Origin of the sequence: Marinobacterium jannaschii DSM 6295 (genome assembly GCF_000620085.1) — a bacterium.
Lineage (GTDB): Bacteria > Pseudomonadota > Gammaproteobacteria > Pseudomonadales > Balneatricaceae > Pontibacterium > Pontibacterium jannaschii.
On sequence record NZ_JHVJ01000017.1, the window covers coordinates 1 to 56468 of the forward strand.

General features: G+C 57.2%; 57 protein-coding genes and 1 rRNA gene (1 of these 58 running past the window's edge). 18 read left to right on the plus strand and 40 right to left on the minus strand.

Annotation, left to right across the window (positions count from 1 at the left end):
* The 6 genes from Q354_RS0109245 to Q354_RS0109275 form a co-directional block, all read right to left on the minus strand.
* A 16S ribosomal RNA gene (locus Q354_RS0109245) occupies positions 1–95 on the minus strand; the annotation flags it as partial.
* Between the two features lie 500 nt (positions 96–595).
* Positions 596–1201: a Yip1 family protein gene (locus Q354_RS0109255; protein WP_027857356.1), complete on the minus strand. Its 606-nt coding sequence runs from the start codon at positions 1199–1201 to the stop codon at positions 596–598.
* A 136-nt stretch (positions 1202–1337) separates the two neighbouring features.
* Positions 1338–2237 carry a heme o synthase gene (gene cyoE / locus Q354_RS0109260; protein ID WP_036229258.1) on the minus strand — a complete coding sequence of 300 codons (900 nt, stop codon included), beginning with the start codon at positions 2235–2237 and terminating at the stop codon, positions 1338–1340.
* A complete protein-coding gene (locus tag Q354_RS25210) occupies positions 2230–3225 on the minus strand; it encodes a COX15/CtaA family protein (protein ID WP_051560016.1) in 996 nt (331 codons plus the stop codon). Before Q354_RS25210 ends, cyoE begins: the two co-directional genes overlap by 8 nt.
* A 5-nt stretch (positions 3226–3230) precedes the next feature.
* Entirely contained in the window at positions 3231–3725 is a 495-nt protein-coding gene (locus Q354_RS0109270; protein ID WP_051560017.1) for a hypothetical protein, read from the minus strand.
* Positions 3722–4435, minus strand: a complete 714-nt coding sequence (locus Q354_RS0109275) for an SURF1 family protein (protein WP_027857359.1) — start codon at positions 4433–4435, stop codon at positions 3722–3724. Before Q354_RS0109275 ends, Q354_RS0109270 begins: the two co-directional genes overlap by 4 nt.
* A gap of 26 nt (positions 4436–4461) precedes the next feature.
* Between Q354_RS0109275 and Q354_RS0109280 the strand changes: the two genes are divergently transcribed.
* Positions 4462–4671 (plus strand): twin transmembrane helix small protein, encoded by a 210-nt coding sequence (locus tag Q354_RS0109280; protein WP_027857360.1) that lies wholly within the window; start codon positions 4462–4464, stop codon positions 4669–4671.
* A gap of 6 nt (positions 4672–4677) precedes the next feature.
* On the opposite strand, the gene Q354_RS0109285 is transcribed toward Q354_RS0109280, so the two are convergent.
* The 11 genes from Q354_RS0109285 to Q354_RS25220 form a co-directional block, all read right to left on the minus strand.
* Positions 4678–5559, minus strand: a complete 882-nt coding sequence (locus Q354_RS0109285; protein ID WP_027857361.1) for a cytochrome c oxidase subunit 3 — start codon at positions 5557–5559, stop codon at positions 4678–4680.
* Positions 5556–6137, minus strand: coding sequence for a cytochrome c oxidase assembly protein (locus tag Q354_RS0109290; protein ID WP_036229261.1), 582 nt, complete (start codon positions 6135–6137; stop codon positions 5556–5558). Before Q354_RS0109290 ends, Q354_RS0109285 begins: the two co-directional genes overlap by 4 nt.
* A 9-nt stretch (positions 6138–6146) precedes the next feature.
* Entirely contained in the window at positions 6147–7730 is a 1584-nt protein-coding gene (gene ctaD / locus Q354_RS0109295; RefSeq protein WP_051560043.1) for a cytochrome c oxidase subunit I, read from the minus strand.
* Positions 7731–7740: 10 nt separating this feature from the next.
* Complete coding sequence (gene coxB / locus Q354_RS0109300; protein ID WP_051560018.1) at positions 7741–8853, minus strand: cytochrome c oxidase subunit II; 1113 nt, start codon at positions 8851–8853, stop codon at positions 7741–7743.
* A gap of 407 nt (positions 8854–9260) precedes the next feature.
* Positions 9261–9476, minus strand: coding sequence for a DUF2970 domain-containing protein (locus Q354_RS0109305; protein ID WP_027857365.1), 216 nt, complete (start codon positions 9474–9476; stop codon positions 9261–9263).
* Positions 9477–9537: 61 nt separating this feature from the next.
* The gene (locus Q354_RS0109310; protein ID WP_036229264.1) at positions 9538–10161 is read right to left on the minus strand and encodes a protein-methionine-sulfoxide reductase heme-binding subunit MsrQ; all 624 of its coding nucleotides are present in this window, start codon (positions 10159–10161) and stop codon (positions 9538–9540) included.
* Positions 10161–11168, minus strand: a complete 1008-nt coding sequence (gene msrP, locus Q354_RS0109315) for a protein-methionine-sulfoxide reductase catalytic subunit MsrP (RefSeq protein ID WP_027857367.1) — start codon at positions 11166–11168, stop codon at positions 10161–10163. Before msrP ends, Q354_RS0109310 begins: the two co-directional genes overlap by 1 nt.
* 173 nt (positions 11169–11341) lie before the next feature.
* Positions 11342–12100, minus strand: a complete 759-nt coding sequence (gene pssA / locus Q354_RS0109320) for a CDP-diacylglycerol--serine O-phosphatidyltransferase (RefSeq protein ID WP_027857368.1) — start codon at positions 12098–12100, stop codon at positions 11342–11344.
* A gap of 68 nt (positions 12101–12168) precedes the next feature.
* A complete protein-coding gene (locus Q354_RS0109325; protein ID WP_027857369.1) occupies positions 12169–12903 on the minus strand; it encodes a type 1 glutamine amidotransferase in 735 nt (244 codons plus the stop codon).
* Positions 12878–13396 carry a hypothetical protein gene (locus tag Q354_RS27330; protein ID WP_027857370.1) on the minus strand — a complete coding sequence of 173 codons (519 nt, stop codon included), beginning with the start codon at positions 13394–13396 and terminating at the stop codon, positions 12878–12880. The genes Q354_RS0109325 and Q354_RS27330 overlap by 26 nt, the downstream gene beginning before the upstream one ends.
* Positions 13397–13518: 122 nt before the next feature.
* A complete protein-coding gene (locus Q354_RS25220; protein WP_036229267.1) occupies positions 13519–14106 on the minus strand; it encodes a protoglobin domain-containing protein in 588 nt (195 codons plus the stop codon).
* A gap of 312 nt (positions 14107–14418) precedes the next feature.
* On the opposite strand from Q354_RS25220, the gene ilvY reads away from it, so the two are divergent.
* Positions 14419–15297 carry an HTH-type transcriptional activator IlvY gene (gene ilvY, locus Q354_RS0109340; RefSeq protein ID WP_027857371.1) on the plus strand — a complete coding sequence of 293 codons (879 nt, stop codon included), beginning with the start codon at positions 14419–14421 and terminating at the stop codon, positions 15295–15297.
* Here the strand turns inward: ilvY and Q354_RS0109345 are convergent.
* Together Q354_RS0109345 and Q354_RS0109350 are read right to left on the minus strand one after the other, a co-directional pair.
* Entirely contained in the window at positions 15280–16140 is an 861-nt protein-coding gene (locus Q354_RS0109345; protein ID WP_027857372.1) for a sterol desaturase family protein, read from the minus strand. The two genes, ilvY and Q354_RS0109345, sit on opposite strands and share 18 nt — an antisense overlap.
* A 22-nt stretch (positions 16141–16162) precedes the next feature.
* Entirely contained in the window at positions 16163–16561 is a 399-nt protein-coding gene (locus Q354_RS0109350) for an acyl-CoA thioesterase (RefSeq protein WP_027857373.1), read from the minus strand.
* Between the two features lie 351 nt (positions 16562–16912).
* Here Q354_RS0109350 and Q354_RS0109355 point away from each other — a divergent pair, with 351 nt between their 5' ends.
* Positions 16913–17497 (plus strand): DNA-3-methyladenine glycosylase I, encoded by a 585-nt coding sequence (locus Q354_RS0109355; RefSeq protein ID WP_027857374.1) that lies wholly within the window; start codon positions 16913–16915, stop codon positions 17495–17497.
* Between the two features lie 51 nt (positions 17498–17548).
* On the opposite strand, the gene Q354_RS0109360 is transcribed toward Q354_RS0109355, so the two are convergent.
* The 3 genes from Q354_RS0109360 to Q354_RS0109370 form a co-directional block, all read right to left on the minus strand.
* The gene (locus Q354_RS0109360) at positions 17549–17869 is read right to left on the minus strand and encodes a heavy metal-binding domain-containing protein (RefSeq protein WP_027857375.1); all 321 of its coding nucleotides are present in this window, start codon (positions 17867–17869) and stop codon (positions 17549–17551) included.
* 151 nt (positions 17870–18020) lie between these two features.
* The gene (gene ilvN / locus Q354_RS0109365; RefSeq protein ID WP_027857376.1) at positions 18021–18515 is read right to left on the minus strand and encodes an acetolactate synthase small subunit; all 495 of its coding nucleotides are present in this window, start codon (positions 18513–18515) and stop codon (positions 18021–18023) included.
* Positions 18516–18517: 2 nt separating this feature from the next.
* Positions 18518–20239 carry an acetolactate synthase 3 large subunit gene (locus Q354_RS0109370; RefSeq protein WP_027857377.1) on the minus strand — a complete coding sequence of 574 codons (1722 nt, stop codon included), beginning with the start codon at positions 20237–20239 and terminating at the stop codon, positions 18518–18520.
* A gap of 554 nt (positions 20240–20793) precedes the next feature.
* Here Q354_RS0109370 and Q354_RS0109375 point away from each other — a divergent pair.
* From Q354_RS0109375 to Q354_RS0109385, 3 genes are all read left to right on the plus strand, one after another.
* Positions 20794–21060: a hypothetical protein gene (locus Q354_RS0109375; RefSeq protein WP_027857378.1), complete on the plus strand. Its 267-nt coding sequence runs from the start codon at positions 20794–20796 to the stop codon at positions 21058–21060.
* A 270-nt stretch (positions 21061–21330) separates the two neighbouring features.
* Positions 21331–21900: an HD domain-containing protein gene (locus Q354_RS25225; RefSeq protein WP_211252237.1), complete on the plus strand. Its 570-nt coding sequence runs from the start codon at positions 21331–21333 to the stop codon at positions 21898–21900.
* 17 nt (positions 21901–21917) lie between these two features.
* Entirely contained in the window at positions 21918–22775 is an 858-nt protein-coding gene (locus Q354_RS0109385; protein ID WP_027857379.1) for a phytanoyl-CoA dioxygenase family protein, read from the plus strand.
* Positions 22776–22849: 74 nt separating this feature from the next.
* Here Q354_RS0109385 and rlmJ read toward each other — a convergent pair whose 3' ends face one another.
* On the minus strand, positions 22850–23599 hold the full coding sequence (rlmJ, locus tag Q354_RS25230; RefSeq protein ID WP_051560020.1) for a 23S rRNA (adenine(2030)-N(6))-methyltransferase RlmJ: 750 nt from the start codon (positions 23597–23599) through the stop codon (positions 22850–22852).
* A 281-nt stretch (positions 23600–23880) separates the two neighbouring features.
* Between rlmJ and bfr (Q354_RS0109395) the strand changes: the two genes are divergently transcribed.
* The 3 genes from bfr (Q354_RS0109395) to Q354_RS25235 all read left to right on the plus strand — a co-directional run bounded on the left by bfr (Q354_RS0109395) (position 23881) and on the right by Q354_RS25235 (position 25454).
* Complete coding sequence (gene bfr, locus Q354_RS0109395; RefSeq protein ID WP_027857380.1) at positions 23881–24345, plus strand: bacterioferritin; 465 nt, start codon at positions 23881–23883, stop codon at positions 24343–24345.
* Positions 24346–24360: 15 nt separating this feature from the next.
* Complete coding sequence (gene bfr / locus Q354_RS0109400) at positions 24361–24831, plus strand: bacterioferritin (RefSeq protein ID WP_027857381.1); 471 nt, start codon at positions 24361–24363, stop codon at positions 24829–24831.
* A 137-nt stretch (positions 24832–24968) separates the two neighbouring features.
* A complete protein-coding gene (locus tag Q354_RS25235; RefSeq protein WP_036229326.1) occupies positions 24969–25454 on the plus strand; it encodes a CreA family protein in 486 nt (161 codons plus the stop codon).
* 77 nt (positions 25455–25531) lie between these two features.
* Here the strand turns inward: Q354_RS25235 and speB are convergent, their stop codons facing one another.
* Positions 25532–26509 carry an agmatinase gene (speB, locus tag Q354_RS0109410; RefSeq protein WP_027857382.1) on the minus strand — a complete coding sequence of 326 codons (978 nt, stop codon included), beginning with the start codon at positions 26507–26509 and terminating at the stop codon, positions 25532–25534.
* Between the two features lie 290 nt (positions 26510–26799).
* Positions 26800–27696, minus strand: coding sequence for a LysR family transcriptional regulator (locus Q354_RS0109415; RefSeq protein ID WP_036229274.1), 897 nt, complete (start codon positions 27694–27696; stop codon positions 26800–26802).
* Between the two features lie 230 nt (positions 27697–27926).
* Between Q354_RS0109415 and Q354_RS0109420 the strand changes: the two genes are divergently transcribed.
* From Q354_RS0109420 to Q354_RS0109430, 3 genes are all read left to right on the plus strand, one after another.
* Entirely contained in the window at positions 27927–28943 is a 1017-nt protein-coding gene (locus Q354_RS0109420) for a TRAP transporter substrate-binding protein (protein WP_027857384.1), read from the plus strand.
* Between the two features lie 106 nt (positions 28944–29049).
* Positions 29050–29709, plus strand: coding sequence for a TRAP transporter small permease (locus tag Q354_RS25240; RefSeq protein WP_084332531.1), 660 nt, complete (start codon positions 29050–29052; stop codon positions 29707–29709).
* Positions 29706–30986: a TRAP transporter large permease gene (locus tag Q354_RS0109430; RefSeq protein ID WP_027857385.1), complete on the plus strand. Its 1281-nt coding sequence runs from the start codon at positions 29706–29708 to the stop codon at positions 30984–30986. Before Q354_RS25240 ends, Q354_RS0109430 begins: the two co-directional genes overlap by 4 nt.
* Before the next feature lie 168 nt (positions 30987–31154).
* On the opposite strand, the gene Q354_RS0109435 is transcribed toward Q354_RS0109430, so the two are convergent.
* Positions 31155–31985 carry a 23S rRNA (adenine(2030)-N(6))-methyltransferase RlmJ gene (locus Q354_RS0109435; protein WP_027857386.1) on the minus strand — a complete coding sequence of 277 codons (831 nt, stop codon included), beginning with the start codon at positions 31983–31985 and terminating at the stop codon, positions 31155–31157.
* Positions 31986–32098: 113 nt separating this feature from the next.
* Positions 32099–34675 carry an ATP-dependent chaperone ClpB gene (gene clpB, locus Q354_RS0109440; RefSeq protein ID WP_027857387.1) on the minus strand — a complete coding sequence of 859 codons (2577 nt, stop codon included), beginning with the start codon at positions 34673–34675 and terminating at the stop codon, positions 32099–32101.
* 442 nt (positions 34676–35117) lie between these two features.
* On the opposite strand from clpB, the gene Q354_RS25245 reads away from it, so the two are divergent.
* Positions 35118–36437, plus strand: a complete 1320-nt coding sequence (locus Q354_RS25245) for a hypothetical protein (protein ID WP_051560021.1) — start codon at positions 35118–35120, stop codon at positions 36435–36437.
* A 54-nt stretch (positions 36438–36491) separates the two neighbouring features.
* Here Q354_RS25245 and Q354_RS0109450 read toward each other — a convergent pair whose 3' ends face one another.
* Complete coding sequence (locus tag Q354_RS0109450) at positions 36492–37433, minus strand: PDC sensor domain-containing protein (protein ID WP_027857388.1); 942 nt, start codon at positions 37431–37433, stop codon at positions 36492–36494.
* A 146-nt stretch (positions 37434–37579) separates the two neighbouring features.
* A complete protein-coding gene (locus Q354_RS0109455; RefSeq protein WP_036229278.1) occupies positions 37580–38218 on the minus strand; it encodes a M15 family metallopeptidase in 639 nt (212 codons plus the stop codon).
* Between the two features lie 118 nt (positions 38219–38336).
* Here Q354_RS0109455 and Q354_RS0109460 point away from each other — a divergent pair, with 118 nt between their 5' ends.
* Positions 38337–38921 (plus strand): helix-turn-helix domain-containing protein, encoded by a 585-nt coding sequence (locus tag Q354_RS0109460; protein ID WP_051560022.1) that lies wholly within the window; start codon positions 38337–38339, stop codon positions 38919–38921.
* Between the two features lie 93 nt (positions 38922–39014).
* Here the strand turns inward: Q354_RS0109460 and tdh are convergent, their stop codons facing one another.
* The 6 genes from tdh to Q354_RS0109490 form a co-directional block, all read right to left on the minus strand.
* Complete coding sequence (gene tdh / locus Q354_RS0109465) at positions 39015–40040, minus strand: L-threonine 3-dehydrogenase (protein WP_027857391.1); 1026 nt, start codon at positions 40038–40040, stop codon at positions 39015–39017.
* A 127-nt stretch (positions 40041–40167) separates the two neighbouring features.
* Positions 40168–41358 (minus strand): glycine C-acetyltransferase, encoded by a 1191-nt coding sequence (locus Q354_RS0109470; RefSeq protein ID WP_027857392.1) that lies wholly within the window; start codon positions 41356–41358, stop codon positions 40168–40170.
* 175 nt (positions 41359–41533) lie between these two features.
* Complete coding sequence (locus Q354_RS0109475) at positions 41534–44695, minus strand: error-prone DNA polymerase (RefSeq protein WP_281174719.1); 3162 nt, start codon at positions 44693–44695, stop codon at positions 41534–41536.
* A 26-nt stretch (positions 44696–44721) separates the two neighbouring features.
* Entirely contained in the window at positions 44722–46221 is a 1500-nt protein-coding gene (locus Q354_RS25250; protein ID WP_051560024.1) for a Y-family DNA polymerase, read from the minus strand.
* Between the two features lie 24 nt (positions 46222–46245).
* Positions 46246–46971 (minus strand): translesion DNA synthesis-associated protein ImuA, encoded by a 726-nt coding sequence (imuA, locus tag Q354_RS25255; RefSeq protein ID WP_051560025.1) that lies wholly within the window; start codon positions 46969–46971, stop codon positions 46246–46248.
* Positions 46972–47085: 114 nt separating this feature from the next.
* Entirely contained in the window at positions 47086–48732 is a 1647-nt protein-coding gene (locus Q354_RS0109490) for an aminotransferase class V-fold PLP-dependent enzyme (RefSeq protein ID WP_027857394.1), read from the minus strand.
* A 169-nt stretch (positions 48733–48901) separates the two neighbouring features.
* Between Q354_RS0109490 and Q354_RS0109495 the strand changes: the two genes are divergently transcribed.
* On the plus strand, positions 48902–49363 hold the full coding sequence (locus Q354_RS0109495) for an Lrp/AsnC family transcriptional regulator (RefSeq protein WP_036229280.1): 462 nt from the start codon (positions 48902–48904) through the stop codon (positions 49361–49363).
* On the opposite strand, the gene pgeF is transcribed toward Q354_RS0109495, so the two are convergent.
* Together pgeF and rluD are read right to left on the minus strand one after the other, a co-directional pair.
* Positions 49354–50091, minus strand: a complete 738-nt coding sequence (pgeF, locus tag Q354_RS0109500; protein WP_027857396.1) for a peptidoglycan editing factor PgeF — start codon at positions 50089–50091, stop codon at positions 49354–49356. The genes Q354_RS0109495 and pgeF overlap by 10 nt on opposite strands.
* Positions 50092–50124: 33 nt before the next feature.
* Positions 50125–51096 (minus strand): 23S rRNA pseudouridine(1911/1915/1917) synthase RluD, encoded by a 972-nt coding sequence (gene rluD, locus Q354_RS0109505; RefSeq protein ID WP_027857397.1) that lies wholly within the window; start codon positions 51094–51096, stop codon positions 50125–50127.
* A 139-nt stretch (positions 51097–51235) separates the two neighbouring features.
* Here rluD and Q354_RS25260 point away from each other — a divergent pair, with 139 nt between their 5' ends.
* Complete coding sequence (locus tag Q354_RS25260) at positions 51236–52054, plus strand: outer membrane protein assembly factor BamD (RefSeq protein WP_051560026.1); 819 nt, start codon at positions 51236–51238, stop codon at positions 52052–52054.
* Positions 52055–52360: 306 nt separating this feature from the next.
* Positions 52361–53194, plus strand: coding sequence for an ammonia-dependent NAD(+) synthetase (gene nadE, locus Q354_RS0109515; protein WP_027857398.1), 834 nt, complete (start codon positions 52361–52363; stop codon positions 53192–53194).
* Between the two features lie 64 nt (positions 53195–53258).
* On the opposite strand, the gene thiO is transcribed toward nadE, so the two are convergent.
* On the minus strand, positions 53259–54359 hold the full coding sequence (gene thiO / locus Q354_RS0109520) for a glycine oxidase ThiO (RefSeq protein WP_027857399.1): 1101 nt from the start codon (positions 54357–54359) through the stop codon (positions 53259–53261).
* A 273-nt stretch (positions 54360–54632) separates the two neighbouring features.
* Here thiO and Q354_RS27335 point away from each other — a divergent pair, with 273 nt between their 5' ends.
* Positions 54633–55151, plus strand: a complete 519-nt coding sequence (locus Q354_RS27335) for a GspH/FimT family pseudopilin (RefSeq protein ID WP_051560027.1) — start codon at positions 54633–54635, stop codon at positions 55149–55151.
* Between the two features lie 67 nt (positions 55152–55218).
* On the opposite strand, the gene Q354_RS0109530 is transcribed toward Q354_RS27335, so the two are convergent.
* Positions 55219–55656, minus strand: a complete 438-nt coding sequence (locus Q354_RS0109530) for a type IV pilin protein (RefSeq protein ID WP_027857400.1) — start codon at positions 55654–55656, stop codon at positions 55219–55221.
* 10 nt (positions 55657–55666) lie between these two features.
* A protein-coding gene (locus tag Q354_RS0109535; protein WP_027857401.1) for a pilus assembly protein crosses the window boundary here: on the minus strand, positions 55667–56468 show its final stretch. 4124 nt of this gene lie beyond the right edge of the window; only the last 802 of its 4926 coding nucleotides appear in the window; its start codon lies beyond the right edge, outside the window; the stop codon is at positions 55667–55669.

A 56468-nucleotide genomic window follows, 5' to 3' on the forward strand; every position in this document is an offset into this window, starting at 1 on the left:
CAGCAGATAGCAAGCTATCTCTGTTACCGCTCGACTTGCATGTGTTAAGCCTACCGCCAGCGTTCAATCTGAGCCATGATCAAACTCTTCAATTTAAGAAGGTCGACACTCAATAAAGAGTGTCTAAATTTGTCTCAAGACTGTTAAACACTAAATGAATTCACTTAGGTTAGCTTATCTTGATAAAGCTTTTGTGCTTCATCCGGACAAGCGCCCACACGAATTATCTGATCAATTTATTAAAGAGCGTTGAGCCGTTCAGCTCAAGTGAGGCGCATATTCTAGCGTTCTCACCGGGAGAGTCAAGCGTTATTCTGAGAAGTTTTTCAAGCTTGTCAGCGCTGGCTTTTCTCCCCGCCTCCTGAACCCTGATTGAAAATCGCTTTTCTTTCAACAAGTTAGAAGACTGTCCTGTGACGTTGTCCGGCGCCGTTTGCGACCCCGCGTCTCAATGTGGAGGCGTATTCTATAGATCCTGCAGCGAGTGTCAATGGCTTATTTCAAAAAACTGAAATTAATTTGTCATCTGCCCTGCGACTACAGTCTAGACAAAATTAAAGGCGCCATCAGGCGCCTTTAGCGTACTTATTCTAATTCAGCCTGAAACATAGCTGAGCGGAATGAATGTACCCCAGAGAATGACCGTGGTAGCAATGATACCCACCAGCACACAGAGACCGACGGTGAGGATTGAAGATGAGAAGAAGAACGCACGGTCTTCCGGTATCTGCATAATCACCGGCACGCCGACATAGAGCAGATACACGGTATAGCACAGAGCGATCAGGCCAACGATGACATTAAACCACAGCATCGGATAGAGCCCGGCCAAGCCCGACAGGAACAGCGGCGTTGCTGTAAACGTTGTCAGTACCAGACACTCTTCAAAACTGACATTACCGCCGTAGGTCCGCTCCATCCAGTGAATGGCATAGGCAATAAAGGCCACGGCTACCCACATCGCAAAATAGAACGCGATGGCAGCGGGGATTGCACTGGCTACGTTAAGTTTCACAAACTCCGAACCGGCGATGCTCCAGCCGATCTGGGTCGTGCCAATAAACATCGATACCGCCGGTATCGCCGCAAGTATGCTGATCTGCTGCAAAAAGATATGCAGGGTAGAGTAATGCTCTTTACGAATCAGGCTCCATTCACTTTTTGGGTGGTAAAGGATGCCCATCATATGCTGTAAAAACATGTCGTTATCCCCCTTCAGGCAGCACCTTTCCGAAGAGCCGCCTAGTCTGAGTGGTTAATCATCGTCGGTTTGTTTCTCCGTCACCGTCCTTTCAGGAGTCTTAGAGTACTAAATTCCGATATTTATCCCTGAGCCGTTACAGTATGTAATGGTCTATCAGCAAGATTGCGAACAACCACATGATGTAACTGATGCTATAGCGAAACATCTGCATCGGCTCTTCCGCTCTGCGGCGGCGAAACAGACGCCATGCCCACTGCATAAATCTCAGGTTTATTACGCTTACCGCCAGTAGATAGATTAGACCACTCATGCCGGTCAGGTAGGGCAAGGCGGTGGTAACTATCAATAACAGGCTGTAAAGCAGGATCTGTAGCCGGGTAAAGCTTTCGCCATGAGTGACCGGAAGCATCGGAATACCTGCCCGGGCATAGTCATCCTTACGGGCAATACAGAGTGCCCAGAAGTGCGGCGGCGTCCAGGCGAAGATGATCAGCACCAACAGCAGGCCGTTAGGATCGAAGCTGCCACTGACTGCCGTCCAACCCAGTAGTGGTGGCGCAGCGCCTGCAACTCCTCCAATCACAATATTCTGCGGCGTTGCCCGCTTTAGCCAAACGGTATATACAAGTGCGTAGCCGATCAGGGAGGCCAGCGTCAGCCAGGCCGTCAGCGGGTTGACCAATAGCACCAGCATCGAAATACCCGCCGTACCGATCAACAGGGCAAAGAACAGTGCCTGTAGCGGACTTAGTTTGCCCTGCGGCAATGGGCGGCGGTGGGTACGCGCCATACGTTCATCGATCTTACGATCCATAACATGATTGACCGCCGCAGCAGAGCCCGCGGCCAATCCAATGCCCAGGGTGCCAAACAGTAACGGCTGCCATTCGGGAAAGGCCGGTGTTGCCAGACACATCCCCACCACAGCGGTCAGTAACATCACCAACACGACCTTCGGTTTGCACAGCTCTAGATAATCACGCCAGCCAACCACGACCGACGCTGTAGTCTCTATATGTTGAACACTACGCATGGATCTCCCCTCCCTGATGGCGGCTTATACGCTGATACAACCAGAGCAGGCTGATCAACAGCAGTACTGCACCACCGTGATGCGCGACCGCCAGATGCAGTGGCAGCGCGTAGATAACATTGGCGATCCCGAGTAAAGACTGCAGCAGCACCAATGCAATCAGCACCAGTGCCGGCCCCCGGGCCAACCCTTTATACAAAGCCGTCAGCGCGATCCCCAGCAGGTAGATCACAACAACCACCGCCGCCAGCCGGTGCACGATCTGAATAGCCGCTCTCGCCTCTCGCGGCAACAAGCCGCCTTCAAAGCTGTGCTCCCCCAACTCCGGCAGACTGAATCCGGCGGCAAAGTCAGGTCTGACAACCTCCTCCGCCTCACACTGTAGCCAGTGGCTGCAAGCCCAGCCGGCATAGTTGGAACTGGTCCAGCCGCCCAGGGCAAACTGTATGAATAGCAGCAGGAAACCAACTTGTACCGCTTGCCGCAGCCCGGACCGGCCCCCCTGATCGCTGCCGGTAGCTAAGCGCTGCCGCAGGCGGATCAGCAGCGCCAACGTAGTCAGCCCGCCCAGCAGGTGCAGCGTAACGACCTGCGGCAACAGCTTCATAGTGACGGTCCACATGCCGAACATTCCCTGCACGATTACCAGTAGCAACAGCCCGAGAGAGAGCTTCAGCGGATACCCCTGCTCTCCCCTCCTCTTCAGAGCCACCAGCGCCAACACCAGAATGACCAATCCTAATGAAGCAGCGGCATAGCGATGGATCATCTCCAGCCAGCCTTTTTCCGGAACCAGCGGCACTTCCGGATAGGCTTGCTGCGCCAGCTGCAATTGCTGCGGATCACTCGGCAATATCATCGTACCGTAGCAGCCCGGCCAGTCCGGGCAGCCCAGTCCGGCATCATTGAGACGGGTCCAGCCCCCGAGCAAGACCACCACCAGTGCCAAGGCGATTGCGCAACCGGCTAACAGCCTGATTCTTTTCATAATGCCTACCCTATACGCGATACTTTCAACAGCCGCTTCAGATCCTTAAACAGATCCTGTGGGGGCTGGCTCCAGTCATAACGCATCACCAGATTCCCTAACGGATCAGCCAGCCAGACGCCGTTACCTATCGCCGGCAGCGCCGGAGAACTGAGATCGGACGCCGTGGCGTGATCAACCCGGTGCCACTGAATCCGGTCCCGGTCTTTACCCAGTGCCTGCCGCACATTGCCGAGCGTCTGCTGCCACTGCTGGCATTGGCTCGGACAATCACCGCTAACCGTCAGCAACACCCGCCACTGACCACGGAACTGAAAACTCTCACCTTGTGCATCAGTGAGCTGCCACTTATCCAGCGCCTGCCCCGGTGCCAGCAACAAACCACGTTCAGAGCTTTTCTCCGGCAGAGCCAACTGGCCGAAGTACATCAGCATGGCAATAAACATGGGCACAAAGCCAATGGCCCAGATAAGCCAGAAAGTTGTTGATGACCGTTTCATTCGCCTTCCTCCTGTCTGAGCTGCTGCCAGCTGTAGAGCAGCAATGCGGCCAGTGCCAATGCCAGCATGAACCACTGCAGGGCGTAGCCCTGATGCTTCTCCGGAGACATCACTGCGGGTTGCCAGCGGATATCCAACCCGGGAACCAGTACCTGATCGGCTCGCACCAACCAGGGATATGCGCTACCGTCCAGTAACTGTCCGATAATATGCGGCTCTATGTTCTGCACCCGCGCGGGCCAACGACGGTTCCATTCCTGAGGTTGTAGCTGAAACACCCTGGCGGGCTGCACCAGCCGCCCACTCAGTGTCAGCTCGCCCACCGGCATGATCATCGACGGCAGCTGATCCCGACTCAGCGGAGCCGGCAGCCAACCCATATTGACCAATACCGGCTGCGTGATCCCTTCGGCATAGAACAGCCCCACCAGCTCGTACCCCGGCTTGCCGTCTCGGGTACGGTTATCCACAAAGATCCAGCGTTCGTTATCAAACTGGCCACGATGACTGATCAGATCAAACTGATGCAGCTCACTGTCATTCAGGCTTCGCTGCGGCAGATCGGTACGGTGCCACTGCGCCAGAATCTCGCGTTTCTCCTCGGCCCGCTCCAGCTGCCAGAATCCGAGCCAGGTCAGCCCCGGCAAACCAGTGATCGCCAGTATCAGCAGCAAATACTTGAAGCGCTGCTTTGCCTGATCTTTACTCAAGAGGTCCACCTCTGCAGGTACTCCCGATGTTTAAACTGCTTCTGGTCTTACTCTTCCTTGCCGCTGTAATCAGCCTCTTTTCCGGGCTGGTCTTCCTGATGCGCGACGGTAGTCAAAGCCATCGCACCGTTAACTCCCTGTTCTTGCGTGTTTTCTTCTGCGCCCTGTTGCTGGTTGTCATCGCCTTTGGTCTCTATAGCGGCGAAATCAGCCTGCACCCAATAGGCGCGTTCTAATTTCGGTTACAGGATGTAGACAAACAGGAACAAGCCGATCCAGACCACATCGACAAAGTGCCAGTACCAAGCCACCGCCTCGAAACCAAAATGGTTCTCCGGCTCAAAGTGTCCACGCAATACCCGCAACCAGATCACCAGCAACATAAAGGTCCCCAGCGTCACATGCAGGCCATGGAAACCGGTCAGAACAAAGAATGTCGCACCATAGATACCGGCATGCAGAGTCAGCCCCAGTTCCTCATAGGCTTCGATATACTCCGCCGCCTGGAAGAACAGGAAGGCACCGGCGAGCATGACGGTGACGGCCAGCCACAACACGATGTTGTTACGACTGTTATTCTTCAGTGCCTTATGTGCCACGGTGACGGTAAAGCTCGAAGCAACCAATAAAACGGTATTCAGCAGCGGCAGGTGCCAGGGATCGATTACCTGTTGCGGACCGGGAAACTGTTCCATATCCGGGGTGGTCATCAGCGGCCACTGGGCCTGGAATCCCTCCCACAGCATATTGGAGACACCCTTTTCACCCTCGCCGCCGAGCCAGGGCACCGCCAGGGTGCGGACGTAAAACAAGGTGCCGAAGAAAGCGGCAAAGAACATCACTTCCGAGAAGATGAACCAGCTCATCCCCCAGCGGAAAGATCGGTCCATCTGCTCGCTATAGAGTCCGGACATGCTTTCGTTGATCACGTTGCCAAACCAGCCGATCAGGATCAGCGCCATCAGCACCGCGCCCGCCAGCAGGATCATCCCACCCGAGCCTGACTCCTCACTACTCAGTCCATTGATCATGCTGCCGGCTCCATAGGCCAGCAGGAACAGGGCGATCGAGGCCAGGATGGGCCAGCGACTCTGACTCGGAACGTAGTAGGCTTCACTGCTCATAGGGTGTACCTCCGCGAAGCGTCTGGGTTCTGCAGCGAAACCTTATCCGTTTGCTGCGGGGTGATATCGAACATGGTGTAAGAGAGCGTGATGGTGGTGATATGTTTCGGCAGCGCCGGGTCGATCACAAACAACAGTGGCATCTCTTTCTGCTCCTGCTGGGCCAACGGCTGCTGGTCAAAGCAGAAACAGTTCACCTTATGCAGGTACTCCGCTGCTTCCGACGGACTCACCGACGGCACCGCCTGCCCGACCATATCCCGCGCAGTCGGGTTGAACGCCAGATAGGCGGTCTGACGGGTCTCACCGGGGAACACCGTCAGCTGCGGCTGCTTGGGCCGGAAACGCCAGGGCATACCCTCATTGTTACTGGCGGTCAGCTGCACCCGTACCGTGCGGCTGTGATCGACGCCCTGAATAGAGACATCGCCACGCCCGGTAACCTTGCCATTGAGACCTGTCACCTGACAGAAGACGTCATACAACGGCACCAGCGCAAAACCGAAACCAAACATCAGTACGCAGCCCCAGGCTAATTTACGCGCCACCTTCAGATGACGCCGGGAAAGCTCATCCATTGTCGCCTCCTACTTCACCAGCGGTGGTTCAGAAAAGGTGTGATAGGGCGCCGGGGAAGCCACGGTCCACTCCAGCCCTTCCGGATCTTCCCACACCTCATCCGTTGCCTTATCACCGCCTCGGATACAGCGGATAACGATGTAGAGGAACAGCAGCTGGGAGAAGCCAAAGATGAAGGCCCCGACCGAGGCGATCGCATTGAAGTCGGCAAACTGCAGCGCATAGTCAGGGATACGGCGAGGCATACCGGCCAGGCCGATAAAGTGCATCGGGAAGAAGGTGATATTGACGCCGACGAAACTGAGCCAGAAATGCCACTTGCCCAACGCCTCGCTGTACATATTGCCGGTCCACTTCGGCAGCCAGTAGTAGGCTCCCGCCATAATGGAGAACACTGCTCCCGGCACCAGCACATAGTGGAAATGCGCCACCACAAAGTAAGTATCGTGATACTGGAAGTCCGCCGGAGCGATCGCCAGCATCAGGCCGGAAAACCCACCGATGGTGAATAACACCACGAAGGCCAGGGCGAACAGCATCGGCGTCTCGAAGGTCATGGAACCGCGGAACATAGTCGCCACCCAGTTGAACACCTTCACCCCGGTCGGGACAGCGATCAGCATGGTGGAGAACATAAAGAACACCTCCCCCACCAGCGGCATCCCCACGGTAAACATATGATGGGCCCAGACAATAAAGGAGAGGAAAGCGATCGAAGCGGTAGCGTAGACCATCGAGGCGTAGCCAAACAGGCGCTTACGGGCAAAGGTGGGGATGATCTCACTGACAATACCGAATGCCGGCAGGATCATGATGTACACCTCCGGATGACCGAAGAACCAGAACACATGCTGGAACAGCACCGGATCACCGCCACCGGCGGCATTGAAGAAACTGGTGCCGAAATGGATATCCATCAGCATCATGGTCACTACCCCGGCCAGCACCGGCATCACGGCGATCAGCAGAAAGGCGGTAATCAGCCAGGTCCAGACGAACAGCGGCAGCTTCATCATGGTCATCCCCGGTGCCCGCAGGTTGAGGATGGTGGCGATAATATTGATCGCCCCCATGATCGAGCTGATCCCCATCATATGCACAGCAAAGATAAAGAAGGTCACACTGGGCGGCGCGTAGGTGGTCGAGAGGGGCGCGTAAAAGGTCCAGCCGAAGTTCGGCGCGCCACCCGCCATAAACAGGGTGGATAGCATCATTGCGAATGCGAACGGCAGGATCCAGAAGCTCCAGTTATTCATCCTCGGCAGCGCCATATCCGGCGCCCCGATCATCATCGGGATCATCCAGTTAGCCAGACCGACAAAGGCCGGCATCACCGCGCCGAAGACCATAATCAGGCCGTGCATGGTGGTCATCTGGTTGAAGAAGTCCGGCTGGATCAGCTGCAGGCCGGGCTGGAACAGCTCGGCCCTGATCATCAGCGCCATACAGCCCCCGGTGAGGAACATAGCGAAGCTGAACCAGAGGTACATCGAGCCGATGTCCTTATGGTTGGTCGTGTAGAACCAGCGCGACAGACCTTTGGCCGGGCCGTGATGATGCTCTGCTTCCACGGAGTGTTTCAGGGTAGTCATCATCCGCCTCCTACTGTTTCTCTGCCGCGATCTGTGCCGGCGTCACCATGTCACCGACATTGTTGCCCCAGGCGTTTCGCTCATAAGTGATCACCGCCGCCAACTCCACCGCACTGAGCTGGTCACGGAACGCCTGCATTGCCGTACCGGCCTTACCATTGACGACAACATCGATATGGGCTGCCGGATCACCCAGGGCAATAGCACTGCCCTTCAGGCCGGGAAAGACGCCCGGCAGGCCTTCACCGTTAGCCTGATGGCAGACGGCACAGGCCGTGTTATAGACCTGCTCCCCTTTCGCCATCAGCTGCTCCATGCTCCAGTCCTGGGTCGCCGCATCGCTGGCAGTCTGTTTCGCCGCCTTGGCGTCGGCCAGCCACTGCTGGTAATCCGCTTCGGCTTTGACTTCCACCACGATCGGCATAAAGCCGTGATCCTTACCGCACAGCTCAGCGCACTGGCCGCGGTAGATACCGGGCTCGTTTACCACCGTCCAGGATTCGTTGATAAAGCCGGGGATGGCATCTTTCTTAACGGCGAAGGCAGGCACCCACCAGCTGTGAATGACATCATTCGCGGTAAACAGGAAGCGCACCTTCTTACCGACCGGGATCACCAGCGGGTTATCCACCTCCAACAGGTAGTTTTCGCTTTTTTCTTCGCTGTTATTGATCTGTTCGCGCGGGGTCGAAAGACTGGAAAAGAAATCCAGATCCTCGCCGAGATACTCGTAGCGCCACTTCCACTGATAGCCGGTGACTTTGATATCGATATCCGCATCGCTGGTACTGTACATTTTCACCAGCGTCGCCGTGGCCGGCACCGCCATCCCTACCAGAATAAAGAAAGGGATAACCGTCCAGAGGATTTCAACCAGGGTATTTTCATGGAAATTGTGCGCCTTGGCGCCGCGGGATTTTCGGTGGTGGATAATGGACCAAAGCATGATGCTAAAGACCAAAACACCGATAGCTACACAGATCCAGAATATGGTCATGTGCAGATCAAACACAGCCTGACTGATCTCTGTCACACCGGGCGGCATGTTCAGACCCCAATCAGCAAAAGCTGCACAAGGAAATAGCCAGCTTGCCAGCAGCAAGCTGTGTATGATCGCTCTCATCTCCAGGCCTCCATCGCATAAACGCGAAAAAGCCTGTCGAAGTCGTCACTATCGTACGGCGCTGTTAACTGCTTAGCGTCAGCGGTGGCTGCATAATCTGAAGATTATTTTTATGCGGCAACCTCGGTAGTGGCAGGCTCTCGAACAGGCTTTTATCACCTGAGTTCCGTCCCATCCATCTCTACCAGTCCACTTGGTTATAACGAAGTATAGCAGCCGTCTAAAAAACACAAGTGGAGATTAGTCGGAATTTTAACCGATATTGCGGACGCTTACCGGCAGGCATGAAACAAGCTTAAAGTACTTATAAAACAAACAGATAACGATATAAATACGTTTTAAAGGCAGCACAAAGCCCGCTATGGCCGAAGCCATAACGGTGGCGGGAAAAGCGGTTGAAGTGTGGGCTATACACCAGCGATTGAGAGCGCCAGCCGTGCCAACAGCACCACGCCGAGAATAAATAGCGCGGTTGCTCCGGCACCCAGCAACATGTAGTGCCAGGCATGCTCGTTACTTTCGAAGTCCCGGTGCCAGTTGTGCTCTGACTGAACTCCAAACATTGCCGCCAGCACACTCTGAATCATCTGCCAGAGTCCCGGCTTTTTCTTTGGCGAAGCCATCCTATCCTCCCGACCTGTCTGGTCTCTGGATTCAGTATCAGCGTCGCAATCGGGTAGTCATTCAGCTGCCTGCGGCGGCTGTCCCCCTGCGACGCTGTAACTGCCGTCTCTTAAGGTATAGCCGATAACCCAGCATCCAGGCCAGTATGGCGCCATAAAGTACCGCATCAAAATAGCTGGCACGGATCAGCCAGATAAGGTGCACCATCACCAGCAGACTGATCAGATAGACCAGGCTGTGCAACTGGCCCCAGCGTTTTTTCAGCCGGCGCTGCCAGCCCTTGGTTGAGGTAATACCCAGGGGGATCATCAGCAACAACGCCGTGGCACCGACGAAGATATAGGGCCGCTCGGTAAATGCCTGCAGCAACAGATCCCAGCGCCAGCCAACGATGAAGGTTGCAAAACTCAACAGGTGCAGACAGGCATAGAACAGGGCATAAAGCCCCAGCATGCGGCGATAGCGCAGCAGTCCGCTCCAGCCGAGCAGGTGTTTTAGCGGGGTAAGCGCCAGGCTGATCCAGAGAAAATGCAGCGCCCACTGGCCGAGAAAGTCGACAATGGTTTTCGCCGGGTCTGCACCCAGATTGAAGATCCAGGCGTTGTAACTGATCCAACCCAGTGGCAGCAATGCCGCCAGAAACATAAACCACCACTGCAGCAGACGAAGCATCTTACTTTGCATCAGAACCACTTCTTCAGATCCATACCGGCATAGAGATGCGCTACTTCGTCGGCATAGCCGTTAAACATCCGGGTATCGATCACATTGGGATTAAACAGCGAAGATGGTAGCCGGCGCTCGGTTGCCTGGCTCCAGCGCGGATGATTCACCGCTGGATTTACATTGGCATAAAAGCCGTATTCACGCGGTGCTGTCTCGTTCCAGGTGACCTTCGGCATCTCTTCCAGCAAACGGATACGGACGATCGACTTGATACTCTTGAAGCCGTACTTCCACGGCACCACCAGCCGCAGCGGTGCGCCATTCTGAGGCGGCAGCGCATTGCCATACACACCCACGGCCAGCAGGGTCAGCGGGTTCATCGCCTCGTCGATGCGCAAGGCTTCCACGTAGGGCCAGTCCAGAGAGCTGAACAGCGAGCGCTGCCCCGGCATCCGCTGCGGATCCTGCAGGGTAGTGAATTCGACATATTTTGCCTTCGAGTTCGGCCCGACCTGCTTCAGCAGCTGCGACAGCGGCAGACCAATCCAGGGGATCACCATCGACCAGGCCTCGACACAGCGTAAGCGGTAGATCCGTTCCTCCAGCCGGTGTGGCTTCACTATATCTTCCAGGTTATAGACCCCCGGCTTATCAACCTCACCACTGATCTCTACCTTCCAGGGATCGGTATTAAAGTTCTGGGCATTCTTCGCCGGGTCTTTCTTGCCGGTACCAAACTCATAAAAATTGTTGTGGCTGATCACCGAATGGTAAGGCGCCAGGTCTTCCTGACTGGAGAACGCCGCATTAGGCTCACTGGCTCGCAAAAGTCCCTGCAGCCAGTCCGGGCCGGGATAGCGCGGCAGGTCGCTGTCCAGATCATACTCAGGAATCGCCCGGGCGCTACCCGCAGCGATCAGTGCAGCAGTACCGGCCAGGCCCTGCATAAAGCGGCGGCGGTTGAGATACACCGATTCACTGGTGATCTCGGAAGGTTTTATCTTATCGGCTTTCTTAATCAGCATAGGGCGTTCCAATCCGTTGACAGTCTGAAGTCTTCTGGCTGCGAGCGTAATTTATCGTTACCGATTAGACTGTAAAGCCGGAAAAAATTCCCAACAGAGGAAAAACGGCGAGCTTTGCCGGATAACAGGCGAAAAAAAACCGGCCTGCGCCGGTTTTTTCAGATCGCCCCCGATCAGGTGCGTTTCAGCTTGCGCAGCGCCCAGACCACCGGGCCGGAGACCGCATAGCCAAGGAACAGCAACCAGAGGAACAGTGGCGGATTGATAGAGATCACCGCCAGCCCCAGGACAATACCGGCCAGGATCAGGAATGGCACTTTGCCCTTCAGGTCCACATCCTTGAAGCTGTAGTAGAGAATATTGCACACCATCGCCACCCCGGTGAGCGCGACGAACACTGCGATAATGTAGGCGAACTGGCTGCCATCGACACCGTATTCCACACCGGCCCAGACCATACCCGCTACCGCGGCAGCCGCTGCCGGACTTGGCAGGCCGATAAAGTAACGCTTATCCACCGAGCCGATCTGGGTATTAAAGCGAGCCAGACGCAGTGCCGCACCCGCCACATACAGAAAGGCTGCGAAGAACCCCAGCTTACCGACATCGGCCAGTACCCAGTTATAGGCCACCAGCGCCGGAGCCACACCGAAAGAAACCATATCGGACAGCGAGTCATACTCGGCCCCGAAGGCACTTGAGGTATTGGTCAGACGCGCCACCCGGCCATCCAGCCCATCCAGAACCATCGCCACGAAAACTGCGATCGCTGCGTTCTCAAACTGGCCGTTCATACTGGCAATTACAGCATAGAAACCGGAGAACAAAGCCCCTGTGGTGAACAGGTTCGGCAGCAGGTAAATACCACGGCTGCGCGGCTTCGGTGTCTCACTGCTATTCGGCTGCTGTCCATTTTCCTGATGTTCAGTCATGCGTCACTTCATACCTTTGCTGTACAAAAATCCGGCTCATTCTACTGTGCCCGCGCGACAGACGCTAATTAAAGCAGCACCCGTTCGACAAAACGGGTCACTAAAGCGTTGGAATCGGGGGTTTCCACCGCTTGTTGCAGTACCCGATCCAGCTCTGAATCTCCTTCGGTATACTTCTGCCGGAAGAAAGTCAGGCGTTCAATCAGAATCTGGTAGTCCACCTCAGGGTGAAACTGAAACGCCCAGAACGGCTTATCCCTGAGCCGGAACGCATGCAGGCACTGATCGGTATAGGCCAGCAGTTCACACCCCGGCGGCAATTCAAGCGTATACTGGCGATGCACCGAAACAGCAGGAAAACCATCGGGAATATCACAAAACAACGGATCATCCTTCGCCGCCCTGGTGAGAGAGATCGGTAAAGTGCCCATTTCAAATCCCTGATCCTTATGCAGGATCTCCCCCCCCAGCGCCAGCACCGCCAGCTGAAAACCAAAACAGGATGCAAACACCGGCTGACTGCGCCCGGCGCAATACCGGATCAGCGCCTGCGCCTGCTGCACAAAGGTATAACGCTGCGGCTCCAGTACATTGGCCTCGCTGGCACCACCAATCAGTACAGCATCATAGGGGTCGGCTCTTTGCAGCTCAAACAGGGGTTCATCAAACAGGTTGAGAATATCGATCTGATGCGGCGCCAGCCCGGCGTAGCGGGCAAAGCTGAGATGCTCCTCCCGTCGCACCTGTTGTTCATCCCGAATCTGCACCAGCAATAACTTAAGATCCTGCGGTTTCTTCGCCATAACCCCTCCCATTCAGCGTTCCCCTGTTATATACCCTGCACCGCCAGGCCCCCATGACCTGACTCAAAATCAGACCGGGTGAGAAACCGCCGCGCCAGATCACCGCTGCTGTGGCGGCCCAGCGCCGCTCCCGCAACGGCTGCAAAAACGCCAGCCGGGTATCGTACTTGCTCTCCCGCTCCTGACTGGCGATAAAAGCGTCACTCTCCAACAGATGAAAGCGTAGCAGGCGCAGTGCCCGGTCTTCGGCACCAAAGCTGGTCCAGCGGCTGGCTGCACGCTGCTGTTGCGCGGCCAGCGATGCCAGCTCACGCAATAACGGTGCCTGAAAGCCGATCTCGGCAATACGGTTATTGATGGTACGGGCGCTGCGTGGCACCCGATCGCGCTGCAGTGGCTGCAGCATCACCAGCAACAGATCGGCACTGTCATTATCAAATACCAACGGAAACAACGCAGGGGGCACACTGAAGCCGCCATCCCAGAAAACCACATCACCGACCTCACTGCTCCTATGAAGTGGTCATCAAGAATTTATGCCCGGAAATTAAAAAGCGGGCCAACACAGTTGCCGACCCGTTTCCTGAATAACCCTCTTAGTTGCAATGCAACCAATCAGGCTGTCTTGGCGACGGGACGCACCCCTTTGTAGGCGGCAGCCAGGTTATTGAACAGGGTCCGGCTGATGCCGGAGATCGCCAGGAAGTGATCCAGCTCTTCTGCCAGCAGGGAGGACTGATAGGACTCCTGCATGATGATCAGACAGAAACCGGTCGCCGCACTGACGGCCCTGATCATCCGGGCCAGTTTAGCAGTGTCACCGGCATAGAGTTCCGCCAGTATCGGGATCAGGTGACGGTTGATAAAGCCAATACCGCTGGCCATAAATTCAACCGGTAACTTTACCTTCACATGTACATCGCCCACTTTATGCATATGGGCGGCAAACTCTGCATCGTAAGGGCCGGTGACAACCTTTTCCAGCCAGGCTTTGTGGGTGGTTTTCAGGGCATCCAGCCGCCCTTCCAGAAAGGGTGCCGCCGCTGGGATCTGTTGCAGGTCATGGTAGAACTGGTCAGTCACGGCCTGCAGGTGAGGTATCAGCCGTGGGCCTTCAACCAGCAGCAGAGCTTCATCTTCAGCGGTGAGTCCGGAGTAAGCTTTGCCGTGAAGGCAAAGTTCTGAGAAATCAATATTTTGCATCAGGATCCATCCTAACTATCAGCAGACTGCAATAATTTGGCAATCTAAAGGTAACAACAAAGAAAGCGCGCAATTCTCGCACTCCGCGACCGGCAGGAAAAGAGACTTTAGTGAAAGCATTGCCCTTGCAGAAACGATATCAGGACGATGACTGACCGACAGCGCCCTACAGATAAGCCGTGACAGCTATTCATTGCGACAGACGCTATACCCGCCCTAAAATAACCCGATTACTGCAATACTGAATGATAGCGCCTGCTTCCCAGGCGTATTACCGCCCGTGCGGCCAGCCCTTACATCGACGAGACCTCCATGGATACACGCACCCTGAAGCAGTTCCTGATACTGGCCGACACCCTGCATTTCGGTAAGGCCAGCGAGATCTGCCATGTCAGCGCTTCAGCCCTGAGCCGCAGTATCAAGCAGCTGGAAGAGTCCCTGGGGGTGCCCCTGTTCGAGCGTGACAACCGGCGTGTTAACCTGACCAGAGAAGGCGAAAAGTTTCAGCTCTATGCCCGGGAGTCGCTGGACCAGTGGGATGCGATCCGAAATGAACTGATGGAGGAGACCCGCGAACTGCAGGGCGAAGTCAGTATGTACTGCTCGGTTACCGCCAGCTACAGCTTTCTCTACGAGATCCTCAGCGAGTTCCGGCGTCAGTATCCGCGTATCGAAATCAAGCTGCATACCGGCGACCCGGATAAGGCGATCCATCAGGTGCAGGCCGGCGACGAGGACATTGCCATCGCAGCCCGCCCCGATACCCTGCCGGCTGGCATGGCATTCCGTTCTATCGCGCTGTCGCCACTGGTATTTATCGCCCCCGGAGATAACAGCCTGTCCGAACTGCTGGCCGCCCCGACTGACTGGAGCCAGGTACCGATGATCCTGTCGGAAGAAGGGCTGGCACGAAGACGCGCCAATGCCTGGTTCCGGCAGCAGGACTGTAAGCCAAAGATCTATGCGCAGGTGGCGGGCAACGAGGCGATTGTCAGCATGGTCAGTCTGGGATTCGGCGTCGGCATCGTGCCACTGATCGTACTGGAGAACAGCCCGCTGGCCAATAAGGTCAGGATCCTGCAAGTCGAACCGGAACTGAAACCCTACGATGTGGGGATCTGTGCCCTGGAGAAAAAGCTGAAAAGTCCGCTGATCAGCGCCTTCTGGTCGCAGCTATCGAGCCGGATCTGAAGGCTCAGATGCCTTATAGCGACTGACGGACGACAGCGGTTTCAGCGGTAGCAGCAGAATACCCGGCAGCCAGCTGACATCTTTTGGCTGATCCAGCTCCGGCAGTCCGATCTGCATCTGTTGGTGCCCCTGATTCGGTTGCGCCACATAACTGCTAAACAGCCGGTCCCAGATACTGAGATTAAAGCCGAAGTTAAAATGCATCTCATCGCTGCGTACCGAATGATGGACCCGGTGCATATCCGGCGTTACCAGCCCCCGACGCAGCCACTTATCCAGCGTTTCGGGCAGGCCGACATTGCCGTGATTGAACATCGCCATAGCGTTGAGGATCACCTCAAACAGCAACACGGCCACCAGCGGCGGCCCCAGCAACAGGATGGCCGCAAACTTGATCAGCATCGAGAGCAGAATTTCCAGCGGATGAAAGCGCGCCCCGGTGGTGACATCATAATCCGGATCGGCATGATGCACCCGGTGCAGACGCCACAGCAACGGGATCCGGTGAAATAGCCGATGTTGCCAGTAGATCAGCAGATCCAGCAACAGCAGGGTGAGCGGGACACCGAGCCACAACGGCAGATCAAGCTGATTCAGCAGCCCCCATTGCTGCTCTTGAACCCAGAGGGCCATACCGATCGCTGCTGTTGGAAACAGCAGCCGCAACAATGCTGAATTGAGGAACACCAGCGCAATATTGTTTCCCCAGCGCAGCAGCTTACCGAGCCGTAACACCCTGCGGGGACGGAGAAGCTCCCACCCGGCCATCAGCATAAAGATGCCGAAGAATGCCGACAGTCTCAGGGGGACTTCATGTTGTAACAGCCAGCTGTCCCAGGACATCGTTCACCTGCTCGGTTTCAGCTCAGGCGCTGAATAGGGCTTCTATTTCCGGTGATATATAGGGCCGGCCACGCTCATTCAGCGCAGTTCCGATCACCAGGCCTTCGACACAGAGTTTTTCATCGGCGACACGAATCACCTTCTGACGGAAGCCAAACTTCACCTTACTGATCCGCTCCAGCTCCACCTGAACCACAAACTCATCGCCACTTTTGAGCGAGTTTTTGTAATCCAGTTCCGAACGGATCACCACCAGATGGATCCCCTGCGCCGTCAGCGCAGCAAAATCGACGCCTTTCGCCAGCAGATACTCATGCCGTGCGTGCTCCAGATAGTTGAAATAGACGCCGTTGTTGACGATACCCTGCATATCCAGTTCGTAGTCACGCACCTTAGACTGCAGACGAAACACTTCACTCATAGCATCACTCCGGAATATTGACTCAGCCCTGACGGGCCTGGGTTGCGGCCTTTATAACACAGCGGCCGCCATATATCGCCCGGTGCCATAACGCCAGATGGGTCGACTTGGAATCCACCACAGTGCCATCATGATCGAACAGTACCGCCTGAAATCTAATCAGCCACCTCGTTATCAGGCCGTTTCAATAAATGCCTGTTCGCCGGACATCCGGCTTATTATTTCGTCTGCACTGAGACTGAGTACAGCTGCCATTTATCTGTTCTCAGTTCGCGCCCTCTGGCAGTTGCAATCCGATTACCTTAATCTCATTGCAACACCAAGACTGCCCGGACAAGGGAATATCAGAGTATGAGCCAGACCATGGAAACACCAGTCCGCTGTGGCTGGGCTACAGATAAGTTTGAGCAGTATCAGCGCTACCACGACGAGGAGTGGGGCGTACCGGTACATGATGATCTGAAACACTTCGAGATGTTGATCCTTGAAGGTGCCCAGGCCGGACTGAGCTGGGAGACCATCCTGAAAAAACGCGACGGCTACCGCCGCGCCTTTAAGGATTTCGATCCGGTGGCGGTTTCCCAGATGAGCGACGCAGAGCTGGAAGCCCTGCTGCAGGATACGTCGATTGTGCGCAACCGGCTGAAGGTATTCAGTGCCCGTAAGAATGCTATCGCTTTCCTTAAGATCCAGCAGGAATTCGGCAGCTTCGATGCTTATGTCTGGCCCTTTGTCGGCGGCCAGCCAATCATCAACCGCTGGCAGGATATGTCACAGGTACCCGCCACCACCACTGAAAGCGACGCCCTGGCCAAGGACCTGAAAAAGCGCGGCATGAGCTTTGTCGGCAGCACCATTATCTATGCCTATATGCAGGCGGCGGGACTGGTGAATGACCACACCACCGACTGCTGGCGTTATCAGGCTTGTTGCTGACGCAGGCTTTGACGCTGCGCACCGCTGCCCTCGCTACGAAAAAGCCGGGACTTAACGAAAGCGTACGGCGGTGCCGCTGACGCTGACCATCATCATGCCACCTTTAGGGCCGATCACCTCGTAGTCGATATCGACACCGAGAATTCCATCGGCACCCAAGGCGCGGGCCTTGGCTTCCATCTCCTCGAAGGCGATCTGACGGGCCTTGCCCATCTCCTCCTCATAGGCGCCGGCGCGGCCACCGACAATATCGCGGATTGCACCAAACAGATCCTTAAAGATATTAGCACCGAGGATCGCCTCCCCCACTACGATATCCAGGTACTCCGCCACTTCTTTGTTATCTACCGTCGAAGTTGTTGTCTTCAGCATCGTCCTCTCCTTAATTCAGTTGCCGGACTGAACTCAGCTTACGCCAAAAAAGATGACAATGAGTCACCGGCTCCTGAATCACGCGCACAAAAAAGCCGCCCCTCTCGGGACGGCTTATCTTGTCACTTACAGCTGAAAGCTTAGCGCTGCCTTACAGGCTGAGTACTTTCTCGCCACGGGCGATGCCGGAAACACCGGAACGGACCACTTCCATAATATTGGCCGTACCCAGCGCAGTGATGAAAGCATCCAGTTTGTCACTGGAACCCACCAGCTGCACCGTGAAGGTGTTGGGTGTGATATCGATGATATGACCACGGAAGATATCTGCGGTGCGCTTGATCTCCGCACGAACCTGTCCGTTGTTGGCTTTCATCTTGATCATCATCAGCTCACGTTCAATGTGCTCGCCTTCGGTCAGGTCTACGACCTTCACGATGTCGATCAGCTTATTGAGCTGTTTGGTGATCTGCTCGATCACACGGTCATCACCCAGCGTGGTCACGGTCAGACGGGACAGAGTCTCATCTTCAGTCGGAGCCACGGTCAGGCTTTCGATGTTGTAGTTACGCTGAGAGAACAGGCCAACGACACGGGACAGTGCGCCCGGCTCGTTCTCCATCAGAACTGAAATGATATGACGCATCCTTAAGTTCTCTCCGTCTTGCTCAACCACATATCACGCATAGAACCACGCGGCACCTGCATCGGATACACATGCTCGAACGGGTCAACCGCGATATCCATGAATACCAGTCGGTCCTTCATGGCGAAGGCCTCGGTCATAGCCGCTTCCAGATCGGAATACTTGTCGACACGCATGCCAACATGGCCATAGGACTCAACCAGCTTGACGAAGTCCGGCAGGGACTTCATGTAAGACTGGCTGTGACGGGACTCATAGTTCATATCCTGCCACTGACGTACCATGCCCAGTGACTGGTTGTTGAGACAGATGATCTTAACCGGCATATCGTACTGACTGCAGGTCGACAGCTCCTGGATGTTCATCTGGATACTGCCCTCACCGGTCACACAAGCGACATCGGCATCAGGGAAGTTCAGTTTCACACCCATAGCAGCAGGAAAACCAAAGCCCATAGTGCCGAGGCCACCGGAGTTGATCCAGCGGTTTGGCTTGTTGAACTTGTAGTACTGCGCGGCGAACATCTGATGCTGACCTACGTCAGAGCAGACATAAGCGTCACCGTTGGTGACCTTGCTCAGCATCTCGATAACCTGCTGCGGTTTCATCAGCTCGGAGTCATCAGTACGGAAACGACCGCCGTGACGACCGCGCCACTCTTCGATCTGCTCCCACCATGACTTGATCGCTTCTGCATCCAGCGCCTTCTTGGACGCTTTCACCAGCTGGATCATCTCGCCCAGGACCGACTTGGCCGGACCTACAATCGGCACGTCAGCGCGGATTGTCTTGGAGATGGACGCCGGGTCTACATCGATGTGAACGATCTTGGCCGTCGGACAGAACTTATCGACGCCGTTGGTTACACGATCGTCGAAGCGCGCACCCACCGCAATGATCAGATCACTGTGGTGCATAACCATGTTGGCTTCGTAACTACCATGCATACCCAGCATGCCGACAAACTGACGATCAGTCCCCGGATAACCACCCAGCCCCATCAGGGTGTTGGTCACCGGAACATTCAGCATCTGAGCCAGTTCGATCAGTTCCGCGCTGGCATCACCCAGCACAACGCCGCCACCGGTATAGAGAACCGGACGCTTGGCGCTCAACAGCAGATCAACCGCTTTCTTAATCTGGCCGGTGTGACCGCGGGTAATCGGATTGTAAGAACGCATTTTGACGTTCTTCGGATATTCATACTCATATCGCTCGGTTGGCGTGGTGCAATCCTTAGGGATGTCCACAACAACCGGACCCGGACGGCCGGTCTGCGCGATATGGAACGCTTTCTTGATGGTTTCCGGGATCTCTTCCGCACTCTGAACGCTGAAGTTGTGCTTCACGATAGGGCGGGAAATACCGACCATGTCGGTTTCCTGGAATGCATCTTCACCAATCAGGTAAGACATTACCTGGCCGGTGATAACAACCATTGGGATAGAGTCCATATATGCAGTTGCGATACCCGTAACTGCGTTTGTCGCACCCGGACCGGATGTCACCAGCGCGACACCGGCCTTGCCGGTAGCACGCGCATAAGCATCCGCCATATGAGTTGCAGCTTGCTCGTGGCGCACCAGAATATGTTCTACCTCTTCCTGCTGGAAGATCGCATCGTAGACGTGCAGCAAAGCACCGCCCGGATAGCCGTAGATATATTTCACACCCTCATCACGGAGAGCGCGAACAACCATTTCTGCGCCTGAAAGTAATTCCACTGTTTTCACCCTCTAACGACATCAGCCCGGCACAGGGCCGATGATTAACAGTTTTTATTTCTGCAACGTTGAACATGATCCACCCAAAGGAGCGGTGTTGATGCTCCGATGGCAGTACTCTCAACCATTCCGGGGTAGAGACAGAAGCGGTTCACATTCGGGTGCTTGCCGGTGCTGAGGATCTACTCAGCCGACAGGCCTTCGGGAGCTAACTATAGGAAAGTCGTCTCGCCGGAGCTAAGGGGTGTCCTGTACGCTCAAAGGCCTCAAAAAATCTTGAGCTGACCATTCTCGCATTCAGTTTTAAATTGATCAACCGATAGCCGGAATTTGCCCGGCTTTACCACCCTTAAGTCTTAGTGCCGCCTCAAGAAAAACCTGTCCGCAAAGTTAAAACGTTGTGACCGCCAGTTTCAGCAGGGCGTCACAGTGGTTTTTTCGCAGGTCGTGAACAGTTATAGTGTGACTAAAGCCGCACTAAAGGCATGACTGAAGACATTACCCTGCAGGCTTATTACGACTGATAGCCGCCTTTAAGATCAGGAGATCATCAAATGAGCGTCGCTGAGATTAAGAATAAAGAACGTGTCATCAATGAACTGATGCTGTTCATCCGCAAGGTTCTGGTAGAGCCTGAGATTTGTGAGAAAGCCAAGGAGATCGCCCGTACGCATCTCAATGACGACAATGCCGATGCAGTCATTGCAGAAGCGCTGTCCGCGGTTAGCAACGTTAAGATCCCGCTGGAACACAGTGATGCAGACAAGCTGTTCCTGCAGGTACTGAAAGATGTAGTAAAGGACGAGCAGGCGCTGTACTAACCGCTCCCCTCTGCTTGATATAAAGGCCGCCTCCGCGGCCTTTATTGTTTTCAGCCTGTCCCTGCGCCCCCTGCGCTGCGCTGCATCGCCCCGGCTTCGCTGCTGAAGCCTTGCCCCCTGAGCCCGGATAATCGGGCGTGTCTGGATACTCTGGCCTGCAAGGCCTGCACCACCGGTTACGAACAGGATGCCGTCCGGGATTCATCGTTTCGTAATTTTTTTCGTTCATCATATCTGGTATATGCCAGATAACAAGTTAGCAAAACCACCATGACGAGAAGAGCCATGCATCCTTTTATCCAGCAGATCATCGAGTTGTTCGACGCAGAAGGCCACCATACCTACGGCGAAGGCATCAATCAGACCGAGCACGCGGTGCAGTGCGCCGAACTGGCAATCCGCGATGGCGGATCTGCTGAATTGATTACCTCCGCCCTGTTACACGACATCGGTCACCTGATGGCCACTACCGATATTGCTTTCGGCAACTACAAACACGACAGCATCGGTGCTGACTTCCTTGCCCCCTACTTTCCGGCCGAAGTCACCGAGCCAATCCGCCTGCATGCCCAGGCCAAGCGTTACCTCTGCGCCGTCGAACCGGGCTATCTGGAAGACCTGTCAGCGGCTTCGCTGGACTCACTGCATCATCAGGGCGGCCTGATGAATGAAGAGGAACAACAGGCCTTCAGGCAGGAGAGGTTTTTTGAGGATGCGATCAAGCTGCGCCGCTGGGATGACGAGGGCAAGGATCTGGAACTGAGCAAACAGCAGGTCATCGCCTATCTGGATCAGATGAACGCAGCCCTGACGCCACAAACCACCGCTCAAAACGTGTGACCAAGCAGGAATCAACGATGTCGAACCACAGCGAAACTTTTAAAAACAAAGGCTATATCGTCCTGCCGCAGGCACTGGATGCGCAGGATATGACGACGCTGGAGCTGAGCAGCAAAGCACTCTACCAGCGCGCGGATCAGTTGCTGGCAGAGCTGGCGGAAAGCGGCGAGCGTCTGAGTGACTTTTACAAGCGTCAGCAGAACGAACTGATCGTAGTGCCGGAAATTGATAACCCGCTGAAAGTCTGCCGTTACGAGTATATCGACGGCTACAGCGAAACGATCAACCGTGAAATCATGCCGAAACTGAAGGGTTTTATCGAAGCCCTGACCGGCTCGGAGTTTGTACTGTTTAAGGACAAATGCAACGCCAAAAATCCCGGCGGCGGCGCCTTCGATCCGCATCAGGATGTCATTGCCTACGACCAGTTCCAGCCGGTCTACCATATCACTGCGGCAATATTCCTGGATGATGCCACCCTCGAAAACGGTTGCCTCAACTTCCCGGAAAACTATCTGCAGGACGTTGCCGGCCTGGAAACTGAAAAGCGCGAAACGCCGCTGGGCATGCTGCCGATACTGCCGAGCTACGATGGCGGCCCGGACAACGGCAATATCCGTCAGGAAGTATGCGATCAGATCCGCTGGAACACCGTCACTGCGCGTAAAGGCGATGTTGTGCTGTTCGATTCCTATGTGCCGCACTTCTCAGAGAAGAACGATTCACAGAAAACCCGTCGCGCCATGTTCTTTACCTTCAATGCCAAGGCAGACGGTAATTTTTACGAAGCTTATTACGGCATGAAGCGTCAGGAATTTGATAATCCGAAATTCCATGTTGCGACGCCAACCGCGCACGCCAAACTGGAAAACTGATCCCACGGCCGCGCCTGAAAACAATAAGGCCTGCAAAGCAGGCCTTATTGTTTCAGTGACGGACCCCGGCCTTGTCAGACAAACCTGACGGTAGACCCCACCCAGTCCGCCAGCTCACACAGCTCGCATTGCTCGTCGGTAGTCAGCGGCTCATCACCGAATACCGCCACACCGCTGCCACTCAGCTGTCCCACCGGCTCCGCGAAGTTCAGCTCGCTGCGCCAGCAGTGATTACCCAGATACTTATCCAGTTGACTGAGAAAGGCTTTCTCACTGCCGTCGCTGAAGACCGGGTACCAGAGCATGACATGGATATCAGGGATCGGTTCCAGAGACTCCAGCAGGGTAATCACCCGTTCGTAGTCATCATCGTCTTTGTAGGGCGGATCAATCAGGATCAGGCTATGTGGCTCAATCAGTGGCAGCACACCACTGAAGCCATCGCCGGTACGCACATCAACACCCGCCAGGTTATGGCGCAGCTGGTCGGCCGCCTCCATCTCCAGTTCAAACAGGGTCAGCGTTCCCGCGCCCAGCAGGCGTTCGGCCAGCCAGGGCGAGCCTGGATAGTGCTGTAGCTGTTCAGGATTCAGTGTCTGCAGCGCCTGAAAGTAGACCTCGGCCAGCTTAAAGCGGGACTGTTTCCACAGCAGGTTAATCCCCTGTTGCCATTCCCCCTCCGGCGGTAGTTCATAGAGACCGCTACCGGCATGGGTTTCCAGATAACGATCGATCTTCAGGGTTTCCAGCAGATGGGACAGCAACAGATGTTTATGCAGATCAGCCAGGTTGCCGGCATGTTTGACGTGATGGTAGGTGTTCAATGTATGACGCCCATATAGCTCCATGAATCCCCGCAGTGTGCCCCCTAAACAGGGGAACCGCAATAGCTGTCAGCGGCCGGCCCCGGGCCGTACCGGCCGGGGCCCTTTCAGAGCAAGGAGCTGATCCAAATAAAAACCAGATCACAACTGAGAAGCATTGACGCCACCAATCTCAACACATTGATTTTATTAACTTTTTCTTAACATTTCACAAATATGCTCTACACTTAACTGCTGTATAAAAATAGCCCACAGATTACGCCGCCCACGGAGGCCATCCCATGAAAGGCGACAAACAAGTGCTCAGCTACCTCAATAAGGTGTTAACGGTAGAGCTGACCTCAATCAACCAGTACTTCCTGCATGCCCGCATGTTTAAGAACTGGGGCCTGAATGACCTGAACGAAAAGGACTACAAGAAATCGATCAAGGATATGAAACAGGCCGATGACCTGATTGAGCGCATCCTGTTTCTGGAAGGCCTGCCGAACCTGCAACACCTTGAGCGCCTGCGCATCGGCGAAGATACGCCGGAGATGCTGCAGTGTGATATGGAGCTGCAGCTGGAGCAGCTGAAACTGCTGCGCGAAGCAATCGCCTACTGCGAGACCGCGCAGGACTATGTCAGCCGCGACCTGCTGGAAGATATCCTCGAGTACGAGGAAGAGCATGTGGACTGGATTGAAACCCAGCAGCACCTGCTGAAAGAGATCGGTAGCGAAAACTACCTGCAATCGATGATGTAACAGGAGACCCGGACAATGAAAGGTAAACAGAGCGTCATCGATGCGCTGAACACACTGCTGGCTGCCGAACTGGCCGCCATGGACCAGTACTTTATCCACTCCCGCATGTACCAGGACTGGGGACTGGAAAAGCTGTACGAACGGATCGACCACGAATTCGACGATGAAAAGGGCCATGCCTCGATGCTGATCGAGCGTATCCTGTTCCTCGAAGGCACGCCGGATATGACCAAGCGCGATGGCCTGCGTATTGGTAAGGCTGTACCGGAGATGCTGGAGAACGACCTGCAGCTGGAATATGACGTCGACGCGGCGCTGAAATCCGCCATCAAACTGTGCGAGGACGAGCAGGACTATCACACCCGCGAAATCCTGGAAAAACTGCTGGCTGATACCGAGGAAGATCACGCCTACTGGCTGGAACAACAGCTGCGCCTGATCAAGATGGTCGGCCTGCAGAACTACCAGCAGTCGCAGATGAGCTAAAAAGCAGCTTAAAGGCGAAAGCGATAAGCTTGAAGCCAATGCAAAAGCAAAAGCAAAAACCGGAGATCCTCTCCGGTTTTTTTGTGCCATCTGATCGGGCTACACTGGTGGCTATTCAGCCTGAAAAGGACAGTTCTATGCGTTTACCTTACACACTGGCGGCGAGCCTGTTTGCCGCTTTCCTGCTGAGCGGCTGCTCCGATAACGAAGTCGGTGATGTCAGCCTCGGCCTGCTGACCACTAAGGACATCAAAGTGGAGAAGTTGCGTGATCCCAAGATCACCGGTGTTACCTGCCATATCAGCCACGTCAAAGCCGACCTGGACTTTGCCGACCCGTCCGATATGAGTATCGCTTGCCGTCAGACCGGTCCGATTACCGCAGGGATGCTGAAGGATATCGATCGCAGTAAAAGCGGCGAGACCGTCTTCAGCACCTCCAAGAGCATCCTGTTTAAGAGCCTGAAGATCCGCCGTATCTGGGACGACGAGAACCGCACCCTGATCTACCTCAGCTACTCCACCAAGGAGTATAAAGGCAGCTATAAGCACAGCATGTCGACGGTACCGTTATGGGGTAATCCGGTCTGGAATGAGTTGCAGGCGGGAACGGCCGCCGACTGAGTCCGGCCTGAATAGCAAAACGGCGGCGTCTGGATCAGACGCCGCCGTTTTTGGATACCGCTGCTCTGGCGCGCGCCTCAGCGATTGTCCGCCTCGCTGGCGCGGACATTGCGGGCATGGAAGACATAACCGATCAGGTTCATCAGCACCTGGGCCGCCAGGATGCTGGTGGAGCCGCTCTGGTCGTAGTCCGGCGCCACCTCGCACAGATCGATACCGACCACCTCACCCTGCTTGGCAACGCCCTGCAGTACTTCCATCACCTCATAGTAGGTAAAGCCACCGTGGCTCGGCGTACCCGTGCCTGGCGCAATCGAAGGATCGAAGCCATCGATATCGATGGTGATGTAGTAGTTCACCCCTTTAGGGATCAGCGCCAGCACCCCTTCAGGTCCCAGGCGACGGACATCACGTACCGACAGTACCGTAGAACCTGCATCTTCAGCGGCCTGATGGTCGAAACGGTTTGAAGAGGAAACATTACGGATGCCCAGCTGGGTCATGCCGGTGACAAACTCTTTCTCGGAGGCGCGGCGGATCGGGTTCCCGTGGCCAAAACGCACACCATGGCGCTCATCGACAAAGTCCAGGTGGGCGTCGATCTGGATGATATGCAGCGGCCCCTGGTCCTCGAAGGCACGAATAATCGGCGCATTGACCGAGTGATCGCCGCCCACCACAACCGGCAAGGCACCGGCATCCAGAATTTTGCGCACGCCGTATTCGATATTGGCGTGACTCTTTTCGGTATTGGTGTGCACCATATCGGCATCACCGATATCGACGATATCGACCCCTTCCAGGTACATCACATCATCTTCGTGATCATAAGCTCCGCTATGGCCGAAGGAGAACAGTGTCGAAGCTTCTCGCACCGCTCGCGGCCCCATGCGGGCACCGGAACGCCACTGGGTACCGCAGTCGTAGGGCGCGCCCATAAAGGCGACATCGGCTTTAATGTTATCCCAGTCCTCACAGGTACGGCTTTTGGCAAAGGTACAGAAACCCACGAACGGCAGGTTTAAGCGTCCTTTCTCATAGGCGTTATCACTCATCGTTCATCTACCTTTTATTTTCGTCCGGTTAGGTTTCCCGGCTCTTTTGTTAATGAATCCTGTGTGAAGTAAGGTTGCGATGGCCATCGACTCAGCTCACAGAGCAATCAGTATTGCAAAAGCCAATACATCCAAAAATATAAATATTGATATGTTTACATCATGGTTTTTTATGAAAAGAAAATGACTGCTGCAGCATTCGGGTGGCTCGGACAGCGCAATATCCGGCTGGGGAGAGAATGACAGACCGGTTTAGCCGGTCGGGTAAAGAGCAGACGGTCAGGACAGAATCAGTCGCTGACCAGGGATTGAATCGAGGCTTCGATATCTTCGACAAATACGCGGGCAATATTCTTCGGTGCCGGAGAGGAGCGCACCGCCAGCTGGAAATCCGAGTTCCAGTTCAGCGCCAGGTGTTCCAGCGGCCGCATCTCGCCCCGCTCCACCCACTGCCGGGCATAATGCACCGGCAGGAAACCCATAAAACTGCCACTGGTAATCAGGATCGCCTGGGCCTCCATATTGGATACCGAGGCGGTATTGTGGTTTTTCTTGAAGTAGCGCAGGTCGGCCTGCTGCAGGTAGGTACGGGAGGAGATCGGGTAGCTGCGCAGCGTCTCCATGCTGATCTCGTCGTCGGCCAGATTGAACAGTGGATGGCGCTGGCCTATATAGAAACGGTGCGCCTCGGTATAGAGATGGCGGTAGCTGATGGCATTGTGGCGGTTGGCAAAGATGCCGATCGCCAGATGGATATTGCCGCTCAGCAGTTCACGCTCCAGATCCTCCGGTGACAGTACCGTCAGGGAAAGTGATACGTCATTGGCCCGGCTGTAAAAGCGGTTGATGGCATCAGGAATGGGGAATTCGCCGTTGGTCACCGTATTGTCGATCAACCCTACCCGCAGTACCCCGGTCAGCTTATTGCGCAGCTCACCCAGGTCGGCGTCGAAGTCCGAAATGGCATTCAGCATCTCACGGCATTTGTGATAAGTGATCTCACCCTTCTCCGTCAGACTGAACCCGGCACGGCCGCGGTGACAGAGGCGAAACCCGAGGCGGATCTCAAAGTCGCGGATATGGGTACTGATCGCCGGCTGGCTCATCCCCAGCGCGGCCTGGGCACCAACAAAGCCACCATATTCCACCACTGTACAGAATGTCTGCATATGCTTGATCGAATGCATCTTAAAACCTCTCCAGCCACTGGAATTCTGCAGCCAAACCGCAGCCCTCGAAAAAGACCCCAGCCTTACCCGCACAAGGCCCAGGGATAAAACGGCTAAATTTCAACCAGATACTAACATCAAATTTTATGATGTATACATAGCAACTTTTATATTTTTTGATGCATAGCGCTTTGCAATACTGAATTCACCTCAATGACTAATCAAAATAATTACAAAGGTGAATGATCATGCAGAAGCTGACCCGGATATTTAAGAGCGCAGCCCTTTTCACGGCATTACTGCTCGGTAGCGGTGCCGCTATCGCCGAAGAGTGGAAGTTTGCTATTGAGGAGATCCCCGGATCTATCATGGATGTCTATGCGCAGGAGTTTAAGAAGCGCATCGAAAGCAAGACCAACGGTGATGTCACCATCAAGATCTACCCGCTGGGTTCGCTGGGCACGCCCACCGAACTGGTCGATCAGGTTACCGATGGCGTGATTCAGTTCACCAATGTCTCGGTCGGCAACCTGGGCACTATAGTGCCGGAATCCCAGCTGTTTATGCTGCCCTACACCCTGCCCGCCGATAATAAAGCAACTTCGGCTTTCCTCAGCAGCAGTAACACCATCTACGGTGAACTGAACAAGGACTTCGAATCCAAGGGCCTGAAGCTGCATACCATGTACTCCGAGGGAGCCCAGGTCTGGACCACCAACCGGGAGATCCGTACTCCGGCGGACTTCAGTAACTTCAAGATGCGTGTGATGGTCTCTCCAATCCTGCTGAAAGCCTACGAAGATCTGGGCGCCAACCCGACTCCGCTGCCATTCGGCGAAGTGTACGGTGCCTTGCAGCTGAAGCAGGTTGATGGCCAGGTCAACCCGGCGGCGACCATCGAAGAGATGAAGTTCTACGAGGTGACAGACCACATGATCTGGGCCGGCGACCAGCAGCATGTTACCTCTGTACTGTCAGGCACCGACTGGTATGACACCCTGCCTCCTGCCCGCCAGACCCTGATCAGGGAGACCCTGGCCGAGCTGGATGGTTTTATCTATGAAGTCGTAACCCGCTTCAACGATGAGAAGCTGGAAAAGATCAAGCAAGCCAAGCCGGAGATCAACCTGATCCACCTGAGCGCAGATGAACGTGCGGTGTTCCAGGCACGCAGCGCCAACACCCGCTCTGCCTACACCGATATCGCCGGTAAGCGTGGCGAAGAGCTGCTCGACTCCCTGCTGAACGAGCTGGGCATTAACTAATCCTCCATCTGAGATACGGGCCTGCGCTGCAGGCCTCTGTATCTGCTGCCCGCACAACATCAATCCGCCTGCAAACATCGACCTATAACAATAAAAGGTGAACGCAATGAGCCTACGAGGTATCTCGCTGCACCGTTTGTTTTCGGCTCTGGACAAATGGATCGGCCAGGCTGAGATCTTTATCCTCAGTTGGGGCGTCATCATCATGGCCATCAATACGATCGCCAATGTATTCGGACGCTACCTGTTCTCACAGAGCATCTATTTCACCGAAGAACTCAATGAGTTCCTGATCGTTATCATCACCTTTATGGGGCTGGGCTATGTCACCCGTAAAGGCCGCCATATCCGCATGTCCGCCTTCTACGACATGCTGCCGGCACGCAGTAAGAAGCTGCTGATGATCCTGATCGCCGCCGTCACCGCCGTGGCGATGTTTATCCTCAGCTGGTACGCCTTTGAGTATGTCGCCAAGATCGCCCGCCGGGGCCGTGTGACCCCTTCGCTGCAGATACCGCTCTACCTGACCTATATCTGGGTGGTCGCCGGTTTCGCCGTCACCGGCATCCAGTACCTGCTGACCGTGGTGAAGAACCTCAATCTGGCCGACAGCAGTGTCTATATCTCCTACACCACCGTCGATCAGTATGAGGACCCGGAGATCAGCGAAGTGCTGCACCTGTTTGAGCAGGATCACGAGCTCAATCAGCCTGCAAGTTCCGACAGCGGACTCAACACCAACAAAACAGGGGAGGCACAGTCATGACACTGATGATGCTGGGAATTATGATCCTGCTGTTGCTGGCAGGCTTTCCGATGATGATGCCGCTGCTGGCGGCCACCATGCTGGCCTTCTTTATCTATCTGCCGGACCTGAACCTGCAGTTGGTTGTGCAGCAGATGATCGGCGGGGTGAAACCGGCCGCCCTGATTGCGGTACCGATGTTTATCCTGGCGGCGGATATCATTACCCGCGGCCACTCCGCTGACCGCCTGGTGGATCTGGTGATGCGCTTTATGGGCCATATCCGCGGCGGCCTGGCGGTCTCGGTCACCGCGGCCTGTGCCCTGTTTGGCGCGGTCTGCGGTTCGACCCAGGCCACCGTGGTCGCCGTCGGCGGCGCGATGCGTCCACGGATGCTGAAAGCCGGCTACAACGATTCCTTTTCCATGGGCCTGATTATCAACGCCGCCGACCTGGCTTACCTGATCCCGCCGTCGATTGGCATGATCATCTACGGCGTGATCTCCGGCACCTCGATCTCGGAGCTGTTTATCGCCGGCCTCGGTCCGGGCTTCCTGATCATCGGCCTGTTCTCGCTCTACTGCATCTACTATGCGAAGAAGCACAATATCCCGGTGGAGGAAAAAGCCAGCTGGAAAGAACGCGTCGGGGCCCTGCGCCGCGCCCTCTGGCCACTGGGCTTCCCGGCTATCGTGGTCGGGGGCATCTACGGCGGTATCTTCAGCCCGACCGAAGCTGCGGCGATCTGTGTGCTCTATGCCCTTCTGCTGGAAGCGCTGGTGTTCCGCTCGATCAAATACCGTGATGTGATCGATATCGCCCTCTCAACCGGCGCCATCACCTCAGTAGTATTTATCCTGATCGCCGCCGGTGCTGCCTTCTCCTGGGTGCTCTCCTATGCCCAGATTCCGCAGCAGATCATAGCCGCCATCGGCCTGGACGGTGCCGGACCATTGATGACCCTGCTGGCCATCAATATCGCCTTCTTTGTCGGCTGTATGTTTGTCGATTCGGTGGTGGTGATCCTGATCCTGGTACCGATCTTCGCTCCGCTGGTGAAGGCCGCCGGTCTGGACCCGGTGCTGGTCGGGGTGTTGATTACCCTGCAGGTCGCCATCGGCGCGGCAACACCGCCATTCGGCTGCAATATCTTCACCGCGGTCGCCGTGTTCCGCCGCCCCTTTGTCGACGTCATCCGGGGTGTACCACCTTTCCTGGTGATCCTGCTGATCACCACCATCCTGATGGTCCTGTTTCCGCAGATCGCGCTATTCCTGCGGGACCTGGCTTTCCGTTAAGCCAGGAACCTTCCCTAAAGCGCAACGAGGTTGTTCCTCATTTAGCGGCTCACCGGAGCCGCTTTTTTCATTCTTCACATACGAAAAAGCCCGCAGATGCGGGCTTTTTATCTCACGGCCGAAGACTGCTGCCGATAGTGCTTCAAACGGGCTAAAGGTGAGGATCAATCATTCCCCCACCAGCCAGTTCAGCTCCACCCGTCCTTCAGACGACAATAGTTGGCTGACCTCAGGTAGCAGTGTTTCCAGCTGCTGATCCAGCTGCCAGGGTGGATTGATGATCAGCATGCCACTGCCATACATTCCTTTGCTGTCCGGCGAAGCCACCTGCAATTCACTGCAAAGAATATTGCGGATACCGCTCTGTTTCAGCTTCTGTTTCATATGGGCATGTCCATTGGCTGCCAGCAGCGGATACCAGATGGCATAGCTGCCGTTAGACCAGCGCGCATGGGCACGGGTCAGGAAGCGGACAACAGCGGCATACTCGGATTTCACCTCAAAGGAGGGATCGATCAGTACCAGCCCCCGGTTGGGTTTCGGCGGCAACAGCGCACCCACGCCTTCGTAACCATCGCGGCTGTGTACTGCGGCCCCTGGCTGCATACGGAACAGGCGTTTAAGCTTTTCAGCTTCGGCCGGGTGCAGTTCCATCAGTGCCGCTTTATCGTTATCACGCATAAAGTGACGCATGATCTCCGGAGAACCGGGATAGAAGCGCAGGCTGTCGTCGGCATTTACGGCCTGTACCGCTTTTAGGTAGGGCTGCAGCAGCTCAGACACCGGCTGCTGCCAGAGGCGCTCGATGCCACCTTTGAACTCTGCCGTCTTAAGCGCCCGCTCGCCCTGCAGATCATAGAGGGCACTGCCGGAGTGGGTCTCCAGATAGCTCCAGGGCTTGTTCTTGCGGTTCAGTGCCTGCATTAGCAGGCAGAGGATGCTGTGTTTATGCACATCGGCGAAGTTTCCGGCATGAAAGCCGTGCAGGTAGCTGAGCACTGGGCGGTCCGTTTATTAGAAGCTGTAAGAGGTCGCCATCATAGCAACTCTGGCTATATAGCAGACAGAAAAAAGCCCGCGGCAGCGGGCTTTTTTCTGTCGTTCAGGGCCAATTACCTGAAGCTGAACTCGCCGTTTTCCACATCGACGCCGATCTCTTCGCCTGCCGCATAGCGTCCGGCCAGGATCTCCTGGGCCAGCGGGTTTTCGATCCACTGCTGGATCGCACGCTTCAGCGGACGGGCGCCGTAGACCGGTTCAAAGCCGACATCCACCAGCTTATCCATCGCGGTGCTGGTAAGGGTCAGCGTTAGGTCGCGTTCGGCCAGGCGCTTACGCAGGCGGTCGAGCTGGATCGCGGCAATACCGGCCACCTGCTCCTTACGCAGGCTATGAAACACGACGGTTTCGTCAATACGGTTGATCACCTCCGGCCGGAAATGCGCACCCACGGCTTCCATTACAGCCCGGTGCATCAGCTCGTAATCCTCATCGTCGCTGAAGTTCTGGATCAGGTCAGAGCCGAGGTTCGAGGTCATCACCACGATGGTGTTGCGGAAGTCTACGGTACGCCCCTGGCCATCGGTCAGGCGACCATCTTCCAGCACCTGCAGCAGGATATTGAACACATCCGGATGGGCTTTTTCCACCTCGTCCAGCAGCAGTACCGAGTAAGGCTTACGTCGCACCGCTTCGGTCAGGTAACCGCCCTCCTCGTAACCGACATAGCCCGGAGGCGCACCGATCAGGCGGGCGACGGAGTGCTTCTCCATAAACTCCGACATATCGATCCGCACCATCGCCTCCTCGGTATCGAACAGGAAGCTGGCCAGCGCCTTGCACAGCTCAGTCTTACCCACGCCGGTCGGACCGAGGAACAGGAAGGAGCCGTTCGGCCGGTTCGGATCGGCCAGGCCAGCGCGGGAACGGCGCACGGCGTTGGACACCGCTACCACGGCATCATGCTGTCCGACAACCCGGTCATGCAGGGCGGTTTCCATGCGCAGCAGTTTCTCGCGTTCGCCTTCCAGCATCTTGCTGACCGGGATACCGGTCCAGCGCGCCACGACTTCGGCCACTTCTTCTTCGGTGACCTTGTTACGCAGCAGTTGGTGCTTCTGCTCCTCCTGCTCCGCCTCAGACGCCGCCTGCAGCTGTTTTTCCAGATCTGGAATAACCCCGTACTGCAGCTTGGACATCTCACTCAGGTTACCGGCACGGGTGTACTGTTCCAGCTCGGTACGGGCCTGGTCGAGTTTCTCTTTAACCTGCTGCGACCCCTGCAGGGCGGCTTTCTCGGCCTTCCAGATCTCATCCAGATCGGCAAATTCGCGCTCGACCTTGGCGATCGTCTCTTCCAGCTCTTTCAAGCGTTGTTTGGCGGCCGCATCCTTCTCTTTCTTCAGCGCTTCACGCTCCATCTTCAGCTGGATCAGACGGCGCTCCAGGCGGTCCATATCTTCCGGCTTGGAATCGATCTCCATACGGATGCGGGAGGCCGCCTCGTCAATCAGGTCGATCGCTTTATCCGGCAGCTGGCGGTCTGTGATATAGCGCTGGCTCAGCTTAGCGGCGGCGATAATCGCCGAGTCGGTAATATCCACCCCATGGTGAACCTCGTAGCGCTCCTTGAGGCCTCGCAGGATTGCCACCGTATCTTCTTCGCCCGGCTCATCGACAATCACCTTCTGGAAGCGGCGCTCCAGCGCGGCATCTTTCTCGACGTACTGGCGATATTCATCCAGCGTCGTGGCACCGACACAGTGCAGCTCGCCGCGGGCCAGTGCCGGCTTGAGCATATTGCCGGCATCCATAGCGCCATCACCTTTACCGGCCCCCACCATAGTGTGCAGCTCGTCGATAAACAGGATGATCTGACCTTCCTGCTTTGCCAGCTCGTTCAGTACCGCCTTCAGGCGTTCTTCGAATTCACCCCGGAACTTAGCCCCGGCGATCAGCGCGCCCATATCCAGCGACAGTACTTTCTTGCGCTTCAGGCCTTCCGGCACTTCGCCGTTGACGATACGCTGCGCCAGCCCCTCGACGATGGCGGTCTTACCCACGCCCGGTTCGCCGATTAATACCGGATTGTTCTTGGTACGGCGCTGCAACACCTGAATGGTACGGCGGATCTCGTCATCACGGCCGATCACCGGGTCCAGCTTGCCGGATTCGGCCCGCTCGGTCAGGTCGATACAGTATTTATCCAGTGACTGCCGGTTGGATTCGGCATTGGCATCGTTCACGTTTTCGCCTCCACGCATCTGCATAATCGCCGTTTCCAGGCGTTGCTTACTCACCCCGCTATCGCGCAAAATCCTGCCCGCTTCGCACTTGTCGTCCAGCAGCGCCAGAATCAACAGCTCGCTGGCGATATACTGGTCACCGCGTTTCTGTGCCAGCTTGTCGCACAGATTCAGCAGGCGGCCGGAATCCTGCGACCAGAGCACATTGCCATCGGGACTCTGCACCTGTGGCAAACGGTCCAGCGCTTCGCCCAGCTTACGATTGAGCGTGCTCAGGTCGGCGCCGCTCTGGCTCAGCAGCGGTTTAATGGAACTGTTCTGCTGCTCCAGCAGCGCGATCAGCAGGTGGGTAGGTTCGATATAGTTGTGGTCACGGCCGACGGCCAGTGACTGGGCATCGGCAAGCGCTTCCTGCAACCGGGAAGTGAATCGATCAGGTCTCATATAGCCTCCTAATTCCACACCGCGTAGCGCCGGTGTGTATGGTGCGTCCCCTCAGGCAACGCAAAGAATTAATCTGCTTCTGCCTGAAGAGATGGGGATGACCGGTTAAGGCTTCAAGGGGGCTGGATACAAAGGCGTGGAAAAGCCTGACGAGGGTCAATCAGTGGTGCAGATAAAGGTGCTGTGTTATGCCCCTTAAAAAAGGCCCCTTCGGCATCACAGAGCGACCTCTATCCGCAAAATATCAGCAGGCAAGGGGCCTGCTCAGAAGGCTACGCCAGCCTAACGATCGAAAATGACAGATTTAAGACAGTGGCCCGAAATTTTATCTAACTATATCAATCGGTTATCTTTTGATCTTTTTTTGCGCTCTGCACCCGCCCCAGCATCTGACAGCGTATAATCGCGCCCTACCCTCTTTATCTATCGCCGGAGCCTCCGAGTGCCGCTCACCCAAACCGCCCCCAGTCTGACGCTCTTTCAGCTCTCCGGCTGGCTGCTGATGCTGACACTCTGCCTCTCCATTACTGCAGGGGTAGCGGATAGCGTTCCGGCCTGGCCCGCCGGGATCTGCGCCTGGGTCAGTGGCCTGCTGATGCTCAGCCGGGTACGCAGACAACAGCGTCTCCAGGCGCTGCTGATGGTCGCCAGCGGCGTCCTGGGCATCATCTACAGCGTACTCAGTAGCGGCAAGCTGCAACCGCTCCTGAATGCACTGACCGGTAATCAGGCGCTGATCACTATGCTGGTATCGGTCAGCTTTCTGCGCTTACTGGCCGCCGATGACCCGGCCACCGCGCCACCGGCGCCGGTAGGTAACGCCACTCTCTGGCGTACCTTGCTGGGGGTTCATCTGTTTGGCGCCGTGATTAACTTTTCCGCAGTAATCATCTTCGGCGACCGCATGGCCGCGCGGCAACCGATCAAGCCGATCCAGCTACTCTGCCTGTCGCGGGGCTTCTGTATGGCGGCGCTCTGGTCGCCGTTCTTTGCCGCAATGGGGGTGGCGCTGACCAATGCTCCCGGGGCTGAACTCTCCGTGCTGGCCCTGGCCGGACTGCCACTGGCGGCCATCGCCCTGCTGCTCGCCGGGCGGGAGTTGGCGCAGCAACCGGAGGCTGATCAGTTCAGCGGCTATCCGATGCAACGCTCGGCGCTCTGGCTGCCGCTGGTGCTGGCCGTGCTGATGTTCCTGGGCCATCGCTACCTGCCGCAGCTTTCCGTGCTGACCTTGATTGCGCTGATCGCCCTATCCCTGCCTGCAGCGGTGCTCAGCCTGCAACGCCGGCACTCAGCACGGCTCTGTTTTCGCCGCCATATCCAGGGCGCCTTACCCAACATGGGCGCCGAGGTGACGCTGTTTCTCTCTGCCGGGGTGCTGGCCAGTGGTATCGCAGCGGTGATGCAGGTCAGCCACTTCAGCCTGCAGCTCATCAGCTTCGGCGCCACTGAAGCCAGCCTGCTGCTGGCATTGGGTCTGTTGCTGTCGATGGTCGGGGTACATCCGGTGATCACCATTGCCACCGCAGGGGGCGTACTGGCACCGGTCGTGGACTCACCGAACCTGCTGGGGGCGACCTTCCTGATGATCTGGGCACTGGGCGTGGTGGCTTCCGCCTACTCCGGCATCCACCTGGCGATGTCAGGCCGTTTCGAGCAGAACAACCTGGATTTTATGCGCTGGAACAGCCGCTTCGCCCTCAAGCTGCTGCTGTTTCTGGTGGCAGCCCTGCATCTTTATCAGGCGCTGGAGATCTACTAAAGGCGTGAAAAAGCCCCGTGCAGCGGACTGGACGGGGCTGTCGGTCTGACAGTCTCAGTCAGCGGTTTCACTGTCCCGGCTCAGTTTCAGATAGACCCCGAGGCCAGCCAGCATCGCCACTGCGGCCATCAACATCCAGACCGCACTGATCAGCTGGCCACCGCCGCCCCCTCCGTCCAGCAGTGACTTAAACATCAGCAGCAGCGCCTCTATCGAGACCGCAATGATGATCGCCGCCATAAAGCGCGAGATGGTGCGCCGGGTACTGTCATGATGGTGAATATCCTTGTTCACCAGCACTTCCTCCTCCAGGATGGTTTTGCCCAGATCGAAGATCGACATCCCCAGGGTGATAATGATGACAATCCCGAACGCCCCGGTGGCGATATTGCCACCATTATCAAACACCCCTAGCATCGCCTCCCCCGCCGCATACAGCAGCAACGCCGATACCAATACCAGCATGCCACCGATCAGGCCGTAGACCCACTGGAACCAGGGATGAAAGCGTGAGCGCATCTCGTCGCCGTTGAGGTAGGAGATCAGTCGCTGCAGGTTGATATTGATCACCAGATACCCGAGATCGTTGCCTGCGCCATCGACAAAGTGCTGCACCGAGGAGATCGCCAGCTGGTAGGTGGCGCTGGACAGATAGGGCCGGGTAATAACAGCGCTGTTATGACTCTCCCGTGCGGCAATAAAGTAGGGGCGCTGGCTGCGGTCACTGCCCTTGCCCAGCGAGCGGCGTTTACGCTCGCTGACGTTAGGGCTGTAGGCAGAGTCCATACGCTGAATTCCGTCTGCATCGAGGCTGTAGATCAGCTCGACAAAGGGGTAGGCCTGGCTGAGGTGATTCACCATCTGCTGCTGGGCCTGCTTATCCCTCAGCAGAGATTCGCCATTGAGGCTGGTCATCATCGATGTCATCAGGCTGTGGATCGTTTGTTCGTACTGCTGGTAACGCTGCAACAACTGAATGTGGTTGTGAGTGCTCACGGTGGGTTCTCGGGGATTTAGGTTCAGGGTGTTTATTGTTAGAGGCTGAACCCCGAATCTACCGCAACGGCGGAGCTTATTCGACTAAAGTATGAATGTTTGGTCGTTTCTGTAAAAACTCTGGAGTTTGCAGCAAAATTCCCGCATCAGTCCATGACAGGCGGCCGGCTGCCAATGGGCTGATCAAAGTAGGTCTCGGGGTACGGCTCATCCTGCAAAGTGAAGTGCCACCACTCATGGTAGTAAGGTACAAAGCCATGACGCACCATCAGCTCCTGCAATAGCATCCGGTTCGCCCGGGCCTGGGCGCTGACTGACTGAGCATCAATCCAGGAGGCGGCGCCAAAGAAATCAAATTCGCTGCCCATCTCCAGCTCGGCGGCGGACGCCAGATCGATCAGGGTCAGGTCCACCGTGCTGCCCCGGCTGTGGCTGGAACGACTCATCAGGTAGCCTTCACGAAACAGCCCCGCCTTATCGATATCCGGGTAGAAACGCGCCTTGCTGCGGGCATCACAGGGCTCATCCGCCCAGCGCATAAAGTGATCCACCGCCCGTTGCGGCCGGTAGCCATCAAATACTTTCAGCCCCAGCCCCATCTCCGCCAGCGCCTGCTGCACATGCCCCAGCGCCTTGGCAGCCGGGTAGCTGAGCCAGCAGACCGCCTGCTCGTAGCCACATACCGGCTGGCCGATAAAGTTATCGCGACCAGCGTATTTCATATCCAGCACAATCGTCGGCAAAAACTGCTGCAGCTCAACAAAACGGGGCGAGCGCTGTGGCATTGTCCATCTCCTCCTGACAGGCTGCTTTCACTCTACCGCGCCTGCACAACGATCGCCACAGGCGCTTTCTGCTGAGGCTCTGGTATGATCACTGCAGCACAATTGTGAGGAGTCTGAGGTGCCACAGAGCAACACACCGAATCTAGGCGCGGCGATTAAACAACGCCGTAAGGAACTGGGACTGAACCTGGCCCAGCTGGCAGAGACCTCCAGTGTCTCCCGCTCCATGCTGTCAGAGATCGAGCGCGACAACGCCAACCCGACCTTTACCAGCCTGTGGAATATCACCCGGGCACTGGGTCTGACCATCGATGAGCTGACGGCCCGCTGTGTCGAAACCATCGACCTGAGCATCGAACATCAAAGTGCCCAGAGTACGCCACGGATGCTCAGCGATGATGAAGGCTGTGAACTGCGGGCGCTGAACCCGGTGGCAACGGCGACCGAATTCGAGTGGTATGAACTGCTCATCCAGCCCGGTAGCGCGCTGCAGTCGGACGCCCATAACCGTGGCACCCACGAGCACCTGTCTGTGATCAGCGGCCAGCTCAGCGTGATCCTGCAGGAGCAGGTAGAAAGCAGCGCCCGGGCGGGTGAGACCCTGCGCTATGCGGCGGATGTACAGCATGAGATCCGCAACCCGGGTGATACAGTGGCGCAGGCGTTTCTGGTGGTACACCGGCCCGCAGCACTGCGGGGCTGATCTCTGAAAACAAGAGCTTCGCCGTAGGTTGGGTTGCGGAGCGCAGCGACAAAACCCAACACCCCCTTGAAGCACTTTCGCCATATTGTGCGGCTAGCTCCAATCCAGAATTACCTTGCCCGACTCACCTGATCGCATCACATCGAAGCCCTGCTGGAATTCGCTGATCGGGTAGTGGTGGGTGATGATCGGGCTCAGGTCGAGGCCGGACTGGATCACCGAGGCCATTTTGTACCAGGTCTCGAACATCTCACGACCGTAGATCCCCTTGATGGTCAGGCCCTTGAAGATCACCTGGTTCCAGTCGATAACGGTGTTCTCCGACGGGATGCCCAGCATCGCCACCTTACCGCCGTGGTTCATCGCCGCCAGCATATCGCGGAAGGCACTGGGCACACCGGACATCTCCAGCCCGACATCAAAACCCTCGCTCATCTCCAGCCCATCCATCACCTGCTGCAGCGAACGCTCGCTTACATCGACGGTATGCTGCACCCCGAGCTTCTTCGCCAGGCTGAGGCGGTAGGGGTTTACATCGGTCAGTACCACATGACGGGCACCGACATGGCGGGCGATCGCCGCCGCCATAATACCGATCGGACCGGCTCCGGTGACCAGCACATCTTCCCCGACCAGATCAAACGACAACGCGGTATGCAGTGCGTTACCGAAGGGGTCAAAGATCGATGCCAGGTCATCGGTGATATTGTCGGGAATCTTGAAGGCATTGATCGCCGGGATCACCAGATACTCGGCAAAGGCACCCGGCCGGTTGACCCCCACACCGACGGTATTGCGACACAGGTGACGCCGCCCGGCGCGACAGTTACGGCAGTGACCGCAGGTGATATGCCCCTCGCCGGAGACCCGGTCGCCGACCTCGAAGCCTTCTACCTCGCAGCCGATATCCGCCACCACACCGACATACTCATGCCCCACCGTCATCCCCACCGGGATGGTCTGCTGCGCCCAGGCATCCCAGTTATAGATATGCACATCGGTGCCGCAGATAGCAGTCTTGTGGACCTTGATCAACAGGTCATTGTGGCCCATCTTGGGCCGCTGCGTGGTATGCAGCCAGATCCCTTCCTCAGGGTGCAGCTTTGCTAGTGCGCGCATCGGATAACCTCCACTGTCTGCAGGTTTCTGATCTGCAGGTCATCATGCGCCTTCACCCGGGCTCTCGGCCGCTGCGTGGTATGTAACCGGATTCCTGCTTCAGTATGTAACTTTGCCAGTGCACGCATCAGATCACTCCCAGCTCACGGCCAATACGGATGAATGCCTCGATCGCCCGGTCCAGCTGGCAGCGGCTGTGATCCGCCGACATCTGGGTGCGGATCCGTGCCTGTCCCATCGGCACCACCGGGAAGGAGAAACCGATTACATAGATATGCTCCGCCAACAGACGGTTGGCCATCTCGGTCGCCAGCGCAGCGTCACCGATCATTACCGGGATAATGGCGTGGTCCGCCCCGGAGAGGGTAAAGCCCGCCGCACTCATCTGCTGGCGGAAGTACTCGCTGTTCTGTTTCAGGCGCTGGCGCAGCTCTGCGCCCTGCTCCACCAGTTGCAAGGATTTCAGCGTTGCCTGCACGATGGCCGGGGCCAGTGAGTTGGAGAACAGGTAGGGGCGCGAGCGCTGCCGCAGCCAGTCGATCAGCTCTTTGCGTCCCGAGGTATAGCCGCCGGAAGCACCACCCAGCGCCTTGCCGAAAGTCCCGGTGAGGATATCGACCCGTCCCATCACCTGACAGAACTCATGGCTGCCGCGGCCTCCGTCACCGACAAACCCCACAGCATGGGAGTCATCCACCATCACCAGGGCGTTGTACTGGTCCGCCAGATCACAGATCGCCTTAAGGTTGGCGATCACGCCATCCATCGAGAACACGCCGTCGGTGGCGATCAGCCGTACCCGGCTGTCCTGGCTCTGCTGCAGGCACTGCTCCAGCTCGGCCATATCATTGTTGGCATAGCGCAGCCGTTTCGCCTTACAGAGGCGCACCCCATCGATAATACTGGCGTGATTCAGGGCATCGCTGATAATGCAGTCTTCCGGCCCCAGCAAGGTCTCGAACAGACCACCGTTGGCATCGAAACAGGAGGAATAGAGGATACTGTCCTCGGTACCGAGAAACTCACTCAGGCGCGCCTCCAGCTGTTTGTGGATATCCTGAGTGCCGCAGATAAAACGCACCGAGGCCATACCGAAACCATGCTGATCCAGCCCCTGTTTTGCCGCTGCGATCAGCTCAGGATGGTTAGCCAGCCCCAGGTAGTTGTTGGCACAGAAGTTGACTACCTGCTGGCCATCCTGCAAGCGGATATCCGCCGCCTGAGGCGACACGATCTGGCGCTCACTTTTATATAAGCCATCCTGACGTAGCTGCTGGCACTGCTCCGCCAGCCCCTGAAGAAACTGCTCACGCGTCATAACGCCTCCTGCCTGATAAATCTATAAATTGAAACAAAATCCAATATACAGGACAAAAGCACTCAGGCAACAGAATACTAGAAAATATTCCTTTATATAGGATAAAGTTCTATAACGGTTGTTTACAGCATAGACAGAGCAGCCCGCCCGGGCTGAGTTAATCGCCTCACCATGCCTAACGAAAATCCCGCGACTTAGGCTTCAGCTGGTCCCACATAAAGCTGATATCGCGCAGACGCCCGGCAACTACATGAATGACGTTTTCCTCCCGCTCCACTACCCCGGAAACCTGCAATATATGGGAGGCGAGCAAGGCGCGACGCTGGGCCTTGGCGGTGGCCTGCCAGACGATCAGGTTGATCTGGCCGCTCTCATCCTCCAGGGTGACAAAGGTGGCGCCGCTGGCGGTGCCGGGGCGCTGGCGGTTGGTAACAAGGCCTGCCACCCGCACCAGCTGGCCGTGGCGGCACTGCTTCAGTTGCTCGGCGCTGAGGCACTTATCAAGCAGTTGGCGCTCCCGTAACAACGCCAGCGGGTGGCGCCCCAGACTGAGACCGAGATGGCGGAAGTCCTCCTCCAGCCCCTCCTGCTCGGCCGGGGCATCCAGTATCAGGTTTCCCTCCCCTGCGGGCAGCTGATCCAGCCCCAGCTCCAGATAGTGTGACTGCGCCGCCAGCTCCCAGCGTGCCTGATAGCGGTGGCGGGAAACCTGGTTCAGGGCTCCGGCGGCGGCCAGCGCATCCCAGTCTGTCCGGCCCAGCGGGCAGTGGTGACAGGCGTCCGCGACCGAGTGGTAGCCCGCTTCCGGCCGACGGGTGATCAGTTGCTCCGCGCCCTGGCGGGAAAGGCCTTTAACCAGGCGGAAGCCAAGGCGCAATACGGACCGAGGATTTCGCGGCGCTCTATCACACGCAACGGGAGCCGGTTCGAGGCTATGCTCCCAATGGCTGCGGTTGATGCAGACGGGACGCACCTCGACACCGTGGCGGCGGGCGTCCTGCAGCAGTTGCGAGGGGGAGTAGAAACCCATCGGCTGGCTGTTAAGCAGGCCGCAGAAGAACTCGGTCGGGTGGTGACATTTAAGCCAGGCAGAGACATACACCAGCAGGGCAAAGCTGGCGGCGTGGGATTCGGGGAAACCATACTCGCCAAAGCCTTCGATCTGACGGCAGATCCGCTCGGCAAAGCTCTGGCTATAGCCCCGCGCCAGCATGCCGCCGATCAGTTTCTGCTGGTGTTGCTGCAGCTTGCCGCTGCGTTTCCAGGCCGCCATCGCCCGACGCAGCTGGTCAGCCTCACCACCACTGAATCCAGCTGCCACCATCGCCAGCTGGATCACCTGCTCCTGGAAAATCGGCACACCGAGGGTGCGCTCCAGCACCGCCCGTACCTCGGTGCTGGGGTAGTCCACAGTTTCAATACCATCGCGCCGCTTCAGGTAGGGGTGCACCATATCGCCCTGGATCGGGCCGGGCCGGACGATCGCCACCTGCACCACCAGATCGTAATAACGGCGCGGTTTCAGCCGCGGCAGCATATTCATCTGAGCGCGGGACTCCACCTGAAACACCCCCACCGAGTCAGCGCGACAGAGCATATCGTAGGTCGCACTATCCCCGCGCGGGATATCCTGAATCCGCAGTGGCTGGCCCTGCCTATTCTGCAGCGCCGCCAGCGCCTTACGGATCGCCGTGAGCATTCCCAGTGCCAGCACATCGACCTTCAGAAGACCCAGCGCCTCCAGGTCATCCTTGTTCCACTGGATCACGCTACGTCCGGCCATCGCCGCATTCTCCACCGGCACCAGCTCGGTCAGCGGCCCGGCGGCAATGACAAAGCCCCCCACATGCTGGGAGAGGTGACGCGGGAAATCGAGGATCTCAGCCACCAGCTCGACAAACTGGCGATAGAGCGGTGCGGGCTGCGCACCGCCCATCGCCAGCAATTGCTGCAACCAGGGGTTGTCCCTGTCACGCCGGTCAAGGCGACTGATCAGCCAGCTGAGGTAACTCTCATCCATCCCCAGCGCCTTGCCCACGTCACGGATGGCACTCTTGGCGCGGTAGCTGATCACGGTGGCGGCCAGACCGGCACGCTCGCGGCCATACTTGCCGTAAATATACTGAATCACCTCCTCGCGTCGCTCATGTTCGAAGTCGACATCGATATCGGGCGGCTCGTCGCGTTCGCGCGAGATAAAGCGCTCAAACAACAGGTTGACCTCGCGCGGGTCCACTTCGGTGATATGCAGGCAGTAGCAGACCACCGAGTTGGCCGCCGAGCCACGTCCCTGACAGAGGATATCCCGGCTGCGGGCAAAGCGGACGATATCCTGGATCGTCAGGAAGTAGTGGGCGTAACCCAGTTCGCGGATCAACTCCAGTTCCTTGTCGATCAGCGCCTGTACTTCGGCAGGGACGCCTTCAGGAAAGCGCAGCGCGATCCCCTCCGCCAGCAGCGATTCCAGATATTCATTGGCTTCGCGCCCTGCCGGCACCAGTTCGGCGGGATATTCGTAACGCAGCTCGGAGAGTTCGAAATGGCAGCGCCCGGCGATCTCCAGAGTCTCGCGGCGCAACGCCTGGTCATAGAGCGAGTTGAGTTTTTTCAGTGAGCGCAGATGGCGTTCGGCATTCGCTGCCAGTGCTAATCCGGCCTTCTGCACGCTGGTACCGAGACGGATGGCGGTCAGCAGGTCCTGCAGGCGCTGACGCTCAGGCCGGTGCATATGCACGTCGCTGGCGCAGACCAGCCCTAAACCCAACCGCTGTGCCAACTGTTGCAGCCGTTGCCGCTGCTGTTGGTCGTCCTGCTGCAACAGTCGTTCCAACAGCAGCCAGCAGCGACCACTAAACCATTCGCTCACCCCTGCCGCCGCAGGCGGCAACTCTGCGTTATCCTTGGGGCGGATCAGCAGCAGGCAGCCACCCACGCCCTCTTTCAGATCATCCCACTGCAGGAGGTACTCCCCCTTAGGACAGCGCATCCGGCAGCGACTGATCAACGCCGACAGCTGACCATAGGCATCACGGTCCGGTGCCAGCAACACCAGGCAGCAGCCGTCAAGATGAAACTCAGACCCGACAATCAGCTGCAGCGGGGACGTGGCTGGCAACGCGCGGCAGGCCTGCCAGGCCCGCACCACACCGCCCAGAGAACACTCATCGGTCAGCGCCAGGGCGCGATAACCTAAACCGGCGGCACGGTTGACCAGCTCTTCGGGATGGGAGGCGCCACGCAGGAAGCTGAAGTTACTGATGCAATGCAACTCGGCATAGCCCGCAGTGTCCGGCCGGGTATCCGGATTGGCAGAGGCCCCGGAATCAAACATTGTCATAACAATCTAAACCTGTTCAGGCCGGATCAGCCATACCAGCCATGCAGATACCAGCCATCACGGTCATCGCGAAACAGCCAGCCAAGACGGCCATCAGGCCAGCGTGCCACATAGTAATCCCGCCGTACCGCTTGCTGGTCCCACCAGCCGCCGCAGATACGTTCCGGCCCCTTAATAATCGTAAGCCTTTGTTTTACCAGCGCAGTCTCTATTCGCTGTGGCTGTTTCAGCAACCAGCCCGGACGTCCCTGATGACGGGATGAAAGCTTTACGTTGGCAGTGCAATCCGTACTCCAGCCATACTCTGGCCGATGATCGGCCGCCAGTGCCAAAGGCTGCACGGCCTGCTCTCCGAGGCGGATGCGCAGGCGACTGAACAGTTGATCCGGATCGCTATCGCCCCGCCGCTGACTGAACAGATCGCTCGGCGTGGCCTCTAGTTCACGAAACTGCACCACCCGCAGCCGCAGACCCAATACTGCCTGCTGCAGGGTCAGGGACTCCAGCCGCAGACGGCACAGCTCAAGCCAGTCACTGGCCGCCGAGGCCCCGCCACTGTGTCCCAGCTCCAGCGATGGCCCGGCACCATCACGGTAGTCCAGCTGTAACTGTAGCCTGAGGGCCTGAAGTCCCTGATGGCGCAGGTAGCCCTGCAGTGCCTCCAGCAGTGGCTTCAGTGGAAACAGCAGCGCCTGGCTACTGCCGATTTCACGGTTAAATTCCTGGCGACGTTCAAACTGCGGCGGAAACTGATAAGGTGGCTGCGGATCGGGCCGGGCCCCGCTGAGGCGGTCGAGATACTCCAGCAACGGTGGGCTGAAGCGGTTCACCAGCGCCTCCCGTGGCAGGGCCAGCAGATCGCCCAGCTGACGGATGCCCATCCCCTGTAACTGCGCTGCCAGCCGGGGCTTCAACTCAAGCTGACTGACCGATAGTTGCTTCAGCTGCTGCATATGCGCCTCCCGGCCCTGTAACAGCACCGGATGTCCGGCCCGGGCCAGCAGCTGTGCCGCCAGGGGCGTATGACCACTGGCACGCTGCACCCGGTAGCCCAGCCGCAACAGCTGACGGTTCAGTTGCTGGTTAAAGCACTCCAGTCCGCCGAAGTAATGCAGCATCGAACCCAGTTCCAGCAACAGGCTGTCCGGCGGCAGCGGGCTGATCTGAGCGCTGAAGTTACCGGCCCAGAGCGCCAGGTTTTCCAGCTGCTGCCGGCTGCGCTCCGGTTGAGGCTTAAACAACTGCAGTGGCGGGCAGATACTGTATGCTGTCGCGGATGCCAGCCCCGCCTCCAGTCCGGCCGCCAACGCCCTGCCGTTGCAGAGCGCCAGCCGCTGGCCACTGTGATCGAGCAGCGCCGCCGCCCCCTCATCCTGCTGTAGCGCCTCCAGCGCCAGCAGTGGGAAGTGCAGGCAGAGCCAGAGCGGCTCACGCAGGCTGCCACCCGACTCAGAAGAAGGCAGAGACGCCGAAGGGGAAGGCGCCCCGGCCACAAGCGGTGCTTCAGAACTCTTATGTACGGTCATCAGACACGATCGTCAGGCAGCGGCCTATTTCACCCGGCGCAGCTGCACCGGCTGAGGTTGCGGCCGGGCAACGACCGGCGTGACGGCAGGCAGAATCTGTTCTTCACCCAGCAACAGGCGACGGGCCGGCTGCGGCCAGCCGCCGCGGCGCTTCAGCAGGGTGATATCGCTGCCCTGCTGCCGGCTTTGCAGCAGGATACGGCAGGGCGCAGCAGAACTCTGGCTCCGACAGGCTTCAGGGCGGAACAGAAAGGCGCTGGTAGCACTCTCACTGGCGGCCAGCTGCAGACGGCGGACCGCGTTCTCCTGCCCGGCAGGCAACCAGCCCAGCACCGCACTGCAGCAGCCGCTCTTCAGCGCCTGTTCCAGGCACCAGAGGCGATCACGACGACTGTTACTGCGCACCACCAGAATACGGGAGAGATCGATGCCCGCCTCCGCCAGCGCCGGGGCATAAGGGATATGGGGCGGATCGACCCAGAGCAGCCAGCCCTTCTTACCCGCCAGATCCTCCTCTCGACGGCAGAGAGCCGCCAGCGCGGGTAATACCATCCGCAGCTCGCCACTGCCCTCGCGATCGTAGAGCAGCTCCACCAGTTCACCCGGCTGCCAGCCACGGCCCGGCAGCATCTCATCCAGCTCGGGATAGCCGCTGCTGACGCTTTCTGCCTGCGGCATAACCGGCCGGGTTGCCTGCCAGACTTTGCCCTGCTGTAACAATCCATCCAGAGAATCTGCCTGAGTTGCCATCTCGCTGCCTCCGCGAAAACCAGAATACTGTTTATTTATACAGTATTCTGGTTAAAAAAAACGGCGGCTGCAAGTCCTCCGTTGGTCCTATTTCACGAAAACAGCCTGATCACCCTATCCGACAACGATCTCCTGCGGTAAACGAAACCAGCACAGAGCCTCGGATTCAGCCGCCAGATCCAGCGTAAAACGCGCCTGTTGCGGCCTGAAACGCAGCAATTCAGCTTCGGCGTCCGCCAGCAGTGACATCAGGTCAGGCTTTTCTGCAATCTCCGCCTCAGACGAGAGCGGCGAAGGCGAAAAGGCATCATCCAGTGACACGGGCAACGCCGGTGACTCTCCCTGATAGCGCCAGACACCGGCGCTGCGGTCGAAACAGTAATAGGGCAGCAAGCGCCAGCCATGTTGCGCCACCAGCTCGATCGCACTGAGCAGGTAGTCAAAGGTCGCTTCATCGATAAAGTAGTTAAAGTTGAGCCGCACCCAGCCCGGCCGCAACATCGTATCCCCCGCCAGCAGCCGCGACTCCAGCGCCTTGCTGCGTGTCATATCCAGTCCCAGCAGATGATGGCCGTAAGGCCCGGCACAGGAACAGCCACCGCGGGCCTGAATACCAAAGAGGTCATTCAGTAGTGCCACCACAAAGCTATAGTGCAGCGGCTTGCCCTGATGATGGATCTGTAATGAACAGATCGACAGCCGCTCGGCTTCGCTACCGCCCAGCACCTCGACCGCCGGATGGGCCGCCCAGCGCTCAAGGGCACGGCGGATAAACCGATGTTCGCGCTGTTCGATCAGCTCCGGACCGATCTGTTGCTGCAGCCGGAACACCAGCCCGGCGCGGATCGATTCCACGATCGCCGGGGTGCCGCCCTCCTCGCGTCGCTCGATATCGGCCACATAACGGTGATCCTCCGGCGTCACATAGAGCACGGTACCGCCGCCCGGCACGGCCGGAACCGAGTTACTCAGTACGGCTTCATTGAGTACCAGAATACCCGGCGTACCCGGCCCGCCAATAAACTTGTGCGGCGACAGAAACAGGCCATCCGCGCCGCTGTCCTGCAGGTCGATCCTGACGTAAGGCCCGGCAGCAGCGTAATCCCAGAACGCCAGCGCGCCATGGCGTTGTAGCAATGCGGTGATCGCCGGGACATCGCTCTTGATGCCGGTGACATTGGAAGCGGCAGAGAAGCTGCCCAGTTTCAGCGGCCGGTCAGCGTAATGTTGCAACTGCCGTTCAAGCTCCGCCTGATCCGGCAAACCCTCAGCATCCAGCGGGATGGTGACCAGGGTGGTGATACTCTCACGCCAGGGCAATTCGTTGGAATGGTGCTCGTAGGGGCCGATAAACACCACCGCCCGTTCTGACTCGGGAATCTGTGCGCTGAAGCCATAACGCTGATCCAGCGCGGCAGGCAGGCGCAGGCTGAGCAGGTCGATCAGCTTGTCGATCGCTGCGGTGGCTCCACTGCCGCAGAAGATCACCTTGTGCTGAGGTCCGCCATTCAGCGCCTGACGGACCTGCTGTCGTGCCTGGTCACGCAAGGCACTGGTCTGACGCCCGGTAAAGGAGGCTTCGCTGTGGGTATTGGCGTAATACGGCAACACCTTCTGGCGGATAAAGTCTTCGATAAAACGGAGGCTACGGCCGGAAGCGGTGTAGTCGGCATAGATCAGCGGCTTGGTACCAAAGGGGGTCTGCAGTGGGACAGCTTCGCCCAGCACGGCCTGCTGCAGGCTTTCCAGGGACAACGACATAAGGGGCTCCGTTCATAAACTCGACTGGGTATAAGCAAAGTGTAGAGCGAAGCGGCCGGAACATTGTTTTTGAATGGCAACCCGATCGGCTTGGATCAGGAATTACTTCCCAAATAAGCCCATTAAAAGGGAATATAGTTTCAGCCCTAGCAAATACTACGGAACAACTATGAACATAGACCGAATCGACAAGGCGATACTGAACCTGCTGCAACGGGATGCAACCCTCTCGGTAGGCCAGATCGCCGGACAGGTGGCAATCTCCAAAACCGCCTGCTGGCGACGTATTCAGCAACTGGATAAAAGCGGCGTGATCCGCCACAGGGTGGCACTGCTGGATGCCGGACAACTAAACCTGTCCCTCACGGTCTATATTGCGGTCCGCACCAACCAGCATAACGATGCCTGGGCACAGCAGTTTCAGCGGGTATTGGCGGATATTCCGGAGGTGCTAGAGGTGTGCCGCACCAGCGGCGACCTGGACTACCTGATCAAGGCAGTGGTGCCGGACATGCCCGGCTATGACCGACTGTATAAAAAGCTGATCAAGGCGGACCTGTCCGATGTCAGCGCCAGCTTTGTGATGGAGCAGATGAAAAGTACCACTGAGCTGCCGCTGGATTACCTCTGATCGGCGATCCAGATCATGCTGGCCAGGCGGCCGGTCTGGGCCTGGCGGCGATAGGAGAAGAAGCGGGCGCTGTCCGCGTAGGTGCAGAAACCGCCCCCGTGGATCTGTCGTACTCCGGCCCGTTGCAGCCGCAGGCGCGCCAGCTGACAGATATCCGCCTGCCATTTACCGGCCCGCTCGCCGGGGATAAAGGCCGCTTCTGAGCGCGGCAACAGCTCGCAGAAGCGCTCACGCACTTCATCACCGACCTCAAAGGCCGCCTGACCGATCGCCGGTCCCAGCCACACCATGACCTCAGCCGGATCGGCGAAGATCTGCAGTGTCTGCTCCAGAATGCCCTCGGCCAGCCCGCGCCAGCCGGCATGCGCGGCAGCGACCTTAGTGCCCAGGCGATCGGTAAAGAGTACCGGCAGGCAATCGGCCGTCATCACAATACAGGCCTGTCCCGGCTGGTCGCTCCAGCAGGCGTCAGCCTGAGGTACCGAGCCATCATCAGAGGCTTTAACCAGCGTAGTGCCATGCACCTGCTGCAGCCACTGCGGCCGGCGATGCAAGCCCTGGGAGGCCAGTAGCAGGTCTCGGTTCTGTGCCACGGCAACAGGCTGATCTCCGACATGATCGCCCAGATTCAGGCTGTCATAGGGTGCAGTACTGACGCCCCCCTGACGGGTGCTGGCCAGTGCATGGATATGGGCCGGTGCCGGCCAGTCAGCCTGGATCAGTTTCATAATGCCTCTCCACAGAACTTTGGATTATCCCGCTTACAAAGCTTCGTCAGTGTGGCCTTCGAGATCACGCTTCAGGCAGGCCAGCAGTTGCTGCAGGTCCTCAGGCAGGTCCACTTCCCAGGACATCAGCTCACCGGTGACCGGATGCCACAGCTCCAGCTTCTTGGCATGCAGGGCCTGACGCTTAAAGTGACGCAGCTCCTGCTGCATCTCCTCAGACACGCCCTTCGGCAGGCGGAAGCGACCGCCATAGACCGGATCGCCCACCAGCGGGTAGTTGATATAGGCCATATGCACGCGGATCTGATGAGTCCGGCCGGTTTCCAGCTTGAGACGGATATGGGTATGGGCACGGAATTTACCCAGTACGCGATAATGGGTCACCGCCTCCTTACCCACCCCGACCACGGCCATCTTCTGGCGGTTTTTACTGTCACGCCCCATCGGTTCATCCACGGTACCGCCGCCGGTCATCACCCGGTTGGTGATCGCTTCGTACTCACGCCCCATGGCCCGCTCCTGCAGCTGCACCACCAGCTCGGTCTGAGCCTGAATGGTCTTGGCGATCACCATCAGTCCGGTGGTTTCCATATCCAGACGGTGCACAATGCCGGCGCGCGGCACCTGAGCGATCTCCGGGCTGTGATGCAGCAATGCATTCAGCAAGGTACCGTCAGGGTGGCCCGGTGCAGGATGCACTACCAGCCCGGCCGGCTTATTGATCACCATAATGTCATCATCTTCGTAGACAATATCCAGCGCAATATCCTGCGCCTGGTGCTGATCAATCACGTCCAGCTCGGTATCAATACGGATCGTTTCGCCACCGAACAGTTTGTCACGGGTGCGTTTTTCGGCTCCGTCGACTGTCAAGGAACCATCTTTAATCCAGCCCTGCAGGCGGGAACGGGAGAAATCGGGAAACAGTTGCGCAACGGCCTGATCGAGGCGTTTGCCAACCAGCTCATCACCGACCTGAGCTTCTAGCTGAATTTGTTCTGACATCGGAATCTAATAAGAAATCTGCGGAAACTTTGGCTTGGGTAGGGGTTGTGTTTAAATAGACCGCAGCGGATCAATACCACAACATCTGTTGCACCCAGTATAACTGTTACGGCGTCAGACTACATCGAGATTTCATTGGATGCGTTTAACCAAAATTATTGCTGTTGCTGCTCTGAGTACCCTGCTTGCTGCCTGTTCCTCCAATGATCGCAAAGAACTGACCGATATCCCGGAGCCGGAACTTTATGAGCAGGCCCTGAGTGCACTGGAAGCAGAAAACTATGTGCTGGCCACCGAAAAGCTGGAGCTGCTGGAAGCCCGCTACCCGTTTGGCCGCTACTCCGAACAGGCCCAGCTGGAGCTGATCTACGCCTATCACAAGAACAACGAGTCCAGTTCGGCACGGGGCGCAGCCGACCGCTTTATCCGCCTGCACCCGAACCACGAGAACATCGACTACGCCTACTACATGATGGGCCTGACCGCCTTTGAGCAGGACCGTTCCTTCTTCGTACGCTTCCTGCCGCTGGATGAGCATACCCGTGACCCGGGCGCGGCGCTGGATGCTTTCGAAGCCTTTAATACCCTGCTGCGCCGTTATCCGGACAGCCAGTACGCACCGGATGCCCGCCAGCGCATGGTGGCCCTGAAGAACCGCCTGGCAAAACACGAAGTCCATGTCGCGCGTTTCTATATCCAGCGCGGTGCCTATGTGGCTGCCGCCAACCGCGGACGCTATGTGGTAGAGAATTATCAGGAAACCCCATCCACCCCGGATGCACTGGCAGCCATGGTCGAGGCCTACGGCCTGCTGGGGCAGAACGATCTGGCTCAGTCCAGCCTGGAAGTCCTGAAGTCCAACTTCCCGGAGTATGACTATAAACCGGTGAAACGGCCCGAGAAGACCCTGCTGGATGCCGCTACGTTCGAGCTGTTCCGCGATGACCCGGAAAGCTGATCCCTGACGCATTAAGCTCATAAAAAGAAAAACCCGGCCTCTTCGAAGCCGGGTTTATTTTTTCTCTCAGATCGCCATCTGTCACTACAGCCCGCTCCGGGGCGTCTAATCCCGTAGCAGCCGCGACAAACCGGGATAGTATAGCAGCTGAAGCCCTGACAGAATGGAGAATGCCTAAGGCTCTCGGTCAGAATTACTTGGCCTGTCCCGTTTCCCGTCCGGGGGAATTTCCCCGCGCAGCTGAATCCCTTAGAATGATGGCTGTCCCCCAGTTTCGCTCATATTCTTTTGCGGAGAACATGCCCCATGCAGGCACAGGAAATCATCAACGAGATGCGCGTGCTTCCACAGATCGACCCGGAAGCCGAAATCAGCCGTCGCATCGACTTTATCAAGCACACCCTGAAACAGTCGGGCCTGAAACATCTGGTACTGGGGATCAGCGGTGGCGTCGACTCCACCACCTGCGGCCGCCTGGCCCAGCTGGCGATAGAGCAGCTCAACCAAGAAGCCGGTAGCGACAGCTATAAGTTTATTGCCGTACGCCTGCCCTACGGTGTGCAGATGGATGAGGATGATGCCCAGACCTCGCTGCAGTTTATCCAGCCCTCCTCTGTCGTGACCCTCAATGTCAAACCGGCCGCCGACGGTATCCACGAAGAGACGCTGGCTGCCCTGCAACAGCAGTCGCTGCTGAATGCCAGCGAGGGCACCATCGATTTCTCCAAGGGGAACGTCAAGGCCCGTGCCCGCATGGTGGCACAGTACCATCTGGCCGGTATCCTCGGCGGCCTGGTGCTGGGGACCGATCACTCGGCGGAAAATGTGACCGGTTTCTACACCAAGTGGGGCGACGGTGCCTGTGACCTGGCCCCGTTGTTTGGCCTCAGTAAGCGTCAGGTTCGCCTGCTGGCCAAGACCCTGGGTGCGCCACTGTCACTGGTCGAGAAAACCCCGACCGCCGACCTGGAATGCCTGGCACCGCAGAAGGCAGACGAGCATGCCCTGGGCCTGAGTTACGACGAACTGGATGACTTCCTCGAAGGCCAGCCAGTCAGTGCCGCGGTGACAGAACGGGTGATTGAGATCTACAACAAGACTCAACATAAACGCCAGCCGATTCCGACGATCTACGACTAGGCTGTCGGTAAGACAAGAAAGGCGCCATCAGGCGCCTTTCTTTTTGGCCGGTCAGTAGCCGGTATCAGCTTTGTTCCAGGCGAGCTGACAGTTCATAGGGGGTCGGGTCAATAATCGGCTGCCGTCCCAGTAACAGATCAGCCTGCAACCGGGTCGAAGCCGGTGCCAGTACCAGCCCGTTCCGGAACTGGCCGGCGTTCACATGCAGGTTGCGATAGCCTGGCAACGCCCCGATATAAGGGATACCTTCAGGCGAACCCGGACGCAGGCCACACCAGTGGTGTTCGACCTCATATTCAGCCAACTGCGGCACTATATTCAGTGCGGTCTCATACAAGGATGCCCGCGCTTCTTCGGTGGTCCCTTTCTCAAATCCGGTATATTCCAGGGTACTGCCCACCAGCACCCGGCCATCATTGCGCGGGATCACGTAGCGCCCATCCATCAGCACCACCCGGTTCACCAGACCCACCGGCGCCTTAAACAGCATCATCTGGCCGCGCACCGGAGCCACTGGCAGTGTCAGGCCAAGGCTCTCCAGCAACTGGCCGGTCCAGGCCCCGGCCGTCAGAATTGTATCCCCGGCACAGACCCGACCCTGGGATGTTTCCACACCCAGCACCCGCTCGCCTTCCAGAATAAAGCCCTGCACCTGATGGTCTTCCAGCAAACGGATATTGTCGCGCCGCTTCACATCCTCACGCAACGCCCGGCCCAGGCGCGGGTTACGGATACTGGAGACTTCCGGCATCCAGATCGCCTGCTCATGCCCCGGCTTCAGGTTGGGCTCCTTACGGTAGAGAAACTCTGCATCCACCCTCGCCATCGGCCGGTGATACTGTCGCGCCCAGTCCACGGCAGCATCGGCATCGTCCACCGATACCAGAAACATCCCCTTCTGACGCAGCTCCGGATCACAGCCGGTATCCTCCTCCAGCTCCTGCGCCAGATGGACATAGCTACTCTGGGACCAGGTCGCCAACTGGGTCACAGGCTCCTTGTAACGCCAGGGATAGAGCGGTGATACGATCCCGCCCCCCGCCCAGGAGGACTCGCGGGCACACTGTTGCCGATCCAGCAAGGTCACATCCGCACCTGATACCGCCAGCTCACGCGCCAGCATCATGCCGATAACACCACCACCAACAATCAAAAATTCAGACATGGACTACTTATCCTGTATCAGCTATGTGAGTGAAACCGGTATCCACACCAGTCATACCGGGAGCGTAAGACAACATATAACAGACAACGACCATCTGTTGCGAATGGCATCAAGAGTATAAGGAATTCATCCCCTCAAGATGTACCAGATAATAACAATGGGTTACTCCAGCCCACATCAACAAGGTGTACTATTGATCAGTGACAGATCAGGACGATCTTTCACTGTAGTAAAAGACACGATCTGAAAACCGCCTGACACAAGGAGTGTGTTATGCACCAAAACGGCTTTACTCTGGTAGAGCTGATGGTTGTCGTCGCGATTGCGATAATGGTCACAACCATCGGCATCCCCTCGTACTCAGCAATGATCGCTGATATTCGCTCCCGCAGTGTAATTTACCGCCTTAGCAACACACTGATGAAAGCGCGCAACGAAGCGGTCGTGCACCAAACCTTTGTCTCCAGCTGCGGACTGATGGCCGACAACCGCTGTACTTCAAACTGGCACCTGGGTGTCACCACCTTCATCGATCCAAACCACAATGGCCAGCTGGATAGCGGGGAGACGCTGTTACAGGAGTTTCGCCAGGAGCTGTCAGGCAGCCTGCGCTGGCGCAACAGTGCACCGCGTTATCTGCAGTTTGCCGCCAATGGTCGCACCCGTTTCCAGAACGGAAGCTTTGTCTATTGCGATCCTGAGAAGAAGCACCGGCGTAAACTGGTTGTTTACCGTCAGGGGCGGATAAGGATCGAAAGTGATCAGGATAAGATTCCGGTATCGGAGTGCTGATCAGAACACGGGGATCTCAGGTGCTGACAGCATAAGGCCGACCGCACCGGACCTCGGTTAGCGCCAGTCAGTTCCAGCTGGTTTCGCCGGAGTCGGCAAAGTCACCGTCATTATTGGCATCGTGCAGGCGGTTGCCGACCGAATCCAGGCGCAGTTTGCCATCAGCGGCCTGATTACCCTGAGGCGTGGCTTCCAGCACAAAGCAGCTGGCAACTGGGCAGGCGACGGTCGCCGCCACTACACTGATCTTATAGCTGCCTTCAGCGGAGTCGACTCCGGAGGATGCCGAAAAGCCGGCATCGGTCAGGTCGGTGCTATAGGTGCGGTTAGTGTAGAAGGCCCGCTCCATCCGGCTCGCCGCTTCCATCAGCATCGCCTGACCATCGGTGCGGCGGCCATCCCTGACATAATCCACATAGGATGGATAAGCAACGGATACCAGAATCCCCAGAATCGCCACCGCTATCATCAGCTCAATCAGGCTGAAACCCTGCTCTTTCTTCATTTCACTAACCTTAGAGTTTCGGATAGAGACGCTTCCAGGACATCTCACCGGTATTGGACAAAGCATCAACCACTGCCGCCGTATTTTCCTTATTACCGGCCGAGTCACTGGAGGTCAGACCGATGCGGGTCTGGTCGTGATCACTGCTGATATCACTGGCATCATGACGTTTATCATAGTCGTCCCCCAGATGAGCATTCAGCCGGGTCACCAGGGAGCCTCCGAGTTCGACCGAGCTCATATTGACCTCGTCACTACCCGTGCCTTCAGTGCCCAGGATCGGCCGGTCGCTGGCCGTACCGGTGGTATAGTCCACCGCATAGAGCCGGGCATCGCCGCCAAATTCACAAGTGAGGGATGATGGCGCGAAAGTGGTAAAGGCCACCGTGCCACCAATCAGGGTTGCCCGGCCCAGAACACGCTCACCGGCATTGGAGGAAAAGGATTTTTCCCAGCCGCCAACGTTGTATTTGCTGACAACAATTTCCTCCAGCTCCGGCTGGGTCGGGGTGCCATCCAGATCGCTGTGGCTGACGCCACTAAGGGAGCCATCCGCGGTTTTCACCACGGCAGAAGTGACATCCACCAGGCCAGAAGTGGCTGCCCAGGTCAGACTGTCACTGCTATTGACCGGTTCCTTGAGGCCAAACATTTTCTGGGTATCCAGATAGGAAGCATCGGAGCGGGTCAGGAAACGGCCTGAGCCGGCATAAACCCAGCGGTTGTTGCTGTAGTCTATCCCAGCGGTTGGTCGGGCCAGCATCGGTTCGCCCGTGTTGTAGAGCAGACTATCCGCCCATGACGCCAGTGGG

Excerpts from the sequence above, each read along its gene's own strand:
- Q354_RS0109255 (WP_027857356.1), bottom strand. The coding sequence starts at position 1,201 with ATGTTTTTACAGCATATGATGGGCATCCTTTACCACCCAAAAAGTGAA.
- cyoE (WP_036229258.1), bottom strand. The coding sequence starts at position 2,237 with ATGCGTAGTGTTCAACATATAGAGACTACAGCGTCGGTCGTGGTTGGC.
- Q354_RS25210 (WP_051560016.1), bottom strand. The coding sequence starts at position 3,225 with ATGAAAAGAATCAGGCTGTTAGCCGGTTGCGCAATCGCCTTGGCACTG.
- Q354_RS0109270 (WP_051560017.1), bottom strand. The coding sequence starts at position 3,725 with ATGAAACGGTCATCAACAACTTTCTGGCTTATCTGGGCCATTGGCTTT.
- Q354_RS0109280 (WP_027857360.1), top strand. The coding sequence starts at position 4,462 with ATGTTTAAACTGCTTCTGGTCTTACTCTTCCTTGCCGCTGTAATCAGC.
- Q354_RS0109285 (WP_027857361.1), bottom strand. The coding sequence starts at position 5,559 with ATGAGCAGTGAAGCCTACTACGTTCCGAGTCAGAGTCGCTGGCCCATC.
- Q354_RS0109290 (WP_036229261.1), bottom strand. The coding sequence starts at position 6,137 with ATGGATGAGCTTTCCCGGCGTCATCTGAAGGTGGCGCGTAAATTAGCC.
- ctaD (WP_051560043.1), bottom strand. The coding sequence starts at position 7,730 with ATGACTACCCTGAAACACTCCGTGGAAGCAGAGCATCATCACGGCCCG.
- coxB (WP_051560018.1), bottom strand. The coding sequence starts at position 8,853 with ATGAGAGCGATCATACACAGCTTGCTGCTGGCAAGCTGGCTATTTCCT.
- Q354_RS0109305 (WP_027857365.1), bottom strand. The coding sequence starts at position 9,476 with ATGGCTTCGCCAAAGAAAAAGCCGGGACTCTGGCAGATGATTCAGAGT.
- Q354_RS0109310 (WP_036229264.1), bottom strand. The coding sequence starts at position 10,161 with ATGCAAAGTAAGATGCTTCGTCTGCTGCAGTGGTGGTTTATGTTTCTG.
- msrP (WP_027857367.1), bottom strand. The coding sequence starts at position 11,168 with ATGCTGATTAAGAAAGCCGATAAGATAAAACCTTCCGAGATCACCAGT.
- pssA (WP_027857368.1), bottom strand. The coding sequence starts at position 12,100 with ATGACTGAACATCAGGAAAATGGACAGCAGCCGAATAGCAGTGAGACA.
- Q354_RS0109325 (WP_027857369.1), bottom strand. The coding sequence starts at position 12,903 with ATGGCGAAGAAACCGCAGGATCTTAAGTTATTGCTGGTGCAGATTCGG.
- Q354_RS25220 (WP_036229267.1), bottom strand. The coding sequence starts at position 14,106 with ATGCAAAATATTGATTTCTCAGAACTTTGCCTTCACGGCAAAGCTTAC.
- ilvY (WP_027857371.1), top strand. The coding sequence starts at position 14,419 with ATGGATACACGCACCCTGAAGCAGTTCCTGATACTGGCCGACACCCTG.
- Q354_RS0109345 (WP_027857372.1), bottom strand. The coding sequence starts at position 16,140 with ATGTCCTGGGACAGCTGGCTGTTACAACATGAAGTCCCCCTGAGACTG.
- Q354_RS0109350 (WP_027857373.1), bottom strand. The coding sequence starts at position 16,561 with ATGAGTGAAGTGTTTCGTCTGCAGTCTAAGGTGCGTGACTACGAACTG.
- Q354_RS0109355 (WP_027857374.1), top strand. The coding sequence starts at position 16,913 with ATGAGCCAGACCATGGAAACACCAGTCCGCTGTGGCTGGGCTACAGAT.
- Q354_RS0109360 (WP_027857375.1), bottom strand. The coding sequence starts at position 17,869 with ATGCTGAAGACAACAACTTCGACGGTAGATAACAAAGAAGTGGCGGAG.
- ilvN (WP_027857376.1), bottom strand. The coding sequence starts at position 18,515 with ATGCGTCATATCATTTCAGTTCTGATGGAGAACGAGCCGGGCGCACTG.
- Q354_RS0109375 (WP_027857378.1), top strand. The coding sequence starts at position 20,794 with ATGAGCGTCGCTGAGATTAAGAATAAAGAACGTGTCATCAATGAACTG.
- Q354_RS25225 (WP_211252237.1), top strand. The coding sequence starts at position 21,331 with ATGACGAGAAGAGCCATGCATCCTTTTATCCAGCAGATCATCGAGTTG.
- Q354_RS0109385 (WP_027857379.1), top strand. The coding sequence starts at position 21,918 with ATGTCGAACCACAGCGAAACTTTTAAAAACAAAGGCTATATCGTCCTG.
- bfr (WP_027857380.1), top strand. The coding sequence starts at position 23,881 with ATGAAAGGCGACAAACAAGTGCTCAGCTACCTCAATAAGGTGTTAACG.
- bfr (WP_027857381.1), top strand. The coding sequence starts at position 24,361 with ATGAAAGGTAAACAGAGCGTCATCGATGCGCTGAACACACTGCTGGCT.
- Q354_RS25235 (WP_036229326.1), top strand. The coding sequence starts at position 24,969 with ATGCGTTTACCTTACACACTGGCGGCGAGCCTGTTTGCCGCTTTCCTG.
- speB (WP_027857382.1), bottom strand. The coding sequence starts at position 26,509 with ATGAGTGATAACGCCTATGAGAAAGGACGCTTAAACCTGCCGTTCGTG.
- Q354_RS0109415 (WP_036229274.1), bottom strand. The coding sequence starts at position 27,696 with ATGCATTCGATCAAGCATATGCAGACATTCTGTACAGTGGTGGAATAT.
- Q354_RS0109420 (WP_027857384.1), top strand. The coding sequence starts at position 27,927 with ATGCAGAAGCTGACCCGGATATTTAAGAGCGCAGCCCTTTTCACGGCA.
- Q354_RS25240 (WP_084332531.1), top strand. The coding sequence starts at position 29,050 with ATGAGCCTACGAGGTATCTCGCTGCACCGTTTGTTTTCGGCTCTGGAC.
- Q354_RS0109430 (WP_027857385.1), top strand. The coding sequence starts at position 29,706 with ATGACACTGATGATGCTGGGAATTATGATCCTGCTGTTGCTGGCAGGC.
- clpB (WP_027857387.1), bottom strand. The coding sequence starts at position 34,675 with ATGAGACCTGATCGATTCACTTCCCGGTTGCAGGAAGCGCTTGCCGAT.
- Q354_RS0109455 (WP_036229278.1), bottom strand. The coding sequence starts at position 38,218 with ATGCCACAGCGCTCGCCCCGTTTTGTTGAGCTGCAGCAGTTTTTGCCG.
- tdh (WP_027857391.1), bottom strand. The coding sequence starts at position 40,040 with ATGCGCGCACTAGCAAAGCTGCACCCTGAGGAAGGGATCTGGCTGCAT.
- Q354_RS0109470 (WP_027857392.1), bottom strand. The coding sequence starts at position 41,358 with ATGACGCGTGAGCAGTTTCTTCAGGGGCTGGCGGAGCAGTGCCAGCAG.
- Q354_RS0109475 (WP_281174719.1), bottom strand. The coding sequence starts at position 44,695 with ATGACAATGTTTGATTCCGGGGCCTCTGCCAATCCGGATACCCGGCCG.
- Q354_RS25250 (WP_051560024.1), bottom strand. The coding sequence starts at position 46,221 with ATGACCGTACATAAGAGTTCTGAAGCACCGCTTGTGGCCGGGGCGCCT.
- imuA (WP_051560025.1), bottom strand. The coding sequence starts at position 46,971 with ATGGCAACTCAGGCAGATTCTCTGGATGGATTGTTACAGCAGGGCAAA.
- Q354_RS0109490 (WP_027857394.1), bottom strand. The coding sequence starts at position 48,732 with ATGTCGTTGTCCCTGGAAAGCCTGCAGCAGGCCGTGCTGGGCGAAGCT.
- Q354_RS0109495 (WP_036229280.1), top strand. The coding sequence starts at position 48,902 with ATGAACATAGACCGAATCGACAAGGCGATACTGAACCTGCTGCAACGG.
- pgeF (WP_027857396.1), bottom strand. The coding sequence starts at position 50,091 with ATGAAACTGATCCAGGCTGACTGGCCGGCACCGGCCCATATCCATGCA.
- rluD (WP_027857397.1), bottom strand. The coding sequence starts at position 51,096 with ATGTCAGAACAAATTCAGCTAGAAGCTCAGGTCGGTGATGAGCTGGTT.
- Q354_RS25260 (WP_051560026.1), top strand. The coding sequence starts at position 51,236 with ATGCGTTTAACCAAAATTATTGCTGTTGCTGCTCTGAGTACCCTGCTT.
- nadE (WP_027857398.1), top strand. The coding sequence starts at position 52,361 with ATGCAGGCACAGGAAATCATCAACGAGATGCGCGTGCTTCCACAGATC.
- thiO (WP_027857399.1), bottom strand. The coding sequence starts at position 54,359 with ATGTCTGAATTTTTGATTGTTGGTGGTGGTGTTATCGGCATGATGCTG.
- Q354_RS27335 (WP_051560027.1), top strand. The coding sequence starts at position 54,633 with ATGCACCAAAACGGCTTTACTCTGGTAGAGCTGATGGTTGTCGTCGCG.
- Q354_RS0109530 (WP_027857400.1), bottom strand. The coding sequence starts at position 55,656 with ATGAAGAAAGAGCAGGGTTTCAGCCTGATTGAGCTGATGATAGCGGTG.